The following is a 57,414-nucleotide window of genomic DNA, read 5'->3' on the forward strand; positions in this document are numbered from 1 at the left end:
GACGAAGTCGGGCCCGAGCGTGCAGCCCGCGAGCAGCACGGCGACCGTCAGCGCGCCGGTTGCGCGGCGCAGCGCGTGCGCGCGGCGGGCGCGGTCATTTGCCGGCGACGTAGACATCGACGATCTGCCCGGGAAACAGCCGCACGGCGCGGTTCGGCACGATGCGGAACACGACCGGCAGCACGCGCACGTCGACGCGCTCGGTGCGCTGGTCGGACAATTCGATTTTCGGCGTGACGTACGGTTGCACGCGAACGAACTGGAGATCGGCCTCGATCGACGTGCCGCGCACGAACATGTGCGCCTTCAACGCATGCAGGTCCGGCAACTGGTGAATCAGGATTTCGTCGATGTAGCAGCGCACCTGCAGGCGGTCGACCGGCGTGCCGAGCACCGCGACGGGCCCGTTGCCCTGCGTGTAGGTATCGTAGAGCCCCTGCGAGGTCAGGTACGAGCCGACGGCCGCGTTCATCGCGAGCACGGTGCCGTCCGCCGGCGCGCGCAGCGTGTAGCGGGCAAGCAGCGCGGCGGCCGCGTCGGCCGCGCGCCGCAGCGCGACGGCCTGCGCTTCCTGGTTGCGCACGTCGTAACGCCACGCGCCGGCTTTCGTCAGGCGATACTGCCGCGTCACGACGTCCAGGTTGGCCGCAGCGACGCGTACCGCGTTCGCGGCCGTGTCGAGCGCATCGCGGCTGACGGCCTTCGGGTCGATGTCGTATGCGCGCCGCTGCTTGTCGTACTGATCCTGCGCGAGCTTCAGGCTGGCCTGCGCAGCCGTGGTCTGCGCGGTGGCCACGTCGAGCACCTCACGGCGCGGCTGCGCTTTCAGTTCGTCGAGCAGGGCGTCGGCCGCGTCGGCCTGTGCCGCGAGCTGCGCGGCGGTGGCGCGCTGCACCGAGTCGTCGATCGTCAGCAGCACATCGCCGGCTTTCACCGGATCGCCGTCGTGCACGAGGATGCGTGTCACCGTGCCCGGCACGTCCGGGTAGACGTTCACGTTCGCGCCGGCCGGCTGTTCGCTTTCGACGATGCCGTTCGCATAGACGCCGCGCGCGTATGGATTGGCGGCCGGCTTGAATACCGGTGGCTGCGGCGGTTCCTGACGGCTGTACACCCACGCGGCAATGACGCTTGCCAGGAAGCCGAGCAGGGCCGCCACGAACACGAGCCGGTGCTTCATCGCGCACCTCCGCGGTCGATCCCGTTCAGCTTGCCGTCCTCCATCCGCAGGATGCGATCCGCGTATTCGAAGATCCGCGCATCGTGCGTGACGATCACGATGCAGCGCGTGTCGTTCAGCACCTGGTGCTTGACGAAGTCGATGATCATGCGGCCCGTGTCGCCGTCGAGCGACGCGGTCGGCTCGTCGAGGATCAGCAGGTCGGGCTGGCTGACGATCGCGCGCGCGATCGCGACGCGTTGCTGCTCGCCGCCGGACAGCTTGACGGGCGGCAGTTGCGCGCGATTGCCGAGCCCGACGACGTCGAGGTAACCGAGCGCTTCGTGCATCGCCTCGTCCCACGGCCGGCGTTTCAGGATCAGCGGAATCGCGACGTTCTCCACGGTCGTGAGCCGCGGGAACAGGTGGTAGTCCTGGAATACGAAGCCGATCCGGTTCAGCCGGAAATCGGCGATCGCGTCGTTCGGCTGCGCCCACAGGTCGACGCCGTCGATCGATACCGAGCCGCCGTCCGGCCGCAGGATGCCGGAGATCACGCTGAGCAGCGTCGTCTTGCCGCTGCCGGACGGTCCGACGATCAGCAGCATCTCGCCGAGGTACGCCTGCATCGATACGTCGCGCAGCGCCTGCGTGCGTGCGTCGCCTTCGCCGAACCATTTGCTGACGCCGCGGGCGTCGATCGCGATACCGGCCATCGTCAGCCCCGGAAGATGTCGAACGGCTCGATGCGCAGTACGCGCCGCACGCCGAGATAGCTCGAGATCGCCGCGATCACGACCACCATCCCGAACGCGAGCGACAGGTTGCCGAACGTGACGAGCGCCGCGTAATCCGGAATCTGCAGCTTCGCGAGGCTGATCATCAGCACGCACAGGCCGACGCCGATGCCGTAGCCGGTCAGCGCGGTGAACGTCGCCTGGAACAGGATCATCGCGACCAGCTCGCGGCTCTTCGCGCCGATCGCCTTCAGCGCGCCGAACTTGTCGAGGTTCTCGAGGATGAACGCATAGAACGTCTGGCCCGAGATCGACAGGCCGATGATGAAGCTGATGATCGTCATCAGCATGATGTTGGTGCCCAGCCCGGTCTCGTACTTGTAGAAGCGTGCGATCTGCGCGATGAATTCGTCGCGCGTGTACGCGCGATAGCCGAGCGATTGCACGACGGCCTTGATGTGCGCGATGTCCGCGGCCGATTTCGGCTCGACGAGAATGTACGACGTCGTGAAGCGCGGCGACGGAATGTACCGGATCGCGCGAGCGTATGTGGTGTAGAGCGTCGGCGTGCCGAACAGGCCGCTGGCCGCCACCTTCGCGATGCCGACGATCACGCCGCGATGGTCGTTCAGTTCGAAATCGGTGCCGACCGACGGATTCTCGAGTTTCGGAAACTCGGGGTCCTGGATCGCGATGAAGCCGTTCTCCGCGTAGATGTCCTCGATGTGGCCCTGCAGCATCGTCGGACGGCCGAGCAGGCTCGCGTCGTCGAGGCCGACGACCGTCACGGCCTGGTAGGTGCCGGAGCGCAGCTTCACGAGCGCGGCGCCGGAGTAGAGCGGCACCGCATACCTGACGCCGTCGGTGCTGCGCACCACGTCGAGCACGTAGTCGGGCATGCCGATGCTGTTCGCGATCGTCTTCACGGCCGGGTCCATCACCCACACTTTCGCGCCGATGTTGATGACCGACGCCGACGACTTGTTCAGGATGCCGGCGAACAGCGACGTCATCTCGATCATCAGCAGCACCGAGAACGTGATGCCGACGGTCAGCGCGGTGAATTTCGCGCTGTCGTTGACGAGCAGCTTGAACGCGAGACGGAGAATGCCGTTCACGATGGCGAATCCCGCGCGGCCGGCCCGTGCCGCTATCGCCCGGACGACGCCGGATCCAGCTGTGCGACGAACGCGACGATGCCCGACACCAGCGCGACGATCGCGTACGGGACGACCGGCTCGTCGATCAGCATCGCATGCGCGACACCCAGCAGTGAGGCGAGCGCGATGAACACGCAGAACGTTGCCAGCGCGCTTCGGTATGACGGACCGATCATGACGTTCTCCCTGGAAGCGGCCGCCGTCGACGGCATTGCCGTCAATTCAGCCGCCGCTGGTTGCGCAAGACATGGCGCCATGATCGCGTGCCGCGCTCCGGCACGATTGATCTGTATCAACGGACGAATTCCGGCGTCGCGGGCGCGGCGCGTCGATCACGTCATCTGACGAATCGTCTCGCGCAATCGCGTCGGCGACGGCATTTCGCACTCGGTCGAATACGCGATGGCGACACCGTAACGACGTTCAGCGTCACTGGCCGTCCGGCCGCGTCGCTCGCGAGATGGCGCTGGAGCGCCGCTCCCTTCCGGTTGCGCACGCGTCCGCGGAAATCGATCTCCGATTGCGCCTCGGCGAGTTTGGCTTCGTCGAGCTGGCCGATGACGGACGCGCACCGCGTGGCACCCGTCAAGGGCGTTCGCCCGGCCCCGGATTGAGCAGCACGACGAACGCGAGGATGCTGGAAATCAGCGTGACAATCGAGTACCTGAACACTTCCTCGTCGAACAGCATCCCGTGAACGATGCCGGCCAACGACGCAATCGCGATGAACACGCTGAGCGTCGCGAGCACGATGCGGTACTGCTTGCGGATCATGACGGTCTCCCGGAAAGCGGTGGCGTCGACGGGTCGGACGAATGCGAAACGTGCCCGTGGCCGCGTTTTTCGCGACGCCCGCGGCATCATGATCGCGTCGCGCCTATTCGCGCGGTTGATCTGCGTCAACCGACAAAATCCGCCAGCGCCTGCCCGCCTTTGATTGATCCTCGTCAAGCCGCCGGCGCGGCCGTGCGCGATGCTGTACACGGTTCCATACGCGCTCGCTCGCATGCCTTGCGGCCGGCACGGTCCGACGGGAGGCCGACATGAGATCCGACGCAGTACTCAAGCAGGATGTCGAGCAGGCGTTGTTCTGGAATCCGGCGATCGATGCACGCCGGATCGACGTCGAGGTCCGGGACCGGATCGTGACGCTGCGCGGCACGGTCGACAGCTGGGCCCAGAAGCTCGAGGCGCAGAAAACGGCACTGCATGTCGCCGATGCGCGCGCGCTGGTGCTCGAACTGAACGTCACCCCGCCGCAGAACGCATGCGCGGACCAGGAGTTGGCGATCGCGAACTCGTTTGCGCTCGGATGGCAGGAGGCGTTGCGCGATAACCGGATCGGCGTCGAGGTCGATCACGGCTGCGTGACGCTCGACGGTGAAGTCGATCATGCGTATCAGAGCCGGGCGGCGGAAGCGATGGTGAGCCGGATGATCGGCGTCGTCGGCGTGGCGAACCGCATCAGCGTACGTACGGACCACACGGTGCCGGACGTCGGCGCGCGGATCGCCGAGGCGCTTGCGCGCCGCGCGCCGCGCGCAGCGTGAATCCGCGGGAATCTCGATCGACGCGGCCGACGGCATCGTCACGCTGACGGGCACGGTCGCGTCGCTCGCCGAAAGGCGCGCCGCGTGCGGTGCAGCCGGGTCGGTGAGGGGTGTCCGGCAGGTCGTCGACCGGCTGACCGTTGCCTGACAGGCTTGCACGTGCCGTCTACTACCAGGAGAAACAGCGATGAACCGTTCGCATACCGGCCCCGGCCGAAACTATCTGCGCCGCGACAAGCGCATGCAGCCGCATACGAAGGACAGCTACCGCGATCCGAAGCGGCCGACGGGCGACCGCATCTGCGAAGGCTGCGGCGCGGTCTGCGACGCGGGCCGCTGGACCTGGTCCGCGACCGCACTGGACCGGCGCCAGCTTGAATGCCCGGCCTGCAAGCGCATGCGGGAAAAGGTGCCGGCGGGCGAACTGGTGTTGCACGGCGAGTATCTGCGCGCGCACCAGTCGACGATTCTGGAGTTGCTCGAGCGCCAGGCCGATCTGGAGACGAGTGAGCACGCGCTCGAACGCATCATGGACATCGAGAAATCCGCCGATTCCCTCGTCGTGCGAACGACGGGCGTGCACATGGTCCGCCGCCTCGGCGAAGCGCTGCTGCGTGCGCACCACGGAGACCTCGCGATCAACTACCGCGACGGCGAGGACGTGCTGCGAGCGCACTGGACGCGCGACGACGCGTGAGCCGGCGATCGTCGGCCGGGCAGGTTCGATCCCATGAAAAAATCATTCGACTACTTCGGGTTGCTGATCCCGATCGCGTTCGCCGTGCTGGTCGCGGTCCAACTGCTGGCGCGTCAGCCGGCGGCGACCTCGATTTCCTACAGCGATTTTCACCACCTGGTGGACGCACGGCTCGTCGACGATCTCGAGATCGGCCAATCGTCGATCTCGGGCACGTTGCGCATGCCGGAGGCCGGCGCCGCGCTGCCCGCGTCCGACGCGGCCGCGGTGAAGGACGCCGGGCCGCCGTGGCGCTTCACGACGAACCGGGTGAGCGACGAAGGCCTGGTCGCCGCGCTGACCCATGCCGGGATTCGCTATCGCGGCGCGACGGATACGGGCTGGATGGGGACGCTCGCGGCCTGGATCTTCCCGCTGATCGGCTTCGTCGTGATCTGGAATTTCATGATGCGACGGCCGGGCGGGATGCGCGACCTGAGCGGCATGGGCAAAAGCCGCGCCCGCGTGTACATGCAGAAGGAAACCGGCATCACGTTCGACGATATCGCGGGCATTGACGAAGCGAAGGCCGAGTTGCAGCAGATCGTCGCGTTCCTGCGCAACCCCGAACGATACCAGCGGCTCGGCGGCAAGATCCCGAAGGGCGTGCTGATCGTCGGCGCGCCCGGCACCGGCAAGACGCTGCTGGCACGGGCCGTCGCCGGCGAAGCTGCGGTGCCGTTCTTCACGATCAGCGGTTCGGCGTTCGTCGAGATGTTCGTCGGCGTCGGCGCGGCGCGCGTGCGCGATCTCTTCGAACAGGCGCAGCAGAGCGCGCCGTGCATCGTGTTCATCGACGAGCTCGATGCGCTCGGCAAGGCGCGCGGCGTCGGCCTGATGTCGGGTAACGACGAGCGCGAGCAGACGCTCAACCAGTTGCTCGTCGAGATGGACGGCTTCCAGGCTAATTCGGGCGTCATCATCATGGCCGCGACCAACCGGCCCGAGATTCTCGATCCGGCGCTGCTGCGCCCCGGGCGTTTCGACCGGCACATCGCGATCGACCGGCCGGACCTGACCGGACGCAAGCAGATCCTCGCCGTCCATACGAAGCGGGTGAAGCTCGCGCCGGAAGTCGACCTGGCCGAACTGGCGCAGCGCACGCCCGGTTTCGTCGGCGCCGATCTCGCGAACGTCGTCAACGAAGCCGCGTTGCATGCGGCCGAACTGGGCAAGCCCGCGATCGGGATGGCCGATTTCGACGAAGCCATCGATCGCGCGATGACCGGCATGGAGCGCAAGAGCCGCGTGATGAACGAACAGGAAAAGCGGACCATCGCGTACCACGAATCGGGGCATGCGCTCGTCGCGCAAAGTCGCGCGCACTGCGATCCGGTGAAGAAGGTGTCGATCATTCCTCGTGGGATCGCGGCGCTCGGCTACACGCAGCAGGTGCCGACAGAGGATCGCTACGTGCTGCGCAGAAGCGAACTGCTCGACCGGCTCGACGTGTTGCTCGGCGGGCGCGTGGCCGAGGAAATCGCATTCGGCGACGTGTCGACCGGCGCGCAGAACGATCTCGAGCGCGCGACCGCGCTGGCGCGTCACATGGTGATGCAGTACGGGATGAGCGAGAAGGTCGGCCTCGCGACGCTCGACGATGGCGCCCTGCAGGGCGGCGCGCCGGGCGTATGGACGCCGGGCGACGGCCATTGCAGCGAGCACACGGCGCAGCTGATCGACGAAGAGGTGCGCGCGCTGCTCGAGGATGCGCATGCGCGGGTCACGGCGACGCTCGGCGCGCACCGCGATGCGCTTGAACGGATCGCGTGCAGCTTGCTGCAACACGAATCGATCGATCACGACATGCTGGTGGCGCTCATCGCGCCGCCGGACGATGCCGGCGACACACCCCGGCCGGCGGAAACCGACACGGAAACGACCACGGGCGTCTCCGCCTGAAGAAACGACCGCCGCGATCGCGCCGGACGCCTGCCGCAGGCCATCACATCGCTCAACAGCCGATGCAGACCGGGCCGCCGCGCCGCGCGCGCGCCGCATCATCGGTCACGACCGACGCGAGCCGCGGATCCGGCCGAAAAACCGTGATGCCCTTGAGCCCGTCGCGCCACGCCTGGAAGAACAACGCGTCGACCTCCGCGAGCGAAAACTGGCCGGGCATCGTCACGGTCTTCGAGATGCCGGCGTCGACGCACGGCTGCAGCGCCGCGAGCATCGCGACATGATCCGCCGGCGCGATTTCCGCGGCCGTGACGAAATAGTCCGGCAGCTTGACGGTCTCGCCATGCAGCGCGCGGAACAGCCGGGAAGCGTGATTCTCCGCACGAAACGGCCGGACCTGCCCGTCGGCGGTGCGGACCATGCGACGCTGCGTCCAGCCGACGGCCGGCTCGATCCCGTTCGAACAGTTGTCGCAGAACGCGAGGCTCACGCTGCCGGCCGGCGCGAACGACAGCAGATGGCTGTTGCGCAGCCCGTGCCGCGCGATCGCGTGATGCACCTTCAGCGGCAACAGCGTGCGAGACGCGGGGCCGGTCAGATAGGTGTCCGGGTCGTAGGCCGGAAACACGCCGCGCTCGGCGGCAAGCGCGGCCGATGCGGCAAACGCATGCTCGCGCATCGTCAGCACGATCCCGCGTGCGAGCGTGCGTGCTTCCACGCTGTCGTAGCGCAGCCGCAGCATGGTCAGCGCATCGGCCAGCCCGGTCACGCCGACCCCGATGCGCCGCGTCCGCCGCGCCTCGTGCTCGTGCGCGGCGAGCGGCCACGCGGTCATGTCGAGTACGTTGTCGAGCATGCGGACCTGGATGCGCACCGCGTCGGCGAGCGTCGCGAAGTCGAAGCGCGGCTTCCTGTCGACACCGAACGGATGTAGAACGAACCGCGACAGGTCGATCGGCCCGAGCACGCAGCTGCCGTACGGCGGCAGCGGTTGTTCGCCGCACGGGTTCGTCGCGTCGATTCGCTCGTGCTCGCGCAGCGGATTCGCGTCGCGGATCGTGTCGAGGAACAGCAGGCCGGGTTCGGCGCTGTCGCGCGCGGCGTTGACGATCTCGTGCCAGAGCGTGCGGGCCGGCACCGTCGCGTAAAGGTAATGTCCGTCCGGCCGCCGGGGCGTTGCGGCGGAAGCGGAGGCGGGCGGCGCATGATGAACGAGCGCCCACGGCAGGTCGTGCCGGACCGCCTCCATGAACGCGTCCGTGACGCCGACCGACAGGTTGAACGTCGGCCAGCGCGAGCGTCCGCGCTTGGCCGCGACGAATGCGACGAGGTCCGGATGATCGCAGCGCAGCACGCCCATTTGCGCGCCCCGGCGCGGGCCGGTGAACGGCAGCGCCCGGCACATCGTATCGAAGCGGTCGATCGCCGCGCATGCGCCGCGCCCGGATGACAGGCGCTGTTCGTACGCGTCGGCGGGCGGCACCGGCGAGAAGTCGTAGCCGATTCCGCCGCCCATCGACAGCGTGACCCGTGCGTTGTCGAGCGCATGCGCGAGCGCTGCGTCGAGGGCATGAACGGACATGTCGGCCGGAATCGCGAGCGGATGGACGAAGCAATTGATCATCGTGCCGCCGGTATCCGCGCCGGCATTCGCGAGGATGCGGCCCGCGCCGATCGCGCCACGCTGCAGGTTCACGAAGAACGCGCGCTTCACCTGTGCACGGAGCTCGGCTGGCTCGGCGAGCGACAGCGCACGGGCGACGCGATGGAAGACGGCCACGCGAGACGTTTCGCCGGGTTGCGCATAGCGTTCGGCGAACACGGTGGTGCAAAGCGGCTGCTCATCCATGGCGGGGCTCGGCGATGATGAATGATTCACTGTAAGAGCCTGCCCGAACGTGTCGTTGATCGAGCGCAACCGGGCACCTTCGCGCCATCGCTTGACGGCGGTCAACGCCGCGACCGGCGTCGAACGTAAGGTGGAGCGACGGCCGGCACGCGGCGGTTGCCGCGAATTGTCGCGCGGGCGTCCGTCGCGCCAGCCATCGACTGCGAACCACGCACCATGACCGATATCGTTACCATTACCTTGAATCCGGCTGTCGATGTCGCGACGTCCGTCGAGCACATCGTCGATATGCACAAGCTGCGCTGCGCACGGCCACGGCGCGACCCCGGCGGCGGCGGGATCAACGTCGCCCGAACCATTCACCGCCTCGGGGGCGACTGCGTTGCGCTATACCTGGCCGGCGGGCCGACCGGCGACGTGTTGACGCTGCTGCTCGAAGCCGAGCGCCTGCCGGCGGTGCGCATCCGGATCGCCGGCGAGACGCGCGAGAACATCTGCGTGACCGAGACCGCGACCGGGCGCGAATATCGGTTCCTGATGCCGGGGCCGCTGGTCTCGGAGGCCGAGTGGCGCGACTGCGCAGCCCGCATCGACGCCATGCAACCGGTGCCGCGCTACCTCGTGCTGAGCGGCAGCCTGCCGCCCGGCGCGCCCGACGACCTGTATGCGACGCTCGCGCGGACCGCCCGGGCAAGGGGCAGCCGGGTGGTCGTCGATGCGGCGGGCAGGGCGCTGCAAGCGGCCCTCGAGGCCGGCGTGCATCTCGTGAAGCCCAGTCTCGGCGAACTGAGCGCGCTGGCCGGCGAACCGCTCGACGACACGTCGGCGTGCCGGAAGGCGAGCGAACTCGTGGCGCGAGGGCAAGCCGACATCGTCGCATTGACGCTCGGCGCGCGCGGCGCATGGGTCGTCACGCGCGACGGCGCGCTGCGCCTGCCCGGCAGGCCGGCAGCCGTATGCAGCACGGTCGGCGCCGGCGACAGTTTCGTCGGCGGCATGGTCTGGGCGCTGGCACGCGGCGTGCCGTTCGACGAAGCGTGCCGCTATGCGCTGGCGGCATCGGCCGCGTCGGTCGAGCACCCGGGGACCGCGCTGTGCACGCGCGAGGACGTCGAGCGGATTCATGCCGAACTGGTTGCGCAGGCAAGCTGACGACCACGCGGCGTGACACGTGCACGATCGCGTCGACGCGCGATCGATCGTTGATCTGGCTCAGCGGTTTTCGCGCCGCGATCGAGAAAAATGGGGCAGCCATTCCACGAGACCCGCCATGGCCTTTCGCCTGCTCGCCTGCCTGCTCCTGTTGTCGTGTATGCCGCCGGCTTCGTCCGTCGACATCGCAACCGGTGATTCACCATCGCAGCGTGTGCTGATCCTGGTCTACCACCGGTTCGCCACCGCGCGACTGGATTCGATGACGGTCCGTACCGAAACGTTCCGCCACCAGTTGCAGGCGATCGAGGCGAACGGCTACCGCGTTGTGCCGCTCGCCGACGTCGTGCGCTGGCATGACGGCCAGGCCGATGCCGTGCCTGCGCGCGCAGTCGCGATCACCGTCGACGACGGTCATCGCTCCGTCTACGAGGTCCTGCGCCCATTGCTCGCTGCCCATCCGATGCCGGTCACGCTGTTCATCTATCCCTCGGCCATCTCCAACGCCAGCTATGCGATGACATGGGACCAGTTGCGCACGCTCGGGCAGTCCGGCGGATTCGACATCGAGTCCCACACGTACTGGCATCCGAATTTCCGCACCGAACGCGCCCGGCTCACGCCGGACGACTACCTGCGCTTCGTGTCGTTCCAATTGAGCCGGTCCCGCGAACGGCTCGAGTCCGAAACCGGCCAGCCGGTGCGGATGCTGGCCTGGCCGTTCGGCGTCCATGATGCGCAGACCGACCAGCTGGCCGCTCGCGAAGGCTACGTCGCAGCATTCACGCTCGACGCGCACCCCGTTCGTGTCACCGACCCGGCCATGGCGCTGCCGCGCTATCTGATGACGGACGCCTGCGACACACGCTGCATGAACGGATTGTTGAGAACCGCGGGGGGAAGCCGTGATTGAACGCCTGATCGTCTGTCTGCTCGTGTCGCTCGCCGGATTCGCCGCCCGCGCGGCGCCCGTCACGATCACCGTCGTCGATGCGACGAACGGGCACCCGCTCGCCGGCGCGATCGGCCACGCGGCGGGTGCGAACCGGACCGCGGATCGCGACGGCGCGTTTTCACTGGAGATCGACGCGGCGGGCGTACGCCTGAGCGTGCGTGCGCCGGGCTACGCGCGAACCGAAGTCACGCTCTCACCCGCCGAGGGCGCACAGACGATCCGCATGACGCCGGTGCGTCCGAAAGCCGTCTATTTGTCCGCTTACGGCGTCGCGGACCGCACGCTGCGCGAGGCGGCGCTGTCCCTCCAGGACAAGACGGCGATCAACGCGCTCGTCATCGACGTGAAGGGTGACAGCGGCGTGACGCCATATCGTAGCCTGGCGCGTGAGATGTCCGGTGCCGCGAACAATGTCGCCGGTGCCATCGTTCGTCCGCCCGATCTGCCGGACCTGCTGCGGACGTTCCACGCGCGCGGTCTTTACCTGATTGCCCGCATCGTCGTGTTCAAGGACGACCCGCTGGCTCGCGCGCATCCCGATTGGGCCGTGCGCGATGCAGCCGGCGAGATCTGGCAGGACCGCGAGCATCAGCGCTGGATCGACCCGACCTCGCGCGCGGCCTGGCAACACAACTACGACGTCGCCGAAGAGGCGGCCCGCATGGGTTTCGACGAAATCCAGTTCGACTACCTGCGTTTTCCCGACGCCAACAGCCTCCGGTTCGCCGAGCCCAATACCGAGGCCAACCGGGTCGCGGCGATCTCCGGATTCCTGATCGGTGCGCGGGAACGGCTGCGTCCGTACAACCTCTACATGTCGGCGGATATTTTCGGCTACGTCTGCTGGAACACCGACGACACCGCGATCGGGCAGCGGCTCGACGCGCTCGGACCGGTCGTCGACTATGTGTCGCCGATGCTGTATCCGTCCGGCTTCACGTGGGGCCTGCCCGGCTGCCGGAAGCCGACCGAGCATCCCGGCGAGGTCGTTGCGCGGTCGCTGGCCGAGGCGAAGCGCCGGACCGGCCTGGGCGGTGTCCGGTTTCGGCCGTGGCTCCAGGCGTTTCGCGACTATGCGTTCGATCACCGGCCGTTCGATGCCGACGAGATTCGCGCACAGGTCGACGCCGCCGATGCGGCGGGCACGGACGGCTGGATGCTGTGGAATCCGCGCAATCGCTACGATCCTGCCGATTTGCCGCGCTGAGCGGCAGGTGCGGACCGGCCCGAACGTGCAGGAGCCGAATCGATCATGCCGTGGAATGACGAGCGTTATCCGCCTTCGATGCGGAATCTGCCGCCGCCGGTTCGCGGCAAGGCGATCGAGATTGCCAACGCGCTGCTGAGGCAGGGGCGCACCGAGGGCAGCGCGATCCGCATCGCGATCGCGCAGGCGAAACGGTGGGGGCGTGCGCATGCCGTCTTTCGCGGCCGCGGGTGACGGTCAAGGTGACGAATACCGAACGACGCCCCCCGCCGTCGAAACTAGGCCGTACACCGTGCCGGGCATGCGCGCCCGGTCATCCCCGGATGCAATCGCGCGGCCAGAACGCACGCCATCAGCATGACGGCGACCGCGATGCCGTGCACCGGGTTGCGCAGACACGACGCGACTTGCTCGCTCCTCGCCACACCGAACAGGCACCACAGGCAGAAATGCTCGCAGTTGTTCGTGAGCAGCCGGTATTGGCATTCGCCAAGGCGCGAAGCCGCGCGGCGCGCTGCTTCCGTTCCATCGTACAGCGCGCTTGCGTGGCGAATGACCGCGAGCCCGAAACCGGCGCGGAAGCCGTCCAGCGTGACGACCTCGACCGGACCGCCGCTCGCATGGCGCGACCATCCCGCGTAGTGAATCACGTTGCCGTCGCCGATGTAGATCCCGTGATGCAGATAGCCGGGGCGGTGGGTCACGAGGTGGGCACCGACCAGCGGTTCGCCATCCAGCATGGCGTCGTCGGCGTGCGCTGCGGTCGGATCAATCATCGCCAGCTCCTCGGTCCTGCGGCGGCGGGGCGGAAGAATCGGGCGCCGGCCGCGAAACACGTTGCGTCCTGTCACGTCTCCAGTATTGGCAGTGGAGCCGCGCGGAACAATCAGCGTGGCCTGAGCTTGCTGTCCGATGTCGGGCCGTCGTGTCGGAAATTTCTGACGGGGCGCGCAATATCGGCTGACAGCCGTCACGGGCGATTGCGCAGTCCGTATCCGGCTCCCCCGTGTTTTCAGGCGTGCCGTGCCGCTCGGGTAGATGGGGCGCGATGACTGTCTCGCGGGGCCAGTCCGGCTTCGACAGGCGTGCACTTGACTTGAGTCAACGGGAAATCGACGTTCCGCGCGACGCTGACATCGTCGTCGACGCGAATGCGCGACGTCACCGCACGCAGCCCGTTCCGCGACCGGACGGGCGGCATCGCAGCCGTGCGGGCTCAATCAGGAGAGTGAAGATGTGGACCCGAACCGTGAAGATGCTGCTGGCAGCCTGCCTGCTGAACATCGGTGCGAACGCGCTGGCTGACCCGTCGACCGAGCCGGTCGTGCACAACGGTGTCGCTTACATCACCGGCGGAATCGGCCAGGACGAGGTCACTGCGTTTCGCGATGTCGCGCCTCGCTACAACCTGCGGATCACGTTCGCATCGAAGCGGGGCCAGTATCTTTCCGATGTCGATGTCACGCTGTCATCCGGCAAGTCGACGATTCTCGACGCGCACACGAACGGCCCGTTCCTGTTCGCCCGCGTGCCGCCCGGACGATATACCGTGTCCGCGCACGACAGGGCCATTCAGGAAGTCAGGCACGTCGTCGTACCGGCGCGCGGCGCGGTCGATGTGCGCTTCTACTGGCACGACCCGGACCGGCACGGCGCGATACGTCTGTGTGCCGATTGTTCCGCATCGCCGCAGTAACCGGCCCGCTGGCCGCGCGTTCGTTCAGGACCGGCATGGCGGGAGAAGCGACAATGCGTCGGCCGATCGCGGATCCTGACGCCATCGACGTGGCAAGCCTCCGCACGCAGCTCGACTCAGCCGATGCGGCCGGCACGAAGAAATTGAACGCAGTGGAACAGGCTCGATCGCGACGATCCCGCTGCGCTGCCGCGCTGACCGGCGCGCTGCTGTTCACGCTTGCGTCAGCCTGTGCGCGCGCGGAATCCGATACGGCCGTGGCGCAGCAGCAGACCATCGCGATCGACGAAGCGATCGCCGCCGAGATCGCCGACGGCCATCTTGCCGGCGCCGTGGTCGTGACGGGCGACGCGGACGGCGTGCGGGTGCGCGTCGCGCGCGGCCTGCGGGTGACGGGCGAGCACGCCGAGGCGATGACGGCCGATACCGTCTTCGATCTCGCGTCGCTGACCAAGCCGGTGGCGACGGCGGTCGCGATCATGCAGCTCGCGGAGCGCGGCATGCTGCGCCTCGACGCACCGGCCGCGCGCTACTGGCCCGCGTTCGGCGCGCACGGCAAGGCCGGCATCACGATCCGCCAGTTGCTCGCGCATGTGTCGGGGCTGCCGGCCGGCGTGTCGTCGTCCCGCGCACTGCGCAGCCCCGCCGCCGTGCTGGCCGACATCGTCGCGATGACCCCCGGCACACCGGCCGGCACGCAGGTGCGCTACAGCGACGTCAACTACGTGGTGCTTGGCGAGATCGCCGAGCGCGCGTCGCACCGGCCGCTCGACGCGTGGTGCGCCGCACATGTGTTCGCGCCGCTCGGGATGGCGAGCACCGCGTTCCGGCCACCGGTGTCGCTGTTCGCGCGCGTGGCGCCCACCACCGTTCGCGATGGCCGTCTGCTGCGCGGGAGCGTCCACGATCCCGTCGCGGCCGCGATGGGCGGCGTCGCCGGCAATGCGGGCCTGTTCGCGAGTGCGGACGATCTGGCGCGCTTCGCGCGCATGCTGCTGAACGGCGGTGCGCTCGGCCCTGTGCGCGTGCTGGCGCGCCGCAGCGTCGCCGCGCTCGAGACGCCGGCCACGCTCGACGCGGAAGGCGACCTGCACACACCGGGCTGGACGGTCGGGCCGCCGCTTGTCGCGAACCGCTACCGGCTGCCGCCGGTCGGCGCGCTGCAACACCTCGGCTACACGGGCACCGCGCTGTGGATCGATCCCGTGACGCGCCGCTTCGCGATCGTGCTCACGAGCCGGCTGTATCCCGACGAAACCGGCACGGCGATGCCACTGCGCTCGCTCGTGCTCGGCATCGTATCGAGCGAGGCCGCGGCCGTGACGTCGTCGCGGATTGCGACGCGCGTGCCTGCGATGGCGGCGGCCGTCGCGCAAGCCGCCCGGTTGCCGGTATCGCGCGGGCCGCTGCTGGCCGGCATCGACGTGCTCGCGGCGAGCGGCTTTGCGGCCGTCGCGGGCAAGCGCATCGCGCTCGTCACGAACCGCAGCGGCTTCGACCGGTTCGGCCGGCGCACGGTCGACCTGCTCGCGCAGGCGCCGGGCGCGCGGCTCGTCGCGCTGTTCGCGCCCGAGCACGGGCTCGGCACCGACGTCGACGAGACGTTCGGCGACACGCTCGACGCCGCGACCGGCGTGGTCGTTCACAGTCTCTACGGCGATCGACGCCGGATCGCGCCCGCGCTGCTCGCCGATGTCGACGTGCTGGTGCTCGACCTGCAGGACGCAGGCGTACGCTTCTTCACGTATCTGGCCACCCTCGGCTACGCGCTCGAGGCCGCCGCCGCCGCGCATCGCCCGGTGCTCGTGCTCGACCGCCCCGACCCGCTGGGCGGCGATGTGTTCGGCGGCCCCGTGGCCGATGCCGGGCCGGCCACGTTCACCGGTTATTACCCGTTGCCGCTCCAGCCCGGCATGACGCTCGGCGAACTGGCGCGACTGTTCAACGACCGCCTGCATATCGGCGCGGCGCTGACCGCGGTGCCGATGGCGAATTACGTGCGCGCGATGCGCTTCGACGATACCGGGCTCGGCCGGGTGCCGCCATCGCCGAACCTGCGCGACGGCGCCGCGTTGTCGCTTTACCCGGAGACGGGGCTCATCGAGGGCGCGGCGGTCAGTGTCGGGCGCGGTACCGCGACACCGTTCGGCGTGGTCGGCGCGCCGTGGATCGACGCGCGCAGCCTTGCGGACGATCTTCGTGCAATGCGGCTGGACGCGACGTTCTCGCCGGTTCGCTTCGTGCCCACGGAGGGGCCGTATCGCGGCAGGGTGTGCGAAGGAGTGCGCATCGACCGGCCGCCCGGCGCGGCACGGCCGGGCGAGATCGGGCTGGCACTCGCACTGGCGCTGCACCGGCGTTATCCGGCGAAGTTCCGGATCGATGCGATCCGTGCATCGGTCGGTTCGCGCGAGGTGGCGGACATGCTGGAGGCGGGGCGGTCGATCGACGAGATCGAGCGCGTGGTCGTCGCTCAGGATGCGGCGTTCGCGCCAGAGAGAGCAGCATTTCTGCTGTACTGAGCGGATGGAAAGTCGTCGGCAAACGTGACGCCGATACGAGATCGGCCGCGACTTCGCCGACACTGCTCGATCAATCCGGCTCGACGATTCGATCGGCAATCACATATCGGATCAACGCGGCATCGCTTCGCAACTCGAGCTTGTCGAGCGAGCGCGCGTTGTACGTACTGATAGTCTTGGCATTGAGCTGCATATCCCGTGCGATGTCGAAGATGCCGTCGCCGGATGCGAGATGCCCGAGAACTTCCGGCTCGCAATCGGTGAGGCGCGAATGCTGCGGGGCATCGGGCGGGATATCGATCGCACGCGCTACGTTTCGGTTGAACTCACGACGGAGCGTCTCCGCGACGTCGTGGCAGGCACCGATCGGCGCGCGCGTTGCCCAACTGACCAGGGGCGCACGCTCGCGCAAAAGCGCGCTATTCGTGCGCCTCGGATCGCGTGGCAGGAGCGGCCGAACGTTCATCATGCCGTTTGCCGCGGCCTCGCTGCTTCCGTCCCGTGTCTTCGAGCATTCTCGTGACGTTGCTGAAGGCATTGCGCAGCGCGACGTAGACATCTTCGTCGCGCTCCTTGCTGGATACCAGTTGATGTCCGGGAATCGTGACTTCGATCCGGATATTGAACGGTTTCCCCTGATGATCGTGCTTCTCGTCCAGCACGACATTGACCCTGCAATGCGAGATGTCCTGCCGGAATCGATCGAGTCTGGATACATGCCGGGCGGCTGCCGCCTCGAGCGCGTCCGAGCGCGGCACGCCTTGAAATACCAGTTCGTAAGGTGGCTTCATTGCTTGATCCGTTGATGGCTGATGAATGCCGGTCGTGCCCCGTCGTGCCGGCGCCCCCGAGATTCCGATTCAGAACGCGGCGATCTGAAGGACGACATCGAACGCGATGACCAGTGCCGAGCACAGAACGCCGAGCGCCAAGTTCGCGAGCCGATGCTCGACGTCCGGATGCTTGCCTACCCATGCCGTCATGAAGAACAACCCGTCGAGAATCACCTGCAGTGCGAATACGAACAACATCAGCGTGAACTCGTAGCCGGCCTGCGGCAGTTGCGCGAAGTTCCAGCCATGCCGGCTTACCCAATAGCCGATCCGGTAGGCCTCGTAGCCAGCGAGCAGCAGAGGAAACACGTAGGACACGAAATACGTCGGCACAGTCGCATGCCGAAACTCGGGTAGGAAATGATGTCCGGTCTGCATGGTGGCCTCCCAGCCTGAACGCGTGCGTCAGGACGAATGTCGTCCACGTTTCCAGCCTAGGCTGCCGGGGCAGCCGCCGCTTGACACGCATCAACGGCTGGTCGGCTGGAAGGGCGAAATTCCGATCGTGCCATCGACGCGAAACGCAAACACGATGTCGAACAGGTACTGCCCCGGGATCCGGTATCCCGGGCGAGATTGACTTCCGTGCGGCAACGGTGGCGCCGGCCGCTCCGCGGCCGACATGAATTCCGCGTCCCCCTGCCGAGTCGTACAAGATCGACCGGCGGCACACTGATGGCTCAGCCGAGTTCGCCGCCCCAGTTTCCCGACTCCGCGGCGCCCGGTGAGGCGGCCGTGCGTGGGCGATGCGCGATCATGCAATCGGTCGTCAGCAGCAGCGACGCGACCGAGATCGCGTTCTGTAGCGCCGAACGCGCGACCTTGACAGGGTCGACGATTCCGGCAGCAATCATGTCCCCATATGTCGCCGTCGCCGCGTCATAGCCGAACGGTCCGGTCGCGGCATCGACCGCGTGTACGACGGCCTGCGCGTCCGCTCCGGCGTTTTCGGCGATCTGACGCAGCGGGGATGCCAGCGCGTCGTGCACGATCCGCGCGCCGGTGCGCTGCGCGTCTGTCAAGTCTGCGCGATTGCCTTCGAGCGCGCGCCGTGCACGCAGCAGTGCGACGCCACCGCCCGGCACAATGCCTTCCTCCATCGCGGCGCGCGTCGCATGCAAGGCATCCTCGAAGCGATTCTTGCGCTCGCGCAGCGCGGTTTCCGTCGCGGCGCCGACGCGAATCACCGCGACGCCGCCCGCGAGTTTCGTCAATCGGCGCGTCAGCGCGTCGCGCTCGTATCCGGCCGGTGTCGCCGCGATGCGAGTACGCAGCGCTTGGACGCGGTCGTCGATGCGCTGGCGTTCGCCTCGCCCGGCGATGACCGTCGTCGACTCGCGCGTGATCTCGACGCGCCGCGCGGAACCGAGATCGTCCAGCGTCGTGCGCTCGAGTGTCCGTCCGGCCTGAACGGAAATGACCGTTGCGCCAGTCAGCGCGGCGAGGTCGGCGAGCTGCTCGGTACGCGCCTCGCCGAATCCGGGCGAGCGGATCGCGCACGATTTCAGCGTGCCGCGCAGGTGGTTGACGACGAGGGTCGCCAGCGCTTCGCCTTCCACTTCGTTCGCGACGACGAGAAGCGGCTTGCCGGTGCTGCTGAGCGCCTCGAGTACCGGCAGCAGTTGTGCGATCGCGCTGATGTTCATGTCGCAGAGCAGGATGCGCGGCTCGTCAAGGACGATGCGATGATCGTCCGAATCGACGAACAGCGGCGACAGATAGCCGCGATCGATCAGCGAGCCGTCCACCGTCTCGAGCTCGTCGTCGAGCTTCGTGCCGTCCTCGATGCTGATCGCGCCGTCCCTGCCCACACGCTCGACGGCCTGTGCGACGAGCGCGCCGATCGTGCTGTCGCCGCTGGCGGAAATCGTCGCGATCTGGCGCATCTCGTCCGCGCTCGCGCACGGTTTCGACACGCGGTGCAGTTCGGCGACCACGTCACGGCCGGCCGCTTCGATCGCGCGCTTGAGCGCCATCGGATCGTGCCCGGCAGTGACGCACTTGATGCCTTCGGCAACGATGGCCTGTGCCAGGGTGGTGGCGGTGGTCGTGCCGTCGCCGGCGACTTCGCTCGTGCGGGTCGCTACTTCGCGCAACAACCTGGCGCCCATTTCCTCGAACGGGTCGGGCAGGTCGACAGCGCCGGCGACGACGACGCCCGAGTTCGCGACCAGCGGCGCCGTGCCGGCCCGCTCGACGATCACGTTGCGCCCGCCCGGGCCGAGCGTGATCTTGACCGCCTCGGCAATCGCGTTGACGCCTTTGAGCAGCCGTTGGCGAGCATCCTGATGAAACACAAGCGATTTTGCGGGCACGATGCACCTCCTGTGCGACGAAGTCGGGCACGACGCATCTCGGGACCGGCGGCCGATACGGATATTCCACCTGCCGGCGCGTCGTGCCGATTGACCTGAGTCAACGAGCGCAATATGTTTCGCACGGCCATGTGCTCGCCCAAGAGCCTTCGGTGTCTCCATCCTGGGCGTTGATCTCCGTCAATTGCCGCGGTCATCGCCAATCGAGAATAAATGCATCACTGACGAGAAGGAGGCACGACATGAAAGAATCGTCCACGAAACTGGCGGTCAACAAGCCGCAGGAGAGTGCGGAGCATGCGCCGACAGGGGCGTCGTACTGGCATCCGATTGAAACGCTGCGCCATGAGATGGACCGTCTCTTCGACGATTTCAATCGCAGCGCGGGCATGCCGACGGTGCGGCGGCCGATTTTCAACCTTCAGCCATTCTGGCGCCGCGATCACGAATGGAGCGCCGAGCCCGCGGTCGACTTCGCGGAAACCGACAAGTCATACGAAATCACCGCGGAATTGCCCGGGCTGGACGAGAAGGACATCGAGGTCAAGCTCGCGAACGGCGGCTTGTCGATCCGCGGCGAAAAGCAGGACGAAAAGGAGGAGCAGCACAAGGACTACTACGTCCACGAGCGCCGCTTCGGCTCATTCGAGCGCTACTTTCGCATGCCTGACGGGGTCGACAGGAACAAGATCGAGGCGTCGTTCCAGAAAGGCATTCTGACGGTCACGCTGCCGAAGACGCCGGAAGCGCGCAAGGCCGAGAAGAAGATCGAGGTCAAGGCCGGCTGAAACGGGTGCGGGCGTCCGCCGACGCATGCCGGCGGATGCCTGTGCACATGCTTTCCGTTTGCTTCTCGATCGCTGGATCATGTCGCCACACAGCGACATTCGGGCGGTCGACCGAAGGCGGTTCTGCATTCGCCATGCATGCAGAGCCGATAACCGGGATGTCGGACACGGCGCCCGTGCGCCAGTGGTTGCACCGTCGCGTGCAATCCGTCCACACGGGGCCGATTTTTTCAGATCGCCGGCGCGTCATGGCGAATGGATTCAACGGACGCACGCGCCGCCCGACAAGCGTGAATGAGGGAGGTCGTCATGTATGCCGGCAAGGTTCTCGTCGTGTTCTATTCGCGCACCGGAACGACCCGCCGGGCCGCGTCCGCGCTGGCCGAGATGCTCGACGCCGACGTCGAGGAAATCGTCGTGACGCGCGATCGCGCGGGCCCGTTCGGCTATCTACGTTCGCTCGTCGAGGCAATCAACCAGAAGCCGGCGGAGATCGTCGCGGCGAAGCGCGACCCGGCCGCGTACGATCTCGTGGTGATCGGCTCCCCGGTCTGGGCAGGTTGCGTATCGTCGCCGGTGCGGGCGTATATCGTCGCGAACCAGCGGCGCCTGCCGCGTGTCGCATTCTTTTGCAGCTTCGCACAACGTGGTGCGGACTCCGCACTCACGCAAATGCGAATGCTGGCTTGCAAGTCGCCGCTGGCCGAATGTCACGTGACGCCGCGCGAAACGTTGCATGGCAATGCCAGCCCGATTCTGGCGGTATTTGCCGAACGGGCAGCGCGCAGGCTGGCGGAAGCGGTCGCGACGACTGCGGCGCGCTGAAGCATGCGCGTTCGCGCGAGCGGGTCATCGGGCGATAGCGCTCTCGGGAACCGACGCACGGGCGCGTGCGCCCTCGTGTAACGGTGTGGCGGACGTTCCGACGCCGGCACAAACGTCGGCTTGCGCGATGGACAGGTCTCAAGACACGGGACGGTGTGCGTCTGCGGCCGCGAGATAGCCGACGATATCGTCGAGCGTAACCAGACGACCATAGTCGCGCTCCGGAATCTCCACCTTCAGCCGCGCATGAAGGCCCGTCAGAAAATTGAGCCAGTCCATCGAATCGAGATCGACCTGACTGCGAAGCGGACGATCCGCACGCAGCGTCGACGGGTCGAGTTCCGGCGCGACGGATGCAAGTGTTTCCAGTACGACCGAAAGGATGTCTGCATTGCTCATCGGTTCAACTCCTCGGGGTGCTGCAGCAATTCACCCAGTTCGACCAGGAACAGCGCACCTCGATGGCCGTCGGATACGCGGTGATCGGCCGAGAGGCTGGTGGTCGTCACCGGCATGATCTTCAGCCCGCCGTCTTCGGCCCACGGCCGCTCGGTGATTCGTCCGAACCCGACGAGCGCGACCTGGGGAGGATAGATGATGCCGAACACCTCGGCTGCACCTCGATCGCCGAGATTCGTCACGGTAATCGTCGATTCCGACAACTCCGAACTCCGCAGCGAGCCTGTGCGACATCGCTGCGTCAGGTCGAGCAGTTCGCGCATCAGCTGGTTCAGGGGCTTGGCATCCGCATCGAGCAGCGCCGGCGCCACCAGCCCGCCCTGGCGCAGCGAGATCGCCACGCCGAGATGCACGGCGCTGGCAGGCCGGAAGATGCCCTCCCGATGGAACCCGTTCAGCTCGGGAAATCGACGCAGTGTGAGTGCGACCGCCTTGAGCAGAAGCGCTGCCGGAAGCAGCCTGTCGGTCACGGAACGCATCGCGTTCTCGGCCGCGAGCCATGCCAGCGCCTTTCCCAGTGGAATCGTCTCGGACACGTAATAGTGCGGAATTTCGCGCTTCGAACGCTCCATCGCGGCTGCGATCACACGTCTCATTTCCGGAAAGCGCTCGCCGGGCGTGCCGGCCGCGGGCGAACCCGCCGCCACGATCGCCCGTTCGACGTCCGCAAGCGTCACCGAGCCCGCCGGGCCGGTGCCCGTGACACTGTCGGGATCGACCCGGTGCTGCTGCGCAAGCTTGCGCGCGGCTGGCGAGATCTTGCGGCGCGGTGCCGCGCTGGCAGCCGTGACGGGTGCCGCTGGTTGGCGCGTGTGCCGCGCCGCCGGCGGTGCTTCTCCGGGCTCGAGCAGCGTGGCCATCGGCGTGCCGACGTGGATCCGTTCGCCCGGGTTCACGAACAATTCGTCGATCGTTCCCTCGTGCCAGCTCTCGACATCCACGGCAGCCTTGCTCGTGTCGACGATCGCGACCACCTGGCCTTTCTTGACCACGTCGCCTGGCTTGACCTTCCATTCGAGGAGCGTTCCCTCGTCCATGTCCGCTCCCATGGAAGGCAGGGTGAATTCGATCATGCGTCCTCCTTCGGAGTCTGTCAGCAATCACGAAAACAATTGTTTCACCGCGGTGACGATCTTGTCGACTTGGGGTAATGCCGCGTCTTCCATGTGCCGGGCGTAAGGAATCGGCACATCCTCGGCGCACACGCGTGCCGGCGGCGCATCGAGCTCGTAGAACGCCTGCTCGACGATGCGCGCGATGATCTCCGCGGCGACGCTGGCGCTGCGCCAACATTCGTCGACGACGACCGCGCGCCGGCACTTCGCTACCGACGCGATGATCGTCGCGTCGTCGAGCGGCCGCAACACGCGCAGGTCGATCACTTCGGCGGAGATACCGCCGCCAGCGAGCGTCTCGGCAGCATCGAGCGCTTTCGGCAGCGAGCCGCCATACGCGAGGATGGCGACGTCCTTGCCCGCACGGCGGACTTTCGCGGTGCGAATGTCGACGCCGTCAAGGTCCGGCAGGTCTCCTTCCATGTTGTAGAGGCCCGCGTGTTCGAAGATCAGCACCGGGTCCGGATCGGCCAGTGCCGGCGCCAGCATGTGGCGCGCATCCTCGACGGTCGCCGGCGCGAGCACCTTGATTCCCGGGATGCCCGCGTACCAGCCTTCGAAACTGTGCGAGTGCTGTGCGGCGACCTGGCGGCCGGCGCCCGTCGCCATGCGGACGACCAGCGGCACCGAGAATTGCCCGCCGGACATGTGGTGGTAGAGCGCGGCGGTATTGACGATCTGGTCGAGCGCGAGCAGGCTGAAATTCACCGTCATGATTTCGACGATCGGCCGCATGCCGCCCAGCGCGGCGCCGATGCCTGCCCCGGTGAACGCGAGTTCCGACAGCGGCGTGTCGCGGACGCGCTCGGGCCCGAACGCGTCGAGCAGCCCGGCCGACACCGCATAGGTGCCGCCGTAGCGCCCGACGTCCTCGCCCATCAGGAACACGCGTGAATCGGTCGACAGCGCCTCGCGCAATGCCTCGCGCAGCGCCTCGCGATAAGTGAGACGGCGGCTCATCGCGGGCCTCCCGCCGACGTGTAGACGTCCTCTGCGAGCGCTTCGACGGGCTCCCATGCAGCGGCATCGGCAAACGCGACCGCATGGGCGACTTCGGCTTCGACATCGGCATCGAGCGCGATGAACGCGTCCTCCGTGAGCTTGCCTTCGGCCTTCAGGCGCGCGGTGAACGTGTGGATCGGGCCGCGGGTTTTCCATGCGTCGACCTCGGCCTTCTGCCGGTAGAGTTCGGCGTCGTACATCGAATGCGCGCGGAAACGATACGTTCGCAGTTCCAGGAACATCGGGCCGGCGCCGCTTCGCACATACGCGGCCGCATCCTTCGCCGCGTCGTGTACGGCCACGATATCCATACCGTCGGTCGAGCTCGCCCGCATGTCGTAGGCGGCGGCTTTCGTGCACAGGTCCGTCTGGGATTCGTGGCGCTCGACGGCCGTGCCCATCGCATACAGGTTGTTTTCGCAGCAGAACAGCACCGGAAGCCGCCAGAGCGCCGCGAGATTCATCGACTCGTGAAATGCCCCTTCGGCAACTGCGCCGTCACCGAAGAAACATGCGGTGACGCGCGTGCTCGACTGCATCTTTTCGGCGAGCGCGAGACCGACCGCCAGCGGCAGGCCCCCACCGACGATCGCGTTCCCGCCGAACAGCCGGGTGCTTCGGTCGAACAGGTGCATCGAACCGCCCCGCCCGCGCGCGCAGCCTTCGCGCTTGCCATACATTTCGGCCATCAGCACGCCCATGTCCATGCCGCGCACCAGCGCATGCGCATGCTCGCGGTAGGTCGCGACGACATTGTCGTCGGGCGTCAGCGCATGCAGGGTGCCGACGCCGCTTGCTTCCTCGCCGATATACAGATGAAGAAAGCCGCGTATCTTTCCCGCGCCGTAGAGTTCGGCGCATTTCTCTTCGAGGCGGCGAACGCGCAGCATGTCGCGCAACAGCGCAAGCGCCAGATCCGGTGGATACGGCACGGGGCCTGACGGCGGAGGCGGAGGAGGGTGGTCGACGGTGGTCATGCGCCGCTCTCGAGTGTCGATGTGTCGCCTTCCGCCAGCCCCAACTCGCGGGCCTTCAGCAGGCGCCGCATGATCTTGCCGCTGCGAGTGTGCGGAAGTTGGCCGACGAACACGATTTCCTTGGGCGCGACCGCCGCACCCAGGCGCTTTCGCGCGTGGGCGAGCAGCGCCATCCTGAGTGCATCGTCGGGGCATTGGCCCTGGTTCAGCGCCACAAATGCCTTGATCGATTCGCCGACAACCGGGTCAGGCTTGCCGATCACCGCCGCCTCCGCGACCGCCGGATGCGCCATCAACACGCTTTCGACCTCGAATGGCCCGATCAGGTGGCCAGCCGACTTGATGACGTCGTCGGCGCGCCCGACGAACCAGTAGTAGCCATCGGCATCCCGCCTCGCGAGATCACCGGTCAGATACCAGTCGCCGGCGAAGCATTTGCGATAGCGTGCGTCTTCGTTCAGGTAGCCGCGAAACATGGACGGCCAGCCGCGCCGGAGCGCGAGTTCGCCCTCGATGCCCGGCTCGTCGACGAGTTGCACGCGGCCACCGGCGTCGCGCTGCGCGATCGCCGCATCCACGCCCGGCAGTGGCCTTCCCATCGAGCCGGGCTTGATGTCGAACGCGGGTGTATTCGCGATCATGATCCCGCCGGTCTCCGTTTGCCACCAGTTGTCGTGAATCGGTAGCCCCAGCACTGCCTTTCCCCACCAGACGGCTTCCGGGTTCAACGGCTCACCGACGCTGGCGACGAAACGCAGGTGCGGGAACGCATGTTGCGAAGCGATCCCGGAGCCGGCTCGCATCAGCATGCGCACGGCGGTCGGCGCCGTGTACCACACGGATACGTGCTCGTCCGCGAGGATGCCGTACCACCGCTCGGCATCGAATTCCTCGCGGTCGACGATGGAGGTCACGCCATGGAGCAGCGGCGCGATGATCCCGTACGAGGTACCCGTGACCCAGCCGGGGTCGGCGGTGCACCAGTAGATGTCGTCCTCGTGCAGGTCCAGCGCATACCGTCCGGTGATCCAGTGCGTGAGCGCCGCCGCATGCACGTGGACGGCGCCTTTCGGCGTGCCGGTGGTGCCGCTCGTGAAGTGCAGCAGCGCCATGTCTTCCGGGGACGTCGGTTCGTAGCGGCATGTGTCCGCCGCACCGGCCATCAGCGATGCGAGGTCGTGGGTGCCGGAAACGTTCGTCGCCGTGCCGGGTGTGTCCGCGACGAGCAGAACGTGCTTCAGCCCCGGCATGCGTTCGCGCCACGGGGCGATCTTGCGTTCGAAGATCGTATCGGTCGTGAGCAGCACCGTTCCCGCGCCGAGATTCACGCGCGTCGCGATCGGCTCCGGCCCGAATGCGGAGAAGAGGGGAGAGACGACCGTGCCGTTCTTGAGTGCGCCGAGCACGCCGACATACATTTCGGGGATGCGTCCGGCGACGATGAACAGGCGGTCGCCCTTGCCGATACCCAGGCCACGCAGCACGTTGCAGAAGCGGTCAGTCAGCGTCGCGAGTTCGGCGTAGCTGATTGCGCGGGATGGCGCGTTCCGTGCGAGGAAGCGCAGGGCAATCCTGTCGCGTCCGGGGCCGGCGCAATGACGGTCGACTGCCTGCCACCCGATGTTGATGCCGCCGCCCGGTTCGATCGCGAGTTCGCGCGCCGCAGCCGCCCACGAGAAACGGTGGCGTTCGCCGTCGTAGTCGACGAGATTCGGCACGACGCGCAGGTCGGCAGGAGTTTTGGCGATGATCGCTGGGACATTCATTCGGACACCATCCGGTCGGCTCGGACGTGATTCATTCTGGTCGCCGCACCGGCTTTTCCGTTGACGTGCGTCAACGCGCCGTGGTTGCCGAAGCGGACCCGACCGCCTCGGTGAAGATGGACAATAGGATCCGGCCCCAAGTCGCCACGGAAGATGCCGACCGAACACGACACTGTTCGAATGGCCATATGGCGACATCCGTGTACGATCTCCCGCCTTTGATATCGGTCAAATTCGCCCGGTGTTTCTGGGTGAAGCATTCATCTTGCAGGCCGGTCGAGCTGGGCGCGCGCGTGCAGCGTCCGCCGCAGACTAGCCGGTGAAGCGCCAGCGCATGGAAGGAGAAACCTAATGTGGGCACGTGACGTGATGACAACCTCGGTCATTTCCGCGACGCCGGAGATGAGCGTGCAGGAGGTCGCCAAGCTGCTCGCCGAGCACGCGATCAGCGCGGTTCCGGTAACGGATGCAGATGGCAGGCTGATCGGTATCGTCAGCGAAGGCGACCTTGTACGCCGCGTCGAGCTCGGCACCAATGTCAGGCGTCGCTCCTGGTGGCTGGAGCTTCTTGCATCCAGCACGGAGCTGGCCAGCGAGTACGTAAAGGAGCACGCGCAGAAGGTAAGGGACGTGATGAGTGTCGACGTCGTCACGGTCCACGAGGACACGCCACTGTCGGAAGTTGCAGATCTGCTCGAGCGGTATCGCATCAAGCGCGTGCCGGTCGTCAAGGATGACGAGGTGACGGGTCTGGTGAGCCGCGCCGATCTCGTGCGTGCTCTGGCCAGCGATACGCACAACCAACAGTCGCCGGTCCCACCTGCCGACGTGGAGATACGCGAGGCGATACTGAAGGCGATGTCCGGCCAACGCTGGGCGCTATCTCGAGGTCAGGTCATCGTCAAGAACGGACAGGTGCATCTCTGGGGCGTGATCTTCAGCGAGGCGGAGCGCAAAGCAGTGTGCATCGCCGCCCAGACCGTCCCGGGGGTAAAAGAGGTAATCAGTCATCTTGTCTATCCGCTGACGCTTCCGTCGATGTAAAAACAGACGATAAGCCGCGTCGTCGGCAGCATGTCATCGGAGCACCAGGAAAAGACCGATGACCGCACCGTATTGCCTGAAAATGGCTTTGTCAAATTGAACGCGATGCCAGATAGAATGGCGAGATGAAGAAGATCAAGGCCTATGAGATCACGGCGGAGCTGCCCGGCCTCGAAGAGGAGGACGTCGAGGTCAAGCTAGCCAATGGCGGGCTGACGATCAAGGGTACGAAGAACGAAGAAAAAGAAGAAAAGAGAAAAGACTACTACCTGCACGAGCGCCGCTACGGTTCTTTCGAGCGCTACTTCGATATGCCGCAGGGCATCGACAAGGACAAGATCGAAGCAACCTTCAAGAAGGGCGTGTTGACGGTGACGTTGCCGAAGACTCCCGAGGCGCAAAAGGCAGAAAAGAAGATTCCGATCAAAGGAGCTTGATCGCATAAAAAAGGGTGCGCACCGGATCGCGGCAACAGCGGCAATCTGGTTCGCACCTTATTCGGCCACGACGCACGCAGCGCCACAGTAAGGAGCTCCCATGCCGTGCCCTGTGGGATCGGCTGGTGATGCCCGTCTGCGTACTCGCGGCTTAGGCGGTCATTGTCCGGTCGCGGACGTACTGCCGGCGTTGGAGCCGCGTGGGCAGTCTGCAGCCGGGACCGGCCGACACTGGCGACGCAGGGGCGCTGAACAAGGGTCCTCTTTCCTGGCAAGGCCTCAGCCGACTTCGTTGCTGTGCGGCTTTTGCCCAAGTTCGCGCGGCTGAACTGCCCGGTGTCAGCCTGGCTCATTAACGAGCTGAGCACCGCGCCGAGTACCGACGAAAAGGCACGTGCGTCGCGCGTGTCCTCCAGGAGGGACTGCGCGATCGCGTCGAATGCAATGACCGGTTCGGCCAATATCCGGTGCGCAAACTGCGCGGCTTGGTCGATGCGGACGTCGATGGGATCGCGGATATCGTCCGTGACCTCCTGTCTCGGTAGTTATGCCGAAGCAAACGTATGCGTTCGTGTCGGAGTCGTGCGCGCGACATTTTCTGTTTGGAATTTGTCAAATCGATCGCCTAAATTTGAAGTTCGGCACCCCTTCTGCGAGGGGGACGTGTTTTGTATGCGGTTTCATACGTCCACAGTGCCAGTGGTTGAACCCGCGCAACAATCCGGCGAGTAAACCTCGCTGATCAGCTTCGCTTCATCGATTCGGGGACAAAAAATGCCGCGTGCTGCTGGGGCACGAGGGCGAGCGTGCGCATGCAAATCGAACTGTCCGTTTGCAGCCAGCGTACGCGAAAGCGCTACGAGGCTTGAATGTGAAGAAAGTACTTCTCGCAGAACGGCATGCCATTACGCGTGATGGAATTCGGTACATACTTCAAACAACTGGCGAGTATCAGGTTGCTCGCGAGTTGTCTGATGGCAACGCACTGATTGAAACAGTGAAAGATGAACCATTCGACGTTGCGATTGTCGACCTCACGAGCATTGGCACCAGGTCGGTCGAATTGATCAGTCAACTTGTTCGCTGCGCCCCAAAGATGCGAATAGTGGCGCTTTGCAGCAAGGCCGAACCGACCCGCGCAAAGTCTGTGTTCAACGCGGGTGCGTCCGGGTTCGTCACGAAAGACAGCACTGCAACTGAGCTGATGCAGGCGGTGCACGCCGTGCTCGCCGGGCATAAGTACATGAGCGCTCAAGTCGCAGAGCGCATCGTGCGAGCGATTGATATTCCTCCCGATGCACCGTTGCACGCGCGCCTAACTGTGCGAGAGAACGAAGTGCTCAAACGGCTCGCATACGGTGACGGTATTTCCGAAATTGCGCGAGATCTAGGCGTCAATGGTAAGACGGTCAGTACATACAAGGCGCGCCTGCTCGAAAAGCTTGAACTGCGTACTGATGCAGCGTTGGTCCGCTACGCAGTCGAGCATCAAATAATCGAGCCAGACTAACGGCTTCGGCTTCGCATCTGCCCTGCCACTGGGATCCGAGTACCCAGGGCGTTAACAGACCGTTGAAATACGTCGGTCCGTCCTGCAGGATGTAGGCTCCCGAGATCAAGGAAGAGCAAGCAGATGCGAGGCGCGGACGGTTACAACGAATCGTTGTTCAGCACGGTGAGGCTAGAGGAATTTGTTCCGCAGGCGCATCCGCTGCGCCAGATCCGGACGTGGCTGAACGAAGCACTGTCGAAGATGGATGCGAAGTTCTCGGCGATGTACGAAGTCGACGTGAAGGGAGGCCGACCGAGCATCGCGCCTGAGATACTGATGCGGGCAATGCCGTTGCAGGTGCTATACAGCATCCGCAGTGAGCGGCAACTGGTCGAGCAGATCTCGTACAACCTGCTGTTTCGGTGGTTCGTAGGCCTGTCGATCGAGGATGTGGTTTGGAACCACTCGGTGTTCAGCAAGAACCGGGATCGGCTACTGGAATTCGACGCGGTGACGGAGCTGTTCAACGCGACCGTGGAAACGGCGCAGAAACGGGGCCTGCTGTCGGGCGAACATTTCAGCGTCGATGGCACACTGATTCAAGCCTGGGCTAGCCACAAGAGCATCCGTCGCAAAGATGGTAGCGACGACGACCGGCCGCCAGGCAACTGGCACGGCCAGCCGCGCAGCAACGAAACGCATGAATCGAAGAGCGACGGTCACAGCCGCCTGTACCGAAAGAGCAATGTGGCGCCGGCGTTGCCGAGCTATCTCGGTCATGTACTGAGCGACAATCGGCACGATCTGGTGGTCAATGTACAGGCTAGCCGGGCGAATGGCCGAGCCGAACGCGACGTTGCTGCAGAGATGTTGCGGGACGTCGTGCGACCAGATCGACGCATCACGGTCGGGGCCGACAATGCTTACGACACGCGTGGGTTCATCAAGGCTTGCAGGGACGCGGACGTGCCGCCGCATGTGGCGCGGAACACGAAACGCAGCGGCGGTAGCGCGATCGATAAACGCACTACTCGGCACCTGGGCTACGCGCTGAGCCAGCGCGAACGGAAAGGCATCGAGCAGTGCTTCGGCTGGGGCAAGACGATAGGCCCGCTGCGACAGGTCATGGTTCGTGGTCTCGAGAAAGAGGACCAACTGCTGACCCTGACGATGGCAGCCTAAAACCTGACGCGGTTGAGATCGCTGGCCGCGTTGCGCCCGCAGAGAGCCTGAGCCACCAGAGCGGGCACCGGAAAGCCCACGACGCTGATCCATTCGCATTGAAATCGGCCGAGCGAGCCGAAATCGACCGCTTCGCGGTGATCGTCGTGAACGGCGGAAGGGAAAATACGTCAGGACGGACAGTAATTCAACGGCCTGGTAGGGCTCTACAAGAAAGGGCTGAGGCTTTGTCAGCCTGCAGCGTTCGACCGTTGGTAGGGCTCGTTGCCGCTCAGCAGCCCGTGTCATCCGTAATCCATCCGTCATCCAGCCTTGATCCAGGTCAGACGCGCATTGGCGTTGCGAAGCCAGCATACACAGAGGTATGCCGATGGGCCTGCTGCGTGGGTAGTGCCGTCCGGATCGGACGCGCCTTTTGTATTATTACTCGACGAGGTGGAAATGAATACAGGAACAGTGAAATGGTTCAACGACGCGAAGGGCTTCGGATTCATCACGCCTGATGACGGAAGCGAAGACCTGTTTGTCCACTTCTCCGAAATCAACGTGTCCGGATTCAGGTCGCTTCAGGATCAGCAGCGTGTGCAGTACGAAGTGCGCTCTGGCCCGAAGGGAAAGCAGGCAGCGAACGTGACGCCGGTATGAAACGCGCCACCCGTCGGGCGGCCGAGCCTGTCGTCAGAACCGGGGATTCGTCACGATTCACGGTAACAACCGCCGCGTGATGCGGTGGCACCGCGACCGCTCGAAGACAATGGAACCTCATCGATATTCCGGAGTTTCCACCAGGATCCTGAGTCGGTTATGAACCATGAGGAGTGTGATCATGTACAGATTCATTCGTACCGCGACTGTCAAGAACGCGGCGCAAATACCGTCGGCACTGGCTTTCGCAGCCCAGGTTACCGCTCATCTGAACAAGAGCTATGCGATGAATATGCAGTTCGGTGTCGAGCAATTCGGCTCTCCTAGGATCCATTGGTACTTTGATGCCGACAGTCTCGACAAGATGCAGCAGATCAATGAAAAACTGATGGCGGACCGCGACTACGGTGGGCTGCTCGAAAAATACCGGGACGTCTGGGTGGACGGCGCCACGCACGACACCGTCGTTCGGCTGGCCTGAGCGAGCACGCTGGATAAAAAGACAACGTTGTATTTCGGCGTCCGGCTCGAGGGCCCGCAGTGCCGTTGATGCAGGTCACGCGTACACGCTGCTGGCCCCCGGTCCACGCATTTCGGGCAGAGCTGCCTCGCCATTGCGTAGACGCCACACGGAGGAGCGTCCTTGAGCGCTGGCTGGGAACACTTTCGTCACGGCGCCGATATCGGCGTGCGCGGCATCGGAGAGACGGTTGCGGAAGCGTTCGAGCAGGCGGCGCTTGCGCTCACCGCATGCGTGAGCGCACCGGCGGATGTGCGCACGACGTGCACGGTTGACATACGCTGCCACGCACCCGACCTCGACTTGCTGCTCGTCGATTGGCTCAATGCAGTTATCTACGAAATGGCGACGCGCCGGATGCTGTTCGGGCGGTTCGCTGTGTTGATCGACGGCACGCGGCTTACCGCCTGCATTGGTGGTGAAGCGGTGGACGCGAAGCGACATCGGCCGGTGGTCGAGCCGAAGGGCGCGACCTATACGGCATTGCATGTCGGTCGCGACACGCCTGGCATATGGGTCGCGCAATGCGTGGTCGATGTTTGAACGGGAGACAACGATGGAGATCACGTTGCTCGAGCGTCACGACGAATTTGAATGGCATATTCCAGTGCGCCACGGAATGCGCGTGCCCGGTATCATCTACGGGGACCGCCGGCTGATCCAGGCCATGGACGACAAAGTGCTCGAACAGATCCGCAACGTTGCACGCTTGCCCGGCATCGTAGGTGCGTCGTACGCGATGCCCGACGCGCATTGGGGGTATGGCTTTCCGATCGGTGGCGTAGCCGCGTTCGATGCGCACGCAGGCGGGGTTGGTTTTGATATCTCGTGCGGCGTGAGAACGCTGCTCACAGGGCTGACGCACGAGCGCGTCGAACCGTTGAAGGTCCGTCTTGCCGACGCGCTTTTTGCGCATATTCCGGCAGGTGTTGGAAGCACCGGGGCAATGCGTCTGTCCGCGTCGAAAATGGACGATATGTTGACAGGCGGGGCGGCCTGGGCCGTAGACCAGGGCTACGGTAACCGCGACGACCTGGGACGGATCGAGGAAAACGGCAGAATCCTGCATGCAAAACCGGGCGCAGTGTCGGACCTTGCGAAAAAACGCCAGCGCGACGAGATGGGCACACTGGGGTCGGGCAATCACTATCTCGAGGTGCAAGAAATTACTGAGATCTTCGAGCCCCGGATCGCGACCGCGTTCGGTCTTCAGCAGGGACAGGTCGTCGTGACGATCCACTGCGGCTCACGCGGACTCGGACATCAGATAGGCACCGAGTATCTGCGTGAAATGGTCATTGCCGCAAAAGCCTACGGGATCGATCTGCCGGATCGCGAGCTCGCGTGCGCGCCGATTGCATCGGATCTTGGCGAGCGCTATCTCGGTGCGATGCGTGCGGCGACCAACTGTGCGTTGGCGAATCGGCAGATTCTTACGCATCGCACGCGCGAAGTGTTCGCGACCGTATTTCCCGACGCCGTCCTGACGCTGCTCTACGATGTGTCGCACAATACCTGCAAGGAAGAATCGCACCGCGTCGATGGTCGCGAACGGATGCTGTTCGTGCATCGCAAGGGCGCGACGCGTGCGTTCGGCCCCGGGCATCCCGCGTTGCCGGAACGTCTGCGTGAGACCGGGCAACCGGTGCTGGTCGGCGGCAGCATGGGAACCGCATCATACATACTGGCGGGTGCTCATACAGGCGATACCGAGCGTGCATTCGGCTCGGCTTGCCACGGTGCTGGCCGAGCGATGAGGCGAACGGAGGCAACCCGCCGATGGCATGGCCGCGCGCTCATCAACGCGCTGGCGGAGCGCGGCATCGAGGTGCGCAGCCTGTCCGATCGCGGCGTTGCCGAAGAGGCGCCGGGCGCATACAAAGACGTCGATGCTGTCGTCGATGCCGCTGCAGCGGCCGGTCTCGCCCGGAAGGTCGCACGGGTCGTGCCGATCGCATGCATCAAGGGTTAGGAGCGGCAGGCTCTCCGCGTTGCTTGATGGCGATCACACAAGCGTAAGCGACGTGGCTGGGGCGCCACGTTCTGCGATCGGACTGCCGATTGGCAAGTCTCCGCGACACGGTTGCAGGCCCGATCGCTACGCGCGTCGCATGACCGTGCCAGATGCCGGGGCACGCGGGGCGCACCACGCACGCGCGTCGAGCGCGGCGTAAAGCCTCCTCCCGCACATGCCAAGACATGTGTTACCTGGCAAGGCCAGCGAGCGCGCGTTCCCGTAACTTGCCGCTGCCGAGACCGCTTGAATGCACAGAAGCGTGGCGCTTTTTTTGGTTTGGGCTTCGGCTCGCGAGGTGGATTGATCCAGATTAAGCATTGTGCGTCCTCGAGGTCAGCGCTTGTCGAGGATGTCACGCCACCGGGACCAAATGCTAGTTCACCGCATCGATTCGTGCGTCGCCGGAGCGCGCGTTACCACGTCGCGCATGTGGGAGCCCCGCTCTGCTGCTACGGTGCCCGGTTCCGGAAAATCTTGCGTGCATGGGCAAAGCGTCGATTCGACGCGAGCGTCTCGACGCAGATTGTCAGGCGCCGTCGCCAGTTTGGTGGCTTGTCGCCCCATTCGGGCAAGTTGGCCTGCTCGGTTACGCCGAGGATGTCGTCGAGTTGCGCGACGACAAGGCGGCTTGCGCTGTCCGCGAGGAAGCGATGCAACGCGTCCGTGAACACGGCAGGATCGTCGGTTGGGCCATACCGTGCCAATCGAGCACGCAGCGCCGCGAGCGTGTCGCAGCGTTCTGCCATCACGCGTTCACGCTGCTCGGGCGATACGTAGAGGTGCAACGCGTCGCGACGCGCAATATCCGTCGCCAAAAAGAAACCAGCCGTAGTCGGCAGATCGTGGGTCGACGCCATTGCCGCAGTCAGGGGTGGGTAGTTCGGCCCGTCCTTGAAGCTACCGTCCGGTTCGCGTTCGAACCACGCGACGCGAAAGCCGAAAGCGCAAGCCTGCTCGAGCCGTTCTCGCAACGTGGGCGGCACGAGTCCGAGGTCTTCGCAGATCACCATGCATCGATGCGATCTGCTGGCATTCGCGACGCAGCGCATCAATGAGTCGAAAGGGAATCGGACGTACGCTCCGTCGCGTGCCGAACGTCCGTATGGAATCCAGTACTGCCGCATCAGACCGACCGCATGGTCGATCCGGACGGCGCCCGCATCGTGCATCGCGGCGGACAGCAACATCGTGAACGGTGCGTAGCCGACGGCTGCGAGCTTACCTGGGTGCCATGGCGCGATGCCCCAGCATTGGCCGTCAGGCGAAAACGCGTCAGGTGGCGCGCCAAGCCCTACGCCGTGTACGAGAAGGTCGGACCAACGCCATCCCTCCGTGCTGTCGAGGTCGGCGCCGACAGCGAGATCGGCTGCCAGCCCGATCGGCATACCCGCCGCCCTGGCTCGTTGCGCGGCGTCATGCCATTGACCGTGCGCGATCCACTGCAGATACATGAAGAAATCGATGCGTGGCGTGTGGTCCTGCGCGAATTTCCGGACGGCAGGGCTGTCGGGACGACGGTATTGCGGTGACCACGCAGTCCACGGCACGTGACGGCCGGCTTCCCGCGCGAAGGCCTCCGAAAGGACCTGGAATGTCGCATACTCGCGCAACGCCGCTCCCGAGGCGTCGCAGAACCTGCGATACGCGTCACCTTCGGGCGTGCGGGCCGGGCCGGACTCCCGTTCGCGGAATGCTTCATGCAGATACGAGAGTGCGCGCAACTTCAGAGATGCCACTGCGGCCGAGTCGATTGTGCCGGCGCGCTCCAGTCGCATCAGTTCGGTGCGGACATCGTCGCGGTCGAGAAAACGCAGGTAACCGGGTGGCGGCGTCCTGCCGGCGGCTCGAGGTACCGAAATCAGCAGCGGATTGAGCATGAGCCGGTCATCTGGCGAATACGGCGATGCCTGATCGGGACACGTGAGTCGCGGCGCATGCACCGGGCTCGACAATACGCCCGCGGCGCCGACATGTGCAGCGGCCTGTGCGACTTGCGCGAGCGCGTCGTAGTCGCCGATACCCCATGTCTCCTTGGATCGCAAAGCGTAGGTCTGGACAGACAATACCCATCGCCGCCCGCTGCTCCGCAGCGCCTCTGGCAGCCAGCATGTCGGAACCGTCGGGGCCACCGGCGCTCCGGTACTAGCGCGCGTGTTGCCACGCATTTCCAGCGCAGTCGCGAGCCGCGCGAGTGACGCGGCGGGCGCCTGGATACGGGCGCCGACAAGATCGGTGTATTCGGTCAGGATGCCCGCCTGGTGCGCACGCGCGGCGAGCGCGGCTGAAACGCCGAGAGAATGGGTGTCGGCTGGTATGAGCGCAAGCATTCCGCCGCTGTCAAGCTCGATCGCGGTATGACCAGCATGCAGGACGGCGGTCGGTTGCGAGGCTGCCGAGCTGTCCAGCCACATCAGCCAGGCATCATCGCGATGCCCCGGGCAATCCGGAATCTTGAACGTTCGTGCGGTGGGTCCCGCATTCAGCGCCAGATAAAGTCGCTCGGGACCGCCCGGTGTCGTGCGTGCGGGATCCACGAGCAGGATCGCAAGAGCCGGCTCGTGCGTCGCGTCCCAATCCGGACCGGTCATCGTGTGTCCGTCCGGGGACAGCCATGTGATGTCGCGGTACGTGTCCGCACCCGCGATCGCTCGTCCGTCGAAGAATCGAGTCTGTCGAAGCAGCGTACCCGCGCGCCGCAAACGGGTTGCAGCGCGCACGACTGGAACGAGGTTGCGGGCGGGATCGTCGCGCGCCGACCAGTCGATCCAGCTCAACGGGGAGTCGTAGCAGTAGGCATTGTCGACGCCTTGCTGGCTGCGCGACAGTTCGTCACCGGCAAGCAGCATGGGTGTGCCATGCGACAGGAGCAGCGTCGCAAGGCGCGATGCGCGTTGCCGGCGCCGATCCCGGGTGCCAACATCATGCACGTGTGAGAGCGGCGCGCCACTGTGCTCGGCACTGGCGGTCTGGTCGGCCAGCGGCAGTCCGTCGTGTGACGCGACGTAGTTGATACCGGTCTGTGGCGGGCGCCCGGATGTCTCGAACAGATCGCTCGAGCCGGCGAATCGCGTGGCGCATTCGCGCCGGGCGCCGGGTTCGGCACGCCAGAAGCGCGCGATGTCTTCGCGATAACGGTCGTTCCATTCGACGAACGGCGCGGGAAACGCACCGGCGAAGTTGCCTGGCGTGCCGAGATCCCACGGCTCGACGATCAGCTTGAGCGCCGACAGGTCCGCATCGTCGGCGATCGTACGCGCGAGCAGGGCGTCCTTACAGAATTGGCCATCCCTGTCGCGCATCATGGTCGCGCCGAGATCGAACCTGAATCCGTCGACACCGATGTCGCACGCCCAGTAGCGTAGCGCCGCATGCACGAGCTCGACCACGGCGGGCACGGAAAGGTCGAGCGTGTTGCCGCATCCGGTGTAGTCGGCATAGCACGCGGGCTGCCCAGGCATTGTCCGATAGTACGTGGCGTTGTCCAGCCCGCGCAAACCGAGTGTCGGCCCGCTCGCACCGAGTTCCGCTGTATGTCCGAGCACGATGTCCAGGATCACCTCGATGCCGGCGGCATGAAGTGCATCGATCGTCCTGACGAACTCACCCACGTCGTCGTGCAGGAGGTAGTCGCGATGTGTTGCGAATAGCGAGATCGGGTTATATCCCCAATAATTGCGCAGTCCGCGCGCGACGAGATCGGGTTCGTCGATGAAGGCGGTCGTGGGCATGAGTTCGACGGCCGTGATGCCAAGCGCGTGCAGATAGTCGATCAGAGGCGGTGTTGCCAGGGCGGCCAGCTTTCCGCGCAGCACGGCGGGAACATCCGGATGAAGCATGCTGAAACCGCGTACGTGCAGTTCATAGATCACCGTATCACACCATGGCGTGGCTGGACGCGGCGGTCGTGCGTCGACTTGCTGCAGCGGGCGTGTGACGCGCGATTTGGGTACGTACGGGGCGCTGTCATGTGTGTCGGGTGTTGTGCCGCACTCTGGACCGGTACCACGTGCATAACCGTAGACGGCATCGTTCCAGCGCATCTCACCTACTAATTCGCGCGCATACGGATCCACCAAGAGCTTGTGTGGGTTGAAGCGGTGTCCGTCGGCTGGCGCATAGTCGCCGTGCGCACGATACCCATACACAAGTCCTGGCGTTGCGTTCGGCACAAAGCCGTGCCACACGTCGCCGGTTCTGGACGGCAGCGGGATGCGTGCCAGTTCGGTCGACCCGGCCGGGTCGAACAGGCACACATCGAGGCGCGATGCGTGCTTCGAGTACACGGCGAAATTGACGCCATGCCCGTCCCAGTGTGCGCCAAGGCGATCAGGCGTGCCGATGTCGATGGTCAGGGGCCGCATCATCGTGTGGCCTTTAACTGGACGGCGCCTCGAACACCAGCATGCTCAGTGGCGGCAAGGTCAGTTCGAGGCACTGCTGCTCGCCATGCCAGGGCTCCGGCTTGCTGGCGGACTGTCCGAGATTGCCTGCGCCGCTGCCGCCGTATTCTGCGGCATCGCTGTTCAGGATCTCGCGATAGGTGCCGGCAATTGGTATTCCTACCCGGTAGTGGGTACGACACACAGGCGTCAGGTTGCAGACGGCCACGACGAAATCGTCCGGCGTGTCGCTGACGCGGCGCCATGCCAGCACACCCTGCAGCCGGTCGGAGCAGTCGATCCAGCGGAAACCTTCGCTGCTGCAATCACGTCGATGCAGGCACGGAACAGTGCGATAGAGCCGCCCGAGATCGCGGACCAGGCGAAGCACCCCCGCATGCCCGGGATCGTCCAAACAGCCCCAATCGAGTTCGCTGTCGTGATCCCATTCGCGCGACTGCCCGAATTCGCCGCCCATGAAGAGCAGCTTCTTGCCCGGGTGCAGGAATTGAAACGCGAGGTAGAGACGAAGGTTCGCAAAGCGCTGCCAGCGATCGCCGGGCATCTTGGACAGCAGCGATCCCTTGCCGTGCACGACCTCATCGTGTGAGAGCGCCAGGACGAAGTTCTCCGTCCATGCATAGAGGATGCCGAAGGTCAACTGATCGTGATGAAAGCGTCGATGGACCGGGTCGCGCCGCATGTAGGCGAGCGTATCGTTCATCCAGCCCATGTTCCACTTGTAGTCGAAGCCGATCCCGCCGGAGTCGACCGGCCGGCTCACCATCGGCCATGCGGTCGAGTCCTCTGCGATGGTGATCGCGCCGTGCGGCGCCTCACGACGGACGGTGTCGTTGAAGCAGCGAAGAAACGCGACGGCGTCGAGGTTCTCCCTGCCGCCAGAGGAATTGGGGATCCATTCATGGGCTGCGCGATCGTAGTCGAGATACAGCATCGACGCGACCGCGTCGACCCGCAGTCCGTCGATATGAAATTCGCGTAGCCAGTAGAGCGCATTGGCTATCAGGTAGTTGGCCACCTCGGCTCGGCCGACGTTGAATACCAGTGTGCCCCACCGGTGGTGCACACCCATGCGGGGATCCTCGTGTTCGTAGAGGCAGGTGCCGTCGAATCGGGCGAGACCGTGCGCATCGCGGGGAAAATGACCCGGCACCCAGTCCAGCAGGACACCGATACCGGCCCGGTGGCATCGGTCGATGAAGCCGCGCAGGGCATCGGCAGTGCCCCAGCGGCGCGACGGCGCGAACGGCGACACGATCTGGTAACCCCAGGAGCCAGCGAAGGGGTGCTCTCCGAGCGGCATCAGCTCGATGTGCGTGAAGCCCAGATCGAGCACATACGGGATCAGCGCGTCGGCGAGATCGTCGTAGGAATACGTCCGGCCGTCAGGGTGCCGGCGCCAGGAGCCGGTGTGAACCTCATAGACGGAGATCGGCGCGTCCGGGCGCTGGCGCATGTGCCGACTTTCCATCCACACCTCGTCGGTCCAGCAAAACGCCGACGGCTCGCACACACAAGATGCGGTCGCTGGTGGCACCTCGGCAAGCTGAGCGAACGGGTCGGCTTTGAGCATCACGGTGCCATCGCGGGTTCGTACCTCGTACTTGTAGAGCGCTCCGGGGCCGACACCCGGCATGAAGCACTCCCATACGCCGCACTCGGCGCGGCGCCGCATGACGTTCAGGCGCCCGTCCCAGTCGTTGAACGGGCCGACCACGCTGACCCGCTGCGCATTGGGCGCCCAGACGGCAAAGGTCGTGCCGTCGAGACCGCCATGACGGCAGGCGTGCGCACCGAGATGCCGATACGCATTCCAATGCCGCCCTTGCGCGAGCAGATGGCAATCGAGGCTGCCCAGTACCCGCGGCGCGGCATACGGGTCGTCGAGTTCGCACTGGCTGCCTTCCTCGTGCACGCGGAATCGGTACGAAAACGGGCCACCCGGGGCAGCGAACTTGCCAGCATACAGACCACCGTCATCGATCCTGTCCAGTGCTCCCAGCACGTTGCCGGAGTCGCGATCGATCAGATCGACGCGCGTCGCGCGAGGCAGGAAGCAGCGCACCGTGACCGTGTCTCCTACCGCGTCCGGATGCATGCCGAGGATCGCGAAGGGGTCGGCGTGCTCACCGGCCAGCAGCAGCGACGCGTCGCCTGGCGCGATGAGCGTGCGGCGCGACGCAGAGGGCCTATTGTGGCGATCGTCGATATGCATCGCAGCATCGCGTTTCATGACGGGGTTCCGATGGCGTCGCGCGTCGGCGCCGCAATGCCGCAGGACGGGTTCAGTCTGTTCCGCGCGCGCAGCCAAATGCACCGTGCCTTGTTCGGCACCGGCGTCGTCACATCGTCTAACCGGGAGGCTACCGCCTGTTTGACACGAGTCAACGATTTGCCGGTACGAGCGCGCGAAAGTAGCAGCAGGCGGGCAGCTCATGGCGTGACAGGAGTCCGGAATGAAAATCTTCGAAGGAGACACGTTTGGCCGGCAGCCACTGTTGCCGGCGATGGGCCGCGCGCAACGCATTCTTTTTGTCTCGGCGGAAGCATTCCCGCTGGCGAAAACGGGTGGATTGGCGGACGTCTGCGCCGCGTTACCGAAGGCGCTCGCCCGACTCGGTTGCGATGTGAGATTGTTGGTTCCGGGCTATGCCGACGCGTTGGGGCAACTGTGCGATCCACGTGTCGTCGCCGAACTGAGGGACCTGTTGCCGGGTACGGACGTTCGTCTGATCGCTGGTACGCTGCCCGGGACAGCGCTGCCGGTACTGCTCGTCGATTGCCCGGTGCTGTATTGTCGACCGGGTGCGTTGTATGTCGATGCCGACGGCCGCGACTGGGCGGACAATGCGCGGCGCTTCGCGGTGCTGTGTCACGTCGCGGCATGGGTGGCGCTTGGCCGGGGCGGTGACGGATGGCGGCCGGACGTCGTACATGCCCATGACTGGCACGCTGGACTCGTGCCGCTCCTCCTGCGCCGGTCCGGGCCATCGGCGCCCCCGAGCGTATTCACGATACACAACGCCGCGTTCCAGGGAAATTTCCCCTTGTCGGAGGCGGATTCGCTTGGCTTGCCGGCCGACGTTCTCGATGTCGATGGTATCGAATTCTATGGGCAGCTTTCTTTCCTGAAAGCTGGTGTGCGCTTCGCCGACAAGCTCACGACGGTGAGTCCTGGCTATGCGCGCGAGATCCAGGAATCGGAGTACGGATGTGGCCTGGAAGCGCTGTTTACGGCGCGCGCCGACGATCTGACTGGCATCATGAACGGTATCGACACCGAGCTTTGGAACCCGGCGGCGGATCCGCTGCTGCCGTGTGTTTATTCGATTGATGACACAAGCGGCAAGGCCGCGTGCAAATCCGCGCTGCAGCACGAGATGGGACTCCGGCTAGACGCGCAGGCGCCGCTCGTCGCGAGCGTTTGCCGTTTGACCCACCAGAAAATGTCGGACGTGCTCCTGCATGCGCTGCCGCAGATGCTCGACCGGCATCCGCGACTGCAGGTCGCGATTCACGGGCGCGGAGATCGCGAACTCGAGGCAGGATTTCTCGCACTCGCGGCGGGGCGGGACGATGGGAGGCTGGCCGTCCACATTGGATATGACGAGGGGCGCGCGCATCGTCTGCAGGCCGGTGCCGACATTCTGCTACAGGGGGCCAGATTCGAACCTTGCGGCCTTACCCAGCTTTACGCGATGCGCTACGGCACGATTCCGATCGTGACGCGTATAGGTGGCTTGGCCGACAGCGTCGTTGATCATGATGGCGCCTTCCACCAAGAAGGTGCCACCGGCTTTACGTTCGACCACCCAAGCTGTGATGCGATGCTCGGTGCGCTTCATCGCTGCGTGGACCTGTATGCGGCCGATCCGGCCGGATGGTCGACGCTTTGCCGATTCGTGATGTCGCGCGATTCGGGGTGGTCGCGGTCTGCGATGACCTATCTGAATCTGTACGGCAAGCTAGCCGCAGCCAATCAGGCTTACCCCGTCGCGGCGGTCGAGTTGCCGGCGCGAGTGTGGACCGACGTCTCAACGACGCAGGCCACGGCACCGCGGCAACCACGTACGGCAACGGTACGCGAGGAGCGTGAGGGTGCGATGCCGCTCATGGCAGATGGCTGGCAGCGGGGTTGACCGGGCGGGATTGTTGCCGCCGTCGATGACGATGACATCATGTTCGCTTTCCCGGCCCGGCCGTTGCCCCAATCGCTCGAAGCGTTGACCGAACTCGCGCTCAACCTGCGCTGGACCTGGAACCATGCGCTCGATGAACTGTGGAAAGCGATCGATCTCGAGCTATGGGAGCGCACCGGGAACCCGTGGATCATTCTGCAAAACGTGTCGCAACGTCGACTGGATGAACTATGCGTCGACGAGCGATTCAACACGACGCTCGTCTCGGCACTTTCGGACTTGCGAAGTTACATGAGTGACGAGGGGTGGTGGCACACTCGGGAAGCGTCGGACGGTATCAGGCCGGTCATCGCATATTTCAGTATGGAATTCGGCCTCAGTGAAGCCTTTCCTCTGTATGCGGGGGGCCTTGGTGTGCTGGCGGGTGATTTTCTGAAGACAGCGAGCGATCTTGGGATACCGTTGATCGGTATCGGTTTGCTGTTCCACGAAGGGTACTTTCGCCAGGGTATCGACGCAGATGGGTGGCAGCGCGAAGCGTATCCGTATAACGATCCGACGAGTCTGCCGATACAGCCGGTCGTCGACGCTGACGGCGCATGGCTGAAAGTTCGGCTCGAATTGCCGGGGCGTTCGCTGTTCCTTCGGGTGTGGCAGGCGATCGTCGGCCGCACCAAGCTCTATTTGCTCGACAGCAACGACCTGCTCAACCGTGTAGCCGACCGGGCGATCACATCAAAGCTTTATGCGGGCGGCGTGGAAATGAGGCTGCTCCAGGAAATGTGCCTCGGCGTCGGTGGCTATGCAACGCTCGATGCGCTGAATGTGCACCCGGACGTGTGTCACCTCAACGAAGGGCATGCGGCGCTTGTCGTACTGGAGCGGGCACGGCGCTTCATGACGCAAGCCGGCTGTACATTCCGCGACGCGTGGTGGGCGACTCGCGCCGGCAACGTTTTTACTACCCATACGCCGGTGTCAGCCGGCTTCGATCGATTTCCGCCTGCCCTGGCCCTTGCCTATCTCGGCCAGTACGCGCACGACTTCGATATCGCACCGCAGGCGCTGCTGGCGCTGGGCCGAATCGACCGCTCAGACTCTGCGGAGCCGTTCAACCTCGCGTGCCTGGCAATGCGGGGAGCTGCGCAAACCAACGCTGTGAGTCGCTTGCATGCGGACGTCACCCGCGCCATGTTTGCAACACTGTATCCGCGCTGGCCGACGGAGGAAACGCCGATTTCGTACGTGACAAATGCGGTCCATGTTCCCACCTGGGATTCGGCGTGGTCCGATGCCTTATGGACGGACGCATGCGGCAAGGCCCGCTGGCTGGGTGCCACCGATGACCATGCAAACGCGATCCTGGCCACGAGCGATGAAGCGCTATGGGCGCTGGCGGGCGAACAGCGGCGGGATCTCGTGCGTTTCGCGCGTGAGCGTCTTGCATGGCAACTCGGACAACGCGGGGAGCCTCAGGAAAAGGTCGCGGATGCATCGCGGGTTCTGGATCCGAACATTCTGACGATTGGGATCGCGCGCCGGTTTACCGGCTACAAGAGGCCGAACTTGCTGCTCACCGATCCGGCGCGTCTGGAGCGCCTGCTGACGAATGAGCCGCATCCTGTCCAGTTGATTGTCGCGGGCAAGGCACATCCCGACGATAGGGAAGGGAAGTCGTTGATCCATGCATGGTTCAACTTCAGTCATATTCCACAATTGCGGAATCGGGTCGTGTTTCTCGAGGACTACGATATCGCGATTGCCCAGCAACTCGTCCAGGGAGTGGATGTCTGGGTGAATACCCCACGTCGGCCTTGGGAGGCATGCGGCACAAGCGGCATGAAAGTGCTCGTCAACGGCGGACTGAACGTCTCATCGCTCGACGGATGGTGGGCGGAAGCCTATCGGCCGGATCTCGGCTGGGCGATCGATTCGAGTTCGGACGGAACCGATGACGAGGACGCGTCGCATCTGTATGAACTTCTGGAGCGCGAGATCGTGCCGGCATTTTACGGGCGCGACGAACTGGGTATTCCGCGGGAATGGGTGAAGCGCATGCGGGCGAGCATGGCGGTATTGGCGCCTCGATTCAGCAGCAACCGGATGCTGCGCGAGTATCTAGAAAACTACTATCTACCTGCTGCTTCCGTGTTCCGGAACCGGTCGCGTAATCGCGGGGAGGTAGCGCGCGAGCTTGCCGCGTGGGCAGCGAATCTGGAGTCGCGATGGCACGAGCTGCATTTCGGATCGTTGAGCGCTTGCCGGGAAGGGGACGAATGGCGCTTCTGCCTGCCGGTATATTTTGGCGAGCTTCCTTCCGAATGGTTGCGAGTCGAATTATTTGCTGACAATGACAATGACGATCACGGTGCTTCGGAATGCTGGTCGATGGTTCGGGGAGAGCCGATCGCGGGGTCAATGCACGGATATATCTTTCGGGCCTCGGTCAAGACGCCGAGACCGGCCGAACACTACACGCCCCGAGTGCGTGCGTGTCGGGAGGGCGTGTTTACGCCGTCGGAGATCAGTACGGTCGCATGGTATCGATAACAATCCGCTGCGGGTCGTTCTCGGCCAAGGGTAGCTGCTGCGATGCCCCTCAGGTGACATCGATAGTGCGAGACGCACAACTTCATGAAATCCCGAGAACTTCTCATTTCTCGATCGACGACCACTCACGAAGTGAAATCTTTACTTCGCAATCGGTGAGGACATCATTTGGGTTTCCGCCTGACGGTTTCAAACGCCCGCGTCGCCGCTGAATAGAGACGGTGGGATACAACGGGTGTCAATCGCAACGGCTGGTCGCATTGACGAGTTGACGTGCATCAACGTGCCCGGTGCCGCGCGGTGCGAGATTGGCGATACCAATGGCAGGGTCGACGGATAGCCGCCAGTGCTGCGATCTCAGGAGGATTGACCATGGCAAACGATCGTCCCAAGGCGGCTCGGGAAAATGGGGAATGGCCTTTATTGGATGCTGGCGGCATCGGCCTTCTGCAGTATCTGCGTCGCGTTTATAACTATATGGCTTGCGGGCTAGCAGTGACAGGCGTCGTTGCTTACGTTGGAGCAACGAGCGGCCTCTACATTTCGATCGCCGGAACGCCCCTCATCTGGGTCGTGTTGCTCGCTCCGCTAGCGTTGGTCATGTTTCTGAGCTTCCGCATCGAGCGCATTAGCCTCGGCGCAGCGCAGATTTGTTTCTGGGTCTATGCGGCACTAGTCGGACTGTCTCTTGCGGGGATCTTCCTCGTATATACGGGCGAGAGCATTGCACGTGTTTTCTTCATTAGTGCGCTCACCTTCGGCGCGATGAGCATCTATGGTTACTCGACGCGGGCCGACCTCTCACGCTTTGGCTCGTTTCTGTTCATGGGGCTGATCGGGATCGTCATCGCCGGGTTCGTGAATCTCTTCGTGGGTTCCACGGCACTGCAGTTCGTCGTTTCCGTGATCGGCGTGCTCGTGTTCACGGGCCTTACGGCATACGACACGCAGCGGATCAAGAACATCTATACAGCGGGCGAAGTTGACGAGAACGCCGGAAAAAAGGCGATCATGGGCGCGCTTGCCCTCTATCTTGATTTTCTTAACCTCTTTCTAATGTTGATGCGACTCTTCGGTAACCGCCGCCGCAGCTAGAAGAACAATTGCGGATCGAAACCGAGAGCGCCGCGGCAAGCCTCGGCGGGATCGCCGCCGAAGCAAGCGGGGTCCGCCGGGAAAGTGGGCAGCACCCAAGCGCGCTAAGCTGCTCCGACCGGCACGGATCGAGCACCCGTGCGGGCGGCAAACTTCCGTCCATGCGAACAGGCCGAGGGCAGGAATGCCCCAGGCATTGCCCGCCGAGACCGGCCGCACATCATGTTGGTTTAGCCTGAGAATTGACGCCGCCCAACACCTCGAGTGCGGCGAGTCGGGCATTCACCAGCTCCGCATGCAGCTTGATCGCCCGGATCAGAAATTGAACGTCCTCGTTTTCGCTTTTCGAAGCAAGGTCATCGAATTCTGCCCACAGCTCATTTATCCGTTCGGCGCGCATGGCGACTCCTTTGGCGTGTGTAAAGAACAACGTTGAACGGCAGATTGCAACATCCTTGATGCCGTACGAACAGCATCCGCATTCACCCGCCTTGGGTGCTGATCTGGATCAAGGGGCGCAACTTCGAGGCATCGCTCGACACTCGGAGCGGCAGGTGGGGCCGGCAGATACTCGTGCGCGCTGCAAAGCTGCGCGTGCTGTGGCTCGGATTGTTAACATCGGGTATTCGTGGCGTTCACCACTTCAGGCGAATCAAGAAGGAACACCAGGATGTTCGGATGCTCGTTCCGACATTGCATTCTGCGCAGACCCATGCGGTTCGCGAATTCAGGGCTGTGAATCGCCCCAGTTTTCGAGGAGGCCGGATGGTTCATGTCAAGACCGTTGCAACGGCCTCGCTGGCGGGTTTCTGCCAATGGTTTGGCTCAGCGTCATCCGACGGTGTGTATCCGATGGGCTCAAGCAGTCGGACAGCGGTGAAACAGTGCATCCATTGCAATGTGGCGAGTTCGTCGGATTCACCGGTTTTCCGCGCCGCTCGGCATCGTGCGCACGGCCGTGACCGGTCGACATCCATTCACGCCGCAGCGTAATGCGCCCGGCATTCCGTCTCGCGCCCGCGTACCACTCTTCGTCCGACGAGCGACCCACGCGTCTCGGTAACGACGGTCCGCTGATTTTCCTCATGACCGTCGTTGTAGAAATAGAGCACGACCCAGTCCTTGACGCGTCCGAGTTCGTGCGCGTGCAGCGTGTTGGAGAAGAGTGCCGTGAAATGCCATCCATCCCGGGTGACGTGAAGCACCGGTAGCCACGCCTTGCCCTGCGGGTTCAGTCGCCGGGGCGCAATGGTCGGTAGCGCCCCGGCGGCGGCTTTCTCGCGATAGAGCCGATCTACCTCGAGAAGCAGGGAGACGTCAGGTTCGGCCTGCGGCGCGGCGCGTCGCCGGAGAGGTGGCCAGCGCTGCGGCCGGCTCAACATGTCGTTGAGTGCCGCGCGAACGCTTGCCGTACGTCGCGGGCCCATGCCTTCGATCCGGTCGAGACGTCCATCGCGGGCGGCCAGTTCGAGATCCTCGAGCGTCTCGACACCCAGCGTATCGTGAATGCGCGCGGCAAGTTCCGGGCCGATGCCAGGAACCGTCTGGAACAGGGCCGCAGGATCGGCATCCCCGCGTAGCCGCTCCAATTGGCCCCAGCGATCGGTGATTAGCATTTCGGCGATGGCGCTCGCGATGCCCTTGCCGACGCCCGGGATCGCATCGAGCGCATCGATACCCCCTTTATCAAAGAGGGCGCGGATGTCCGAGCCGAGATGAGCGATGGTGTTCGCAGCAGTGCGATACGCGCCGACCCGGAATGGATTGGCGCCTTGCGCGTCGAGACGCCGCGCCGCCTCCAGCAGACATCCGGCGATGCGCTGATTGTCCGGGAACGCGAGGGGTGCGGTGGTGTGCATTCGTCAACCTCGGCGCCGATCGGCGTTGCCACTTGTGCGCTCGTGCCGGATGGAACGCCATGCGGGGATGCGCTACAGGCGTTCCGCGTGTCGTTTGACCTGACCATGCAGTTTACGTACTGCGTCTTCGAGCATACGCGTGACGTCGTTGAACGCATCGCGCAGCGCGATGTACACGTCTTCGTCACGCTCGCTGTCTGACACCAGCTCATGCCCGGGAATCGTCAAGTCGATGCGGACATTGAACGACTTTCCCCGATGCTTGTGCTTCTCGTCCAGAATCACGCTGACGCGGCGGCGCATGATGTCGGGGCAGAATTTGTCGAGCTTCGACGCATGCGTTCTCACAGCCTCCTCGATGCCGTCCGAGCGCGTCATGCCCTGAAAGGAGATTTCCAGAGGTAGTTTCATGGTCTGGTTCGCTCGAAGTTGCGATCGATCCATGAAAAAGCGAATGTTTTCGCATGTTCATGAACCGGTCGGCGGAGCCGAAGGAGTACCGATAGCGTTAATTCTGTGATCAGCGGTTTGTCACGGCATGACACAGGTCAATCGTGTGTGTGGGGCATGAGACAAGAACCTTCGAATCAACTTCGAAGTGACCGGCATATACGTGTATGGGCGGATGCGCATGGCATGCCACGGGTCAAAAGCCCCCGCCAGCCATCCGGTTTGCGTCGATGGCGGTCTACCCCCTTGACGGGGGGAGCAAGCCTAGCTCGCGCAATTCCCGGTACGACAGTTCGCGCCTGCGCACGCCGTAGAGGCCGCGCCTGCCGTAAATGTGCTCCAGATCGAAAAGGTCGGAAGGATTGACCAGCCGCCCCAGCACCGCATCGAACACGGTCTGTCCTGGCACCGGCCGTTCGCCGCGCTCATGAGGCGCGAACGGAAGATGACCGAGTTCGACCCGGTACCAGATGTCACCGATCTTATGCGCCTGCGCGTGCGCGGACATTTTGCGCATGCGGCCATGCAGTTCCGCCTTGCGGTGCGCCGCACGATTTTGTCTCTTCTGCTCGGGAGAGACGTAATGCGCGTTCCGGAGCAACGTGCCGAGTTCCGGGTGTACGTAGAATTCGGAATTCGCCACTTCCAGCGGCACTACGCCCGCGCGAGGCAAATGGATCCGCACGCGTCCTTGCTTCATCGAAGTATTGGTGGCGACGAGCGTGCCGAAGATTTCCGGACTCACCCGTGGCTGCGTCGCTGCCCATGCCGCGCGATATTCGTCGCGCACCGCGAGCCAAGGCGCTCCGACGTGCGCTGAAAGGAAAGTGCGCAGCGCCGAAACGCCCGAGGGCTGCCGCGGTGCTCTCGATGCCAAAGGGGCGGATTGCAGAACCTTGCCTTACAACGTGGGCCGGAAATTGCGATTTGCCTTGACCATTGAAGTTACGTCTCCCGCGGCGCCTGGATTCCGGAATTCATTCTTTGGTGGCGACTACCGTTCGTTCATGACGCACATCAACGCCGCCCTTCGTGCAATGCCGGCTTCGCGCGAAGTGGCGGACATCGAAGGCGAAGGGCGCGGGCTCGACGAAGTCGAACAGGTCGTCGACGCGCAGCGTCGGGCATTCCTGCCCGAACGGGCCGCCGGTCTGCTCCATTGATCTGCGCGATGGCTGCCGCAACGGCCTGCCCATCTCGACTGCCGTTCCTCACCGGTGCGGATATTCGTACCCGTTGCATTGGAGTGCATCAACGCCTGCCGGGCGCCACGCGCTAACCTGAGCGCTCGACAACGCGCGAAGCACTTCGCGCGCGTTGGCGACGTCGTCGTGATCAAAAACCTTTGCATGAATCGGCGTCACTTCATTCGTCCGCCTGTTCGCGTGCGGACGCGCGAAAGCATGTAAAACGCCCCGGCTGCTGCACTGCGAAAAAGGGACGACAGCCATCAGATTTCGGGGAGATACACGGCAGCTGGCAGGGCCGCATGCGTATCTTCGGACGCCGGCGTGCTTGCGACGACGATCGGTGCGCAAAGCGGCCGCCGCAACGCCGCCGGAGCGATGCCGTGCCGTATTGCAGCCAGCAGCCCGGCCGCCTCGAGATAGTTGTCGACTTCGTGATACTGACCAGGGGCCCATGGCAGTCCGCCCAGGTCATTGCGCATGATGCTTGCATTGCCGCGCACCGCGATCACGGGGATCCGCTGTTCGAGTGCTGCGAGCACCGGCAGGCCGAGGCACCCGCCCGGAATCACGATACACGACACGTTGGCTGCGGTGACGACGTCACTTGCACGCATGTCGGCGGCATGCGTGATAAGGCGCGGGCTTTGCCGCAAGCCCTTCAGTACGCACATGAAGAAGCCGGTCGAGATCGCTTCCGCGGCCATTCGCGGATCGACCACGCCGAGATCCTCGAGTGCAACGGCCTGCGACTCGTACATCGGCGCATGCGCGGCCGGCACGTCTAGCAGTGCCGACAGCGCATGGGTCAGCAATGCCTCGACGCCGCCCCAGGGATTGACGAGCTCGCCGTGGCTGCGAAAGTACTTGACGCGGCAAGCCGGGTCGACCGCCACGCGCGTCGACAGCGCAATCGCGTCGTAATCGCCGCGCCGCGCGGCCAGCAGGGCAACGAGCCGGTCGAGATGCTGGACCGTTCCGGCCGCCCGGCCGGACGCCGTGAAATGCGACGCCAGCGCGATCGATGGATCGACGAGCGCGATACCGGCATTATGCATGCCGAACGTCGCCCCGGCCGCGGCGACCGAATTCAGCGTCGCATGCAGGATCGGCGCGTCCGGATGCTGCTCGACGACGGACAGCACGCGATTCGCGCGCACGCGTTTCAATCCCGCCGTGCCCATCAGCAGTCGCGCAAGCGCGCTACCCTCGACGTAGAGTGCGTTGGGGGGGAGCTCGTTGAGATCGGACGCGTTGACCGCGTTCGGATGCGTGATCAACGTATCGCAGGTGGTGGCCAGCAGGTTCACGACCGGATTCGCATCTCCGGCGTGTCCGCCGACCACGCAGCCGATTCCCGTCGGGATCACGAGTGCGACATTGAACGACGAAACGTTTTCGTCGGCACGGCGAAGGAACCGGAACAACGTGCCCGACGAGTATGTTGGCGGAGCGCCGTCAATCACGGCAACCTCGCAATGCCAGATGCCAGCGGCGCTGTCCGCGACGACGAAGCGGATCGGTACCGACGCGGCGCCCAGTTGCTTTTGCACGGCCTTGCCGAGTGCCGGAAAGAACGATCCCGGTTCTGACGGGCGGGGAATGTCGATTTCGAGTTCGCGGACCAACATAACGCCTCCTTGATGGTCGGTGCGCTGTTATCGGCCTCATTCTGGTTCGCCTGCCTGCGGTACCGTTGATGCAGGTCAAGCGTGCCAAGTGCGGCGAATCCAGGCCTGCCGCTGCGGGCAGGGGCGTCTTGCCCCCAGAACCTGCATGCGGTTACCAGACGATGCCTTGGAATTTAGACATATACCCGCCGTCGATGCGCAACCTGCCGCCGCGGGTGCGCGACAAGGCGATCGAGATCGCGAACGCGCTGCTGCGACAGGGCCGCAGCGGGGCAGCGCGATTCGCATCGCAATCGCGCAGGCAAAGCGCTGGGCCGGCTCGCACACGGAGCGCCGCGACTCGTGGTATTCCGGCACGGGAAACGCACCCTTGTCCGGGTTCGCGACCCGGACAGGTTTGCCGCCCGCTGATCTGTATCAACCGCACCCTGCGGCGCATGGCCTACCGTGGCCGGTATCGGTGACCATCTCGGACCAACGCAAGCGGAGCATCGCATGCAAACGCGCGACATCGTGATGTCGATCGACAGAACGCGGCTCGAAGGCGTGCTGAAGACGCCGTATGAGGCGCGCGACTTCGTCATGTTCTCGCACGGCAGGGGCAGCAGTCGCCTGAGTCCGCGCAACCGCTTGGTTGCGGCGACGCCCGTGAATGCGGGGTTCGCGACACGCCTGTTCGATCTGTTCGCTCGCAACGAGGAATGCTTCGACAGTCGCGCGGCAATCTATCGCTTCAATATCCCGCTGCTCGCAGGTGGTCTGTCAGCCGCGATTGCATGGGCACGGGCCCGGCCGGATATCGGATCGTTGAAGATCGGCCTGTTCGGCGCGAGCACGGGTGCGGCGGCCGCACTCGTCGCGGCCGCGAATGATCCGGCGGTCGGTGCCGTCGTGTGCCGCGGCGGCCGTCCCGACCTGGCCGGCGACACGCTCGAGCATGTGAGCGCGCCGACGCTGCTGATCGTCGGCGCGCGTGACGAGCAGCTGCTACATCTGAACCGGCTGGCCGCAGTGCACCTCACGTGCGAAACCGAGATCGAAATCGTACCCGGCGCCCCCCATCTGTTTGAGGAACCAGGCGCACTCGACATGGTCGCGTGGCTCGCTGTGTCATGGTTCATACGCTGGCTTTCGGCCGGTCTCTGATAGAGGGTTCGTTCGTGGCCGATTCGCCTGACAAAAGCAACGTTCTGAATTCGCGAGACGCTGGCGGCGGCTCGGTGGCGCACCGTGCCGGCAGCGTCCCGCGCCCGCACCGGCGGCATGTCGCACGGACGTGGCTGGCTGTCGCCGGTCTGCTGCTGCTCGGTGCCGCATCCGTGGCTTGGTGGTTCGCCGAGAACCGCAGCGAGCCCGTCCGTTACGTGACGGCACCCGTTACACGCGGGCCGATTGCGCGCACGGTCACGGCGACCGGCACGGTCAACCCCGTTCTGACGATCATCGTCGGCAGCTACGTGTCCGGCGTGATCCAGAGCCAGTTTTGCGATTTCAATACCAAGGTCCACAAAGGCCAGCTCTGCGCGAAAATCGATCCGCGACCCTACCAGACCGTCGTCAATCAGGCGCGCGCCGAACTGGCGAATACGCGCGCGCAGATCGTCAAGGATCGCGCCCAACTCGATTACGCAAGGCAGAACTACGAACGCGACGCGAAACTGCTGAGCCACGGCATCGTGTCCCAGGACACCGCCGACAACGCGCGCAGCGTCTACGAACAGGCGAAGGCGCAAGTCGCCGTCGATGCGGCGGCGATCGAGGAAAAGTCAGCTGTTCTCGACACCGCACTCGTCAACCTCGGCTACACCGACATCGTGTCTCCCGTCGACGGCACCGTCGTCTCGCGCAACATCACCATCGGCCAGACCGTCGCCGCGAGCTTCCAGACGCCGATGCTGTTCCTGATCGCGACCGACCTGACGCGCATGCAGGTGGACACGAACGTCAGCGAGAGCGACATCGGCGATCTGCATGAAGGCGATGCCGCGACCTTCACCGTAGAAGCGTTTCCGAAGCGGCGGTTCGAAGGGCAGGTTGTGCAGGTGAGGCAGGCGCCGCAGACCGTGCAGAACGTCGTGACGTACGACGTTGTGGTCGGCGTCGCGAACGACGACTTGAACCTGAAGCCGGGGATGACGGCGACGACGCACATCGTCATCGACCGGCATGACCACGCGTTGCGCGTGCCGGATCAGGCGCTGCGCTACACGCCATCCGGCGCGGGCGCGAACCTGGCGGGGCAGCCGTCCGCGGCCCGGGTCTGGGTGATTCGCGACGGCCGCCCCATCGCGGTCGCCGTGGCGACCGGGCTCGACGACGACACGTATTCCGAGGTGACGCGCGGGGTGCTCGCAGAGGGCGATCGAGTGATCGTCGCCGAAACGGCTGCGCACGCCGGCACCGGCCCCGGCACCGTCGCCGCGCCCCAGTTGCGCCGATGACGACGCGAGGCGTGCGATGGGCGAGATCGTAGTCGAGCTGACGGACGTGGCAAAGGTCTATTCGACGGGCGGCGTCGAAGTCCGCGCGCTCGACGGCGTCAGCCTCCGCATCGAACGCGGGGAATTCATCGCGGTCATGGGCTCGTCGGGTTCCGGCAAATCGACGCTGATGAACGTGCTCGGCTGCCTTGATCGCCCGAGCGATGGTCGCTATGTGCTGGAAGCGGTAGACACTGCCGGCCTCACCGAGCCCGAGCTCGCGCGTATCCGCAGCAGCCGGATCGGCTTCGTGTTCCAGAGCTTCAATCTCCTCGCGCGCACGAGCGCGCTCGAAAACGTCGCGCTGCCGCTCTTCTACGCGGCGACGGGGCCCGCGAGCCGCACGGAGCGCGGGGCACGCGCGCGGCAGGCGCTGCGCTTCGTGGGTCTCGCCGATCGTGAGCGCAATACCTGCAGCCAGCTCTCCGGCGGCCAGCAGCAGCGCGTCGCGATTGCGCGGGCACTGATCGGCAACCCAAGCATCTTGCTGGCCGACGAGCCGACCGGTAATCTCGACACGCGCACGTCGCACGACATCATGTCGATGCTGGTCGCGCTCAATCGCGAACATGGGATGACGATCGTGGTCGTCACGCACGAAGCCGACATAGCGGCCTATACGGACCGCGTCGTGACGATGCGCGACGGCAGGATCGTGTCCGACGAGCGCCGCGACACGCGTGCCGGCACCCGCGGGGGCATCTACGCGGATAAGACGGCCGGGGCACCGCCCGGCGGCGAGCCCGCACCCATGCCGCTCGCCCCCCCGGCGATGCCGGGCGGCCAGCCGCTGCCGGGCTTCGCGGCGATGACGCTGTCCGCCGCCGCGCTCGCGCTCTGGCGCAACAAGATGCGCTCGGCGCTCACCGTGCTCGGCGTCTTCATCGGCGTCGCCGCGCTGATCGCGATGGTCGCCGTCGGCAAGGGCGCCAACGAGGCGGTGCGCAAGCAGATCGAAAGCCTCGGCACCAACCTGCTCGTCGTCGTCCCCGGCGCGACGACGGCCACGGGCGTGCGCGCCGGCTCCGGCAGCGCGTCGACGCTGACCGTCGACGACGCGCGCGCGCTGCGGCGCGAGGACACGGCCGTCAGCTCGGTCAGCTACGTGATCCGCCAGATCGGGCAGATCGAGTACAGCGGCCAGAACTGGTCGACAAGCATCCAGGGGATCGCCCCCGGCTATCTCGAGACCACGGGCTGGCACATCGCGGCCGGGCGCACGCTCGACGAAAGCGATGAGGGGGACGTCGCGATGGTCGCGCTGATCGGACAAACCGTGTATCAGCAACTGTTTGTGCAAGGCGAAAACCCCGTCGGCGCGAAGATTCTTGTGAAGGGCGCGCCGCTGCGCATCGTCGGCCTGCTCGCGGCAAAAGGGCAGACGGCGTACGGGCAGGACCAGGACGATGTGCTGATCCTGCCGTTCAGCGCGGCCGAACAGAAGGTGCTCGGCGTAGCAGTGCCGACCCAGGCCCAGACGTCGGCCGATCCGTATTTCCCGCCCGTCGCGAACCCGTACGGCACCGTTCCGCGACTCACCGGCTACGTCAACCAGATCTATGTGCAGGCCACGAGCCCGTCGCTCGTGCAGACCGCGATCGGTCAGGTGACCGACACGCTGCGGCGCCGGCATCACCTGCGAGCGGCCGACAGCAGCGATTTCGCGGTGCGCAACCTGAGCCAGATCGCGGAAACGGCAGAGGGCAGCAGCCGCATCATGGCGCTCCTGCTGGCCACCGTCGCGTCGATTTCGCTGCTCGTCGGCGGAATCGGCATCATGAACATCCTGCTCGTGTCGGTCACCGAGCGTACGCGCGAGATCGGGCTGCGCATGGCGATCGGCGCCCGCCGTCTGCACGTGCTGCTGCAATTCCTCGTCGAGGCCGTCTTCCTCAGCGTCGCGGGAGGCGTGGGCGGGATCGTCTTCGGCATCGCCGCGTCGGAAATGATCACGGCCATTGCGCATTGGCCGATCCTGCTGTCACCGGCGGCCATCGCGGGCGGTTTCGCGTTTTCGGCCGCCGTGGGCATCTTCTTCGGCTACTACCCGGCGAGGAAGGCGTCCCGGCTCAACCCGATCGAGGCGCTGCGCTATGAATGACCGGTCCGACATGGCTCTCCGCCGTCTCCCGACGTGTCGCCGATTGCTCCGGCGCATGCGGGCGGGCGCGCTGCTGGGTGCGGTTCCGCTGCTCGCCGGGTGCGCGGCAGGGCCCGACTACGTGCCGCCCGCGCCGCCGCCCGACACCGGCTTCCTGCCGTCCCCCGCGGCGTTCCCGCCGGCAGGCCGCGGCGACGGCACCCAGCATGCGCAAACGGGCGCGGCCGTGCCCGATCGCTGGTGGAGCGCGTTCGCTTCGTCGCAACTCGACGACACGGTCGCGCAGGCGATCGCCGGCAGCCCGACGCTCGAGACCGCGCGCGCGACGCTCGCTCAGGCGCAGCAGGCGATCCTGGCGGCGCGCGGCGGGATGTTCCCGCAAGCGGATATCGCGGCCAGCGGCGAACGTGCCCGCACGGGCGTCGGCGGGGCCGCCCATGGGGTAGACAATCTGCTCACCGTCGGCCCAACCGTCAGCTACGACCTCGACCTGTTCGGCCGCGTGCGGCGGCAGGTCGAACAGCAGGCGGCGCTGGCCGAGTCCCAGCGCGACGCGCTCGCCGCCGTCTATCTCGCGTTGACCGGCAACACGGTCACGCAGGCGCTGACGGCAGCGAGCGCGCGCGAGCAGATGGCCGCCGTCGACGACATCGTCGCGGTGGACCGGCACAACGTCGAACTCGTCCGCATCGAGCGGGAGGTGGGCAAGGCGTCGGACAGCGATGTCCTCGCGGCTCGCAGTCAGCTGGCATCCGACCTCGCGCTCGCGCCGCCGCTCGCGCAGCAGTTGAGCGCGGCAGAGGACGCGCTCGCGATTCTGGTCGGCAAAACGCCGGCACGCTGGCAGGCGCCGCGTTTCGATTTCGGCACGCTTGCGTTGCCGCTCGACATTCCCGTCAGCCTGCCGTCGGCATGGGTGCAGGCACGGCCCGACATTCGGGCTGCTCAGGCGCAGCTCCATGCCGCAAGCGCCGCGATCGGCATCGCAACGGCACAGCTCTATCCGGACGTGACGTTGCGCGTTTCGTGGACGCAGGCGGCGAGCGCGATGGGGCCGCTGTTCGACTCGGCGAACCGTCTGTGGTCCGTCGCGGCCGCGTTGACCGCGCCGGTGTTTCATGGCGGCACGCTGAAGGCGCAGCAGCGCGAGGCGATCGATGCGTTCGACGCGCAACTCGGCACCTACCGGCAAACGGTGCTGACAGCGTTCGGCCAGGTCGCCGATACGCTGCGTGCGCTCGAGCACGATGCGGACGCGCTCGCTGCGCAACGTGAAGCGCTGGACATGGCGAAAGCGTCGCTCGACCTTGAACAGGAGAGCTATCGTGTCGGAATCGCGAGCCTCGTTGACGTGCTGCAGGCACAGCGCCTGTACGCGCAGGCGCGCGTCGGCTACGCGAGAGCGAAAGGGCAGCGGTATGTCGATACGGCCCAGCTTTACGTCGCGATGGGCGGTGACGCGCACGCGTGGACGCAACGC

The 57,414-nt window shown here is 65.2% G+C and carries 50 protein-coding genes and 1 pseudogene (1 of these 51 only partly in view); 28 read left to right on the top strand and 23 right to left on the bottom strand.

The window, feature by feature from the left end; all coding sequences use genetic code 11:
• Positions 1-94 precede the first annotated feature (94 nt).
• The 4 genes from DPV74_RS03500 to DPV74_RS03515 are packed head-to-tail and all read right to left on the bottom strand — an operon-like array spanning position 95 to position 3,232.
• On the bottom strand, positions 95-1,180 hold the full coding sequence (locus tag DPV74_RS03500) for an HlyD family secretion protein (RefSeq protein ID WP_119336510.1): 1,086 nt from the start codon (positions 1,178-1,180) through the stop codon (positions 95-97).
• Complete coding sequence (locus DPV74_RS03505; protein WP_205571882.1) at positions 1,177-1,881, bottom strand: ABC transporter ATP-binding protein; 705 nt, start codon at positions 1,879-1,881, stop codon at positions 1,177-1,179. Before DPV74_RS03505 ends, DPV74_RS03500 begins: the two co-directional genes overlap by 4 nt.
• The gene (locus tag DPV74_RS03510) at positions 1,878-3,014 is read right to left on the bottom strand and encodes an ABC transporter permease (RefSeq protein WP_119336512.1); all 1,137 of its coding nucleotides are present in this window, start codon (positions 3,012-3,014) and stop codon (positions 1,878-1,880) included. The genes DPV74_RS03505 and DPV74_RS03510 overlap by 4 nt, the downstream gene beginning before the upstream one ends.
• Positions 3,015-3,046: 32 nt before the next feature.
• Complete coding sequence (locus DPV74_RS03515) at positions 3,047-3,232, bottom strand: DUF2964 family protein (RefSeq protein ID WP_119336513.1); 186 nt, start codon at positions 3,230-3,232, stop codon at positions 3,047-3,049.
• Between DPV74_RS03515 and DPV74_RS03520 the strand changes: the two genes are divergently transcribed.
• Positions 3,231-3,401: a hypothetical protein gene (locus DPV74_RS03520; protein ID WP_162922933.1), complete on the top strand. Its 171-nt coding sequence runs from the start codon at positions 3,231-3,233 to the stop codon at positions 3,399-3,401. The genes DPV74_RS03515 and DPV74_RS03520 overlap by 2 nt on opposite strands.
• Before the next feature lie 240 nt (positions 3,402-3,641).
• On the opposite strand, the gene DPV74_RS03525 is transcribed toward DPV74_RS03520, so the two are convergent.
• Positions 3,642-3,830 carry a DUF2964 family protein gene (locus tag DPV74_RS03525; protein WP_119336556.1) on the bottom strand — a complete coding sequence of 63 codons (189 nt, stop codon included), beginning with the start codon at positions 3,828-3,830 and terminating at the stop codon, positions 3,642-3,644.
• 269 nt (positions 3,831-4,099) lie between these two features.
• Here DPV74_RS03525 and DPV74_RS03530 point away from each other — a divergent pair.
• From DPV74_RS03530 to ftsH, 3 genes and pseudogenes are all read left to right on the top strand, one after another.
• A pseudogene (locus tag DPV74_RS03530) lies at positions 4,100-4,754 on the top strand (BON domain-containing protein).
• A 39-nt stretch (positions 4,755-4,793) separates the two neighbouring features.
• On the top strand, positions 4,794-5,303 hold the full coding sequence (locus DPV74_RS03535; protein ID WP_119336514.1) for a BCAM0308 family protein: 510 nt from the start codon (positions 4,794-4,796) through the stop codon (positions 5,301-5,303).
• Positions 5,304-5,336: 33 nt separating this feature from the next.
• Positions 5,337-7,244 carry an ATP-dependent zinc metalloprotease FtsH gene (gene ftsH, locus DPV74_RS03540; RefSeq protein ID WP_119336515.1) on the top strand — a complete coding sequence of 636 codons (1,908 nt, stop codon included), beginning with the start codon at positions 5,337-5,339 and terminating at the stop codon, positions 7,242-7,244.
• 52 nt (positions 7,245-7,296) lie between these two features.
• Here the strand turns inward: ftsH and DPV74_RS03545 are convergent, their stop codons facing one another.
• Entirely contained in the window at positions 7,297-9,093 is a 1,797-nt protein-coding gene (locus DPV74_RS03545; protein ID WP_119336516.1) for an adenosylcobalamin-dependent ribonucleoside-diphosphate reductase, read from the bottom strand.
• 216 nt (positions 9,094-9,309) lie between these two features.
• On the opposite strand from DPV74_RS03545, the gene DPV74_RS03550 reads away from it, so the two are divergent.
• The 4 genes from DPV74_RS03550 to DPV74_RS03565 all read left to right on the top strand — a co-directional run bounded on the left by DPV74_RS03550 (position 9,310) and on the right by DPV74_RS03565 (position 12,641).
• A complete protein-coding gene (locus DPV74_RS03550; protein ID WP_119336517.1) occupies positions 9,310-10,245 on the top strand; it encodes a 1-phosphofructokinase family hexose kinase in 936 nt (311 codons plus the stop codon).
• A gap of 118 nt (positions 10,246-10,363) precedes the next feature.
• Entirely contained in the window at positions 10,364-11,158 is a 795-nt protein-coding gene (locus DPV74_RS03555; protein ID WP_119336518.1) for a polysaccharide deacetylase family protein, read from the top strand.
• Positions 11,151-12,407: a putative glycoside hydrolase gene (locus tag DPV74_RS03560; RefSeq protein ID WP_119336519.1), complete on the top strand. Its 1,257-nt coding sequence runs from the start codon at positions 11,151-11,153 to the stop codon at positions 12,405-12,407. The genes DPV74_RS03555 and DPV74_RS03560 overlap by 8 nt, the downstream gene beginning before the upstream one ends.
• Before the next feature lie 45 nt (positions 12,408-12,452).
• On the top strand, positions 12,453-12,641 hold the full coding sequence (locus DPV74_RS03565; RefSeq protein WP_059700890.1) for a hypothetical protein: 189 nt from the start codon (positions 12,453-12,455) through the stop codon (positions 12,639-12,641).
• 44 nt (positions 12,642-12,685) lie between these two features.
• Here DPV74_RS03565 and DPV74_RS03570 read toward each other — a convergent pair whose 3' ends face one another.
• Positions 12,686-13,183 carry a lecithin retinol acyltransferase family protein gene (locus DPV74_RS03570; RefSeq protein ID WP_119336520.1) on the bottom strand — a complete coding sequence of 166 codons (498 nt, stop codon included), beginning with the start codon at positions 13,181-13,183 and terminating at the stop codon, positions 12,686-12,688.
• A gap of 458 nt (positions 13,184-13,641) precedes the next feature.
• Here DPV74_RS03570 and DPV74_RS03575 point away from each other — a divergent pair, with 458 nt between their 5' ends.
• Entirely contained in the window at positions 13,642-14,103 is a 462-nt protein-coding gene (locus tag DPV74_RS03575) for a carboxypeptidase regulatory-like domain-containing protein (protein ID WP_119336522.1), read from the top strand.
• Between the two features lie 152 nt (positions 14,104-14,255).
• Positions 14,256-16,625, top strand: a complete 2,370-nt coding sequence (locus tag DPV74_RS03580) for an exo-beta-N-acetylmuramidase NamZ domain-containing protein (RefSeq protein ID WP_119336557.1) — start codon at positions 14,256-14,258, stop codon at positions 16,623-16,625.
• A gap of 70 nt (positions 16,626-16,695) precedes the next feature.
• Here the strand turns inward: DPV74_RS03580 and DPV74_RS03585 are convergent, their stop codons facing one another.
• From DPV74_RS03585 to groL, 4 genes are all read right to left on the bottom strand, one after another.
• Positions 16,696-17,094, bottom strand: a complete 399-nt coding sequence (locus tag DPV74_RS03585) for a LuxR C-terminal-related transcriptional regulator (RefSeq protein ID WP_166742093.1) — start codon at positions 17,092-17,094, stop codon at positions 16,696-16,698.
• Positions 17,045-17,416, bottom strand: a complete 372-nt coding sequence (locus tag DPV74_RS03590) for an HPF/RaiA family ribosome-associated protein (protein ID WP_119336524.1) — start codon at positions 17,414-17,416, stop codon at positions 17,045-17,047. The genes DPV74_RS03585 and DPV74_RS03590 overlap by 50 nt, the downstream gene beginning before the upstream one ends.
• 69 nt (positions 17,417-17,485) lie before the next feature.
• Entirely contained in the window at positions 17,486-17,836 is a 351-nt protein-coding gene (locus tag DPV74_RS03595) for a hypothetical protein (protein ID WP_119336525.1), read from the bottom strand.
• A gap of 302 nt (positions 17,837-18,138) precedes the next feature.
• The gene (groL, locus tag DPV74_RS03600) at positions 18,139-19,773 is read right to left on the bottom strand and encodes a chaperonin GroEL (protein ID WP_119336526.1); all 1,635 of its coding nucleotides are present in this window, start codon (positions 19,771-19,773) and stop codon (positions 18,139-18,141) included.
• Between the two features lie 83 nt (positions 19,774-19,856).
• On the opposite strand from groL, the gene DPV74_RS03605 reads away from it, so the two are divergent.
• Both DPV74_RS03605 and DPV74_RS03610 read left to right on the top strand, forming a co-directional pair.
• On the top strand, positions 19,857-20,561 hold the full coding sequence (locus DPV74_RS03605; protein WP_230942775.1) for an Hsp20/alpha crystallin family protein: 705 nt from the start codon (positions 19,857-19,859) through the stop codon (positions 20,559-20,561).
• Positions 20,562-20,855: 294 nt separating this feature from the next.
• On the top strand, positions 20,856-21,386 hold the full coding sequence (locus tag DPV74_RS03610) for a flavodoxin (protein ID WP_230942774.1): 531 nt from the start codon (positions 20,856-20,858) through the stop codon (positions 21,384-21,386).
• A 138-nt stretch (positions 21,387-21,524) separates the two neighbouring features.
• Here DPV74_RS03610 and DPV74_RS03615 read toward each other — a convergent pair whose 3' ends face one another.
• The 5 genes from DPV74_RS03615 to acsA are packed head-to-tail and all read right to left on the bottom strand — an operon-like array spanning position 21,525 to position 26,705.
• Entirely contained in the window at positions 21,525-21,785 is a 261-nt protein-coding gene (locus DPV74_RS03615) for an acyl carrier protein (protein WP_059495566.1), read from the bottom strand.
• The gene (locus DPV74_RS03620; protein ID WP_059697177.1) at positions 21,782-22,918 is read right to left on the bottom strand and encodes a dihydrolipoamide acetyltransferase family protein; all 1,137 of its coding nucleotides are present in this window, start codon (positions 22,916-22,918) and stop codon (positions 21,782-21,784) included. The genes DPV74_RS03615 and DPV74_RS03620 overlap by 4 nt, the downstream gene beginning before the upstream one ends.
• Positions 22,919-22,945: 27 nt before the next feature.
• Complete coding sequence (locus DPV74_RS03625) at positions 22,946-23,920, bottom strand: alpha-ketoacid dehydrogenase subunit beta (RefSeq protein WP_059697176.1); 975 nt, start codon at positions 23,918-23,920, stop codon at positions 22,946-22,948.
• Complete coding sequence (gene pdhA, locus DPV74_RS03630) at positions 23,917-24,939, bottom strand: pyruvate dehydrogenase (acetyl-transferring) E1 component subunit alpha (RefSeq protein ID WP_119336527.1); 1,023 nt, start codon at positions 24,937-24,939, stop codon at positions 23,917-23,919. Before pdhA ends, DPV74_RS03625 begins: the two co-directional genes overlap by 4 nt.
• Positions 24,936-26,705, bottom strand: a complete 1,770-nt coding sequence (gene acsA, locus DPV74_RS03635) for an acetate--CoA ligase (RefSeq protein WP_059697174.1) — start codon at positions 26,703-26,705, stop codon at positions 24,936-24,938. The genes pdhA and acsA overlap by 4 nt, the downstream gene beginning before the upstream one ends.
• Before the next feature lie 351 nt (positions 26,706-27,056).
• Here acsA and DPV74_RS03640 point away from each other — a divergent pair, with 351 nt between their 5' ends.
• The 8 genes from DPV74_RS03640 to DPV74_RS03675 all read left to right on the top strand — a co-directional run bounded on the left by DPV74_RS03640 (position 27,057) and on the right by DPV74_RS03675 (position 33,997).
• Positions 27,057-27,749: a CBS domain-containing protein gene (locus DPV74_RS03640; RefSeq protein WP_119336528.1), complete on the top strand. Its 693-nt coding sequence runs from the start codon at positions 27,057-27,059 to the stop codon at positions 27,747-27,749.
• 125 nt (positions 27,750-27,874) lie between these two features.
• Positions 27,875-28,186 (top strand): Hsp20/alpha crystallin family protein, encoded by a 312-nt coding sequence (locus DPV74_RS03645; RefSeq protein ID WP_119336529.1) that lies wholly within the window; start codon positions 27,875-27,877, stop codon positions 28,184-28,186.
• 871 nt (positions 28,187-29,057) lie between these two features.
• Positions 29,058-29,696: a response regulator transcription factor gene (locus tag DPV74_RS03650; protein WP_119336558.1), complete on the top strand. Its 639-nt coding sequence runs from the start codon at positions 29,058-29,060 to the stop codon at positions 29,694-29,696.
• 123 nt (positions 29,697-29,819) lie between these two features.
• Entirely contained in the window at positions 29,820-30,860 is a 1,041-nt protein-coding gene (locus DPV74_RS03655; RefSeq protein ID WP_119336530.1) for an IS5 family transposase, read from the top strand.
• 441 nt (positions 30,861-31,301) lie between these two features.
• On the top strand, positions 31,302-31,505 hold the full coding sequence (locus tag DPV74_RS03660) for a cold-shock protein (RefSeq protein ID WP_119336531.1): 204 nt from the start codon (positions 31,302-31,304) through the stop codon (positions 31,503-31,505).
• A 181-nt stretch (positions 31,506-31,686) separates the two neighbouring features.
• A complete protein-coding gene (locus DPV74_RS03665; RefSeq protein WP_119336559.1) occupies positions 31,687-31,986 on the top strand; it encodes a hypothetical protein in 300 nt (99 codons plus the stop codon).
• 162 nt (positions 31,987-32,148) lie between these two features.
• Positions 32,149-32,568: an archease gene (locus tag DPV74_RS03670; RefSeq protein ID WP_119336532.1), complete on the top strand. Its 420-nt coding sequence runs from the start codon at positions 32,149-32,151 to the stop codon at positions 32,566-32,568.
• 13 nt (positions 32,569-32,581) lie between these two features.
• A complete protein-coding gene (locus DPV74_RS03675) occupies positions 32,582-33,997 on the top strand; it encodes an RtcB family protein (RefSeq protein WP_119336533.1) in 1,416 nt (471 codons plus the stop codon).
• A 494-nt stretch (positions 33,998-34,491) separates the two neighbouring features.
• Here DPV74_RS03675 and glgX read toward each other — a convergent pair whose 3' ends face one another.
• Both glgX and glgB read right to left on the bottom strand, forming a co-directional pair.
• Positions 34,492-38,406 carry a glycogen debranching protein GlgX gene (gene glgX, locus DPV74_RS03680; RefSeq protein WP_119336534.1) on the bottom strand — a complete coding sequence of 1,305 codons (3,915 nt, stop codon included), beginning with the start codon at positions 38,404-38,406 and terminating at the stop codon, positions 34,492-34,494.
• Between the two features lie 10 nt (positions 38,407-38,416).
• Entirely contained in the window at positions 38,417-40,675 is a 2,259-nt protein-coding gene (gene glgB / locus DPV74_RS03685) for a 1,4-alpha-glucan branching protein GlgB (protein ID WP_162922934.1), read from the bottom strand.
• A gap of 223 nt (positions 40,676-40,898) precedes the next feature.
• On the opposite strand from glgB, the gene glgA reads away from it, so the two are divergent.
• From glgA to DPV74_RS03700, 3 genes are all read left to right on the top strand, one after another.
• Positions 40,899-42,581: a glycogen synthase GlgA gene (glgA, locus tag DPV74_RS03690; RefSeq protein ID WP_240439911.1), complete on the top strand. Its 1,683-nt coding sequence runs from the start codon at positions 40,899-40,901 to the stop codon at positions 42,579-42,581.
• Positions 42,582-42,620: 39 nt separating this feature from the next.
• On the top strand, positions 42,621-45,131 hold the full coding sequence (gene glgP / locus DPV74_RS03695; RefSeq protein WP_119336536.1) for an alpha-glucan family phosphorylase: 2,511 nt from the start codon (positions 42,621-42,623) through the stop codon (positions 45,129-45,131).
• A 372-nt stretch (positions 45,132-45,503) separates the two neighbouring features.
• Positions 45,504-46,226, top strand: coding sequence for a Bax inhibitor-1/YccA family protein (locus DPV74_RS03700; protein ID WP_119336537.1), 723 nt, complete (start codon positions 45,504-45,506; stop codon positions 46,224-46,226).
• Positions 46,227-46,446: 220 nt separating this feature from the next.
• Here the strand turns inward: DPV74_RS03700 and DPV74_RS03705 are convergent, their stop codons facing one another.
• The 4 genes from DPV74_RS03705 to DPV74_RS03720 all read right to left on the bottom strand — a co-directional run bounded on the left by DPV74_RS03705 (position 46,447) and on the right by DPV74_RS03720 (position 49,280).
• The gene (locus DPV74_RS03705; protein ID WP_059854736.1) at positions 46,447-46,626 is read right to left on the bottom strand and encodes a hypothetical protein; all 180 of its coding nucleotides are present in this window, start codon (positions 46,624-46,626) and stop codon (positions 46,447-46,449) included.
• Between the two features lie 577 nt (positions 46,627-47,203).
• Entirely contained in the window at positions 47,204-48,085 is an 882-nt protein-coding gene (locus DPV74_RS03710; protein WP_119336538.1) for a helix-hairpin-helix domain-containing protein, read from the bottom strand.
• Positions 48,086-48,157: 72 nt separating this feature from the next.
• The gene (locus DPV74_RS03715; protein ID WP_119336539.1) at positions 48,158-48,496 is read right to left on the bottom strand and encodes an HPF/RaiA family ribosome-associated protein; all 339 of its coding nucleotides are present in this window, start codon (positions 48,494-48,496) and stop codon (positions 48,158-48,160) included.
• Positions 48,497-48,773: 277 nt separating this feature from the next.
• Positions 48,774-49,280 carry a hypothetical protein gene (locus tag DPV74_RS03720; RefSeq protein WP_240439912.1) on the bottom strand — a complete coding sequence of 169 codons (507 nt, stop codon included), beginning with the start codon at positions 49,278-49,280 and terminating at the stop codon, positions 48,774-48,776.
• Here DPV74_RS03720 and DPV74_RS03725 point away from each other — a divergent pair.
• Complete coding sequence (locus DPV74_RS03725; protein ID WP_240439913.1) at positions 49,258-49,698, top strand: hypothetical protein; 441 nt, start codon at positions 49,258-49,260, stop codon at positions 49,696-49,698. The genes DPV74_RS03720 and DPV74_RS03725 overlap by 23 nt on opposite strands.
• Before the next feature lie 287 nt (positions 49,699-49,985).
• On the opposite strand, the gene DPV74_RS03730 is transcribed toward DPV74_RS03725, so the two are convergent.
• A complete protein-coding gene (locus DPV74_RS03730; protein WP_119336540.1) occupies positions 49,986-51,353 on the bottom strand; it encodes a DUF3326 domain-containing protein in 1,368 nt (455 codons plus the stop codon).
• 495 nt (positions 51,354-51,848) lie between these two features.
• On the opposite strand from DPV74_RS03730, the gene DPV74_RS03740 reads away from it, so the two are divergent.
• The 4 genes from DPV74_RS03740 to DPV74_RS03755 all read left to right on the top strand — a co-directional run.
• Positions 51,849-52,499 (top strand): dienelactone hydrolase family protein, encoded by a 651-nt coding sequence (locus tag DPV74_RS03740; protein ID WP_119336541.1) that lies wholly within the window; start codon positions 51,849-51,851, stop codon positions 52,497-52,499.
• A gap of 173 nt (positions 52,500-52,672) precedes the next feature.
• Complete coding sequence (locus DPV74_RS03745) at positions 52,673-53,794, top strand: efflux RND transporter periplasmic adaptor subunit (protein WP_240439914.1); 1,122 nt, start codon at positions 52,673-52,675, stop codon at positions 53,792-53,794.
• Positions 53,795-53,810: 16 nt separating this feature from the next.
• On the top strand, positions 53,811-55,934 hold the full coding sequence (locus tag DPV74_RS03750; RefSeq protein ID WP_119336543.1) for an ABC transporter permease: 2,124 nt from the start codon (positions 53,811-53,813) through the stop codon (positions 55,932-55,934).
• A 55-nt stretch (positions 55,935-55,989) separates the two neighbouring features.
• Positions 55,990-57,414 carry the 5' portion of an efflux transporter outer membrane subunit gene (locus DPV74_RS03755; RefSeq protein WP_162922935.1) on the top strand. The gene runs 105 nt beyond the window's last position, so only the first 1,425 of its 1,530 coding nucleotides appear in the window; it begins with the start codon at positions 55,990-55,992; its stop codon lies beyond the right edge, outside the window.

This window comes from Burkholderia sp. HAN2018, from assembly GCF_024704855.1.
GTDB lineage: Bacteria > Pseudomonadota > Gammaproteobacteria > Burkholderiales > Burkholderiaceae > Burkholderia > Burkholderia cepacia.

Excerpts from the sequence above, each read along its gene's own strand:
- DPV74_RS03620 (WP_059697177.1), bottom strand. The coding sequence starts at position 22,918 with ATGATCGAATTCACCCTGCCTTCCATGGGAGCGGACATGGACGAGGGA.
- DPV74_RS03525 (WP_119336556.1), bottom strand. The coding sequence starts at position 3,830 with ATGATCCGCAAGCAGTACCGCATCGTGCTCGCGACGCTCAGCGTGTTC.
- ftsH (WP_119336515.1), top strand. The coding sequence starts at position 5,337 with ATGAAAAAATCATTCGACTACTTCGGGTTGCTGATCCCGATCGCGTTC.
- DPV74_RS03575 (WP_119336522.1), top strand. The coding sequence starts at position 13,642 with ATGTGGACCCGAACCGTGAAGATGCTGCTGGCAGCCTGCCTGCTGAAC.
- DPV74_RS03590 (WP_119336524.1), bottom strand. The coding sequence starts at position 17,416 with ATGAAGCCACCTTACGAACTGGTATTTCAAGGCGTGCCGCGCTCGGAC.
- DPV74_RS03675 (WP_119336533.1), top strand. The coding sequence starts at position 32,582 with ATGGAGATCACGTTGCTCGAGCGTCACGACGAATTTGAATGGCATATT.
- DPV74_RS03595 (WP_119336525.1), bottom strand. The coding sequence starts at position 17,836 with ATGCAGACCGGACATCATTTCCTACCCGAGTTTCGGCATGCGACTGTG.
- DPV74_RS03550 (WP_119336517.1), top strand. The coding sequence starts at position 9,310 with ATGACCGATATCGTTACCATTACCTTGAATCCGGCTGTCGATGTCGCG.
- DPV74_RS03710 (WP_119336538.1), bottom strand. The coding sequence starts at position 48,085 with ATGCACACCACCGCACCCCTCGCGTTCCCGGACAATCAGCGCATCGCC.
- DPV74_RS03660 (WP_119336531.1), top strand. The coding sequence starts at position 31,302 with ATGAATACAGGAACAGTGAAATGGTTCAACGACGCGAAGGGCTTCGGA.
- acsA (WP_059697174.1), bottom strand. The coding sequence starts at position 26,705 with ATGAATGTCCCAGCGATCATCGCCAAAACTCCTGCCGACCTGCGCGTC.
- DPV74_RS03665 (WP_119336559.1), top strand. The coding sequence starts at position 31,687 with ATGTACAGATTCATTCGTACCGCGACTGTCAAGAACGCGGCGCAAATA.
- DPV74_RS03520 (WP_162922933.1), top strand. The coding sequence starts at position 3,231 with ATGACGTTCTCCCTGGAAGCGGCCGCCGTCGACGGCATTGCCGTCAAT.
- DPV74_RS03555 (WP_119336518.1), top strand. The coding sequence starts at position 10,364 with ATGGCCTTTCGCCTGCTCGCCTGCCTGCTCCTGTTGTCGTGTATGCCG.
- pdhA (WP_119336527.1), bottom strand. The coding sequence starts at position 24,939 with ATGACCACCGTCGACCACCCTCCTCCGCCTCCGCCGTCAGGCCCCGTG.
- DPV74_RS03655 (WP_119336530.1), top strand. The coding sequence starts at position 29,820 with ATGCGAGGCGCGGACGGTTACAACGAATCGTTGTTCAGCACGGTGAGG.
- DPV74_RS03750 (WP_119336543.1), top strand. The coding sequence starts at position 53,811 with ATGGGCGAGATCGTAGTCGAGCTGACGGACGTGGCAAAGGTCTATTCG.
- glgX (WP_119336534.1), bottom strand. The coding sequence starts at position 38,406 with ATGATGCGGCCCCTGACCATCGACATCGGCACGCCTGATCGCCTTGGC.
- DPV74_RS03705 (WP_059854736.1), bottom strand. The coding sequence starts at position 46,626 with ATGCGCGCCGAACGGATAAATGAGCTGTGGGCAGAATTCGATGACCTT.
- DPV74_RS03570 (WP_119336520.1), bottom strand. The coding sequence starts at position 13,183 with ATGATTGATCCGACCGCAGCGCACGCCGACGACGCCATGCTGGATGGC.
- DPV74_RS03610 (WP_230942774.1), top strand. The coding sequence starts at position 20,856 with ATGAGGGAGGTCGTCATGTATGCCGGCAAGGTTCTCGTCGTGTTCTAT.
- DPV74_RS03500 (WP_119336510.1), bottom strand. The coding sequence starts at position 1,180 with ATGAAGCACCGGCTCGTGTTCGTGGCGGCCCTGCTCGGCTTCCTGGCA.
- DPV74_RS03740 (WP_119336541.1), top strand. The coding sequence starts at position 51,849 with ATGCAAACGCGCGACATCGTGATGTCGATCGACAGAACGCGGCTCGAA.
- DPV74_RS03730 (WP_119336540.1), bottom strand. The coding sequence starts at position 51,353 with ATGTTGGTCCGCGAACTCGAAATCGACATTCCCCGCCCGTCAGAACCG.
- DPV74_RS03715 (WP_119336539.1), bottom strand. The coding sequence starts at position 48,496 with ATGAAACTACCTCTGGAAATCTCCTTTCAGGGCATGACGCGCTCGGAC.
- DPV74_RS03645 (WP_119336529.1), top strand. The coding sequence starts at position 27,875 with ATGAAGAAGATCAAGGCCTATGAGATCACGGCGGAGCTGCCCGGCCTC.
- glgB (WP_162922934.1), bottom strand. The coding sequence starts at position 40,675 with ATGAAACGCGATGCTGCGATGCATATCGACGATCGCCACAATAGGCCC.
- DPV74_RS03615 (WP_059495566.1), bottom strand. The coding sequence starts at position 21,785 with ATGAGCAATGCAGACATCCTTTCGGTCGTACTGGAAACACTTGCATCC.
- glgP (WP_119336536.1), top strand. The coding sequence starts at position 42,621 with ATGTTCGCTTTCCCGGCCCGGCCGTTGCCCCAATCGCTCGAAGCGTTG.
- DPV74_RS03700 (WP_119336537.1), top strand. The coding sequence starts at position 45,504 with ATGGCAAACGATCGTCCCAAGGCGGCTCGGGAAAATGGGGAATGGCCT.
- DPV74_RS03640 (WP_119336528.1), top strand. The coding sequence starts at position 27,057 with ATGTGGGCACGTGACGTGATGACAACCTCGGTCATTTCCGCGACGCCG.
- DPV74_RS03565 (WP_059700890.1), top strand. The coding sequence starts at position 12,453 with ATGCCGTGGAATGACGAGCGTTATCCGCCTTCGATGCGGAATCTGCCG.
- DPV74_RS03625 (WP_059697176.1), bottom strand. The coding sequence starts at position 23,920 with ATGAGCCGCCGTCTCACTTATCGCGAGGCGCTGCGCGAGGCATTGCGC.
- DPV74_RS03515 (WP_119336513.1), bottom strand. The coding sequence starts at position 3,232 with ATGATCGGTCCGTCATACCGAAGCGCGCTGGCAACGTTCTGCGTGTTC.
- DPV74_RS03535 (WP_119336514.1), top strand. The coding sequence starts at position 4,794 with ATGAACCGTTCGCATACCGGCCCCGGCCGAAACTATCTGCGCCGCGAC.
- DPV74_RS03585 (WP_166742093.1), bottom strand. The coding sequence starts at position 17,094 with ATGATGAACGTTCGGCCGCTCCTGCCACGCGATCCGAGGCGCACGAAT.
- glgA (WP_240439911.1), top strand. The coding sequence starts at position 40,899 with ATGAAAATCTTCGAAGGAGACACGTTTGGCCGGCAGCCACTGTTGCCG.
- DPV74_RS03545 (WP_119336516.1), bottom strand. The coding sequence starts at position 9,093 with ATGGATGAGCAGCCGCTTTGCACCACCGTGTTCGCCGAACGCTATGCG.